General features: G+C 38.1%; 55 protein-coding genes and 2 tRNA genes (2 of these 57 cut by a window edge). 29 read left to right on the top strand and 28 right to left on the bottom strand.

All coding sequences use genetic code 11. The features are described from left to right. Positions 1-39 carry the beginning of an IS5 family transposase gene (locus H6731_08605; protein ID USN50313.1) on the bottom strand. The gene continues 777 nt to the left of window position 1, outside the view, so only the first 39 of its 816 coding nucleotides appear in the window; the start codon lies at positions 37-39; its stop codon lies off the left edge, out of view. A gap of 110 nt (positions 40-149) precedes the next feature. Between H6731_08605 and H6731_08600 the strand changes: the two genes are divergently transcribed. The 3 genes from H6731_08600 to rpmA all read left to right on the top strand — a co-directional run bounded on the left by H6731_08600 (position 150) and on the right by rpmA (position 1,159). Then, positions 150-225: transfer RNA gene (locus H6731_08600), tRNA-Ala, on the top strand. Between the two features lie 301 nt (positions 226-526). Beyond that, the gene (gene rplU / locus H6731_08595) at positions 527-883 is read left to right on the top strand and encodes a 50S ribosomal protein L21 (GenBank protein ID USN50312.1); all 357 of its coding nucleotides are present in this window, start codon (positions 527-529) and stop codon (positions 881-883) included. Positions 884-898: 15 nt separating this feature from the next. Beyond that, complete coding sequence (rpmA, locus tag H6731_08590; GenBank protein ID USN50311.1) at positions 899-1,159, top strand: 50S ribosomal protein L27; 261 nt, start codon at positions 899-901, stop codon at positions 1,157-1,159. A gap of 51 nt (positions 1,160-1,210) precedes the next feature. Here rpmA and H6731_08585 read toward each other — a convergent pair whose 3' ends face one another. After that, a complete protein-coding gene (locus H6731_08585; GenBank protein ID USN50310.1) occupies positions 1,211-1,816 on the bottom strand; it encodes a MarC family protein in 606 nt (201 codons plus the stop codon). After that, positions 1,816-2,406 (bottom strand): antibiotic transporter, encoded by a 591-nt coding sequence (locus H6731_08580; protein USN50309.1) that lies wholly within the window; start codon positions 2,404-2,406, stop codon positions 1,816-1,818. Before H6731_08580 ends, H6731_08585 begins: the two co-directional genes overlap by 1 nt. A gap of 393 nt (positions 2,407-2,799) precedes the next feature. Between H6731_08580 and H6731_08575 the strand changes: the two genes are divergently transcribed. After that, positions 2,800-3,369 (top strand): hypothetical protein, encoded by a 570-nt coding sequence (locus tag H6731_08575; protein USN50308.1) that lies wholly within the window; start codon positions 2,800-2,802, stop codon positions 3,367-3,369. A 127-nt stretch (positions 3,370-3,496) separates the two neighbouring features. On the opposite strand, the gene H6731_08570 is transcribed toward H6731_08575, so the two are convergent. From H6731_08570 to H6731_08545, 6 genes are all read right to left on the bottom strand, one after another. Next, on the bottom strand, positions 3,497-5,539 hold the full coding sequence (locus tag H6731_08570; GenBank protein USN50307.1) for a 3-hydroxyacyl-CoA dehydrogenase/enoyl-CoA hydratase family protein: 2,043 nt from the start codon (positions 5,537-5,539) through the stop codon (positions 3,497-3,499). Between the two features lie 66 nt (positions 5,540-5,605). Beyond that, positions 5,606-7,003, bottom strand: coding sequence for a M23 family metallopeptidase (locus H6731_08565; GenBank protein ID USN50306.1), 1,398 nt, complete (start codon positions 7,001-7,003; stop codon positions 5,606-5,608). 14 nt (positions 7,004-7,017) lie between these two features. Beyond that, positions 7,018-7,491: a 2-amino-4-hydroxy-6-hydroxymethyldihydropteridine diphosphokinase gene (gene folK / locus H6731_08560; protein ID USN50305.1), complete on the bottom strand. Its 474-nt coding sequence runs from the start codon at positions 7,489-7,491 to the stop codon at positions 7,018-7,020. 8 nt (positions 7,492-7,499) lie between these two features. Continuing rightward, complete coding sequence (rnhA, locus tag H6731_08555; GenBank protein USN51971.1) at positions 7,500-7,961, bottom strand: ribonuclease HI; 462 nt, start codon at positions 7,959-7,961, stop codon at positions 7,500-7,502. 9 nt (positions 7,962-7,970) lie between these two features. Then, entirely contained in the window at positions 7,971-9,344 is a 1,374-nt protein-coding gene (mgtE, locus tag H6731_08550; protein ID USN50304.1) for a magnesium transporter, read from the bottom strand. A gap of 214 nt (positions 9,345-9,558) precedes the next feature. Continuing rightward, positions 9,559-10,302, bottom strand: a complete 744-nt coding sequence (locus tag H6731_08545; GenBank protein ID USN50303.1) for a thioredoxin domain-containing protein — start codon at positions 10,300-10,302, stop codon at positions 9,559-9,561. A 228-nt stretch (positions 10,303-10,530) separates the two neighbouring features. Here H6731_08545 and H6731_08540 point away from each other — a divergent pair, with 228 nt between their 5' ends. From H6731_08540 to H6731_08530, 3 genes are all read left to right on the top strand, one after another. Next, the gene (locus H6731_08540) at positions 10,531-11,394 is read left to right on the top strand and encodes a hypothetical protein (GenBank protein USN50302.1); all 864 of its coding nucleotides are present in this window, start codon (positions 10,531-10,533) and stop codon (positions 11,392-11,394) included. A 12-nt stretch (positions 11,395-11,406) separates the two neighbouring features. Next, positions 11,407-12,333 carry a pseudouridine-5'-phosphate glycosidase gene (locus H6731_08535; GenBank protein ID USN50301.1) on the top strand — a complete coding sequence of 309 codons (927 nt, stop codon included), beginning with the start codon at positions 11,407-11,409 and terminating at the stop codon, positions 12,331-12,333. A 121-nt stretch (positions 12,334-12,454) separates the two neighbouring features. Beyond that, positions 12,455-12,901, top strand: coding sequence for a hypothetical protein (locus H6731_08530; GenBank protein ID USN50300.1), 447 nt, complete (start codon positions 12,455-12,457; stop codon positions 12,899-12,901). On the opposite strand, the gene H6731_08525 is transcribed toward H6731_08530, so the two are convergent. Next, on the bottom strand, positions 12,898-13,926 hold the full coding sequence (locus H6731_08525; protein USN50299.1) for a threonylcarbamoyl-AMP synthase: 1,029 nt from the start codon (positions 13,924-13,926) through the stop codon (positions 12,898-12,900). The genes H6731_08530 and H6731_08525 overlap by 4 nt on opposite strands. Positions 13,927-13,998: 72 nt before the next feature. Here H6731_08525 and H6731_08520 point away from each other — a divergent pair, with 72 nt between their 5' ends. The 3 genes from H6731_08520 to H6731_08510 all read left to right on the top strand — a co-directional run bounded on the left by H6731_08520 (position 13,999) and on the right by H6731_08510 (position 16,481). Beyond that, positions 13,999-15,033, top strand: a complete 1,035-nt coding sequence (locus tag H6731_08520) for an NDP-sugar synthase (protein USN50298.1) — start codon at positions 13,999-14,001, stop codon at positions 15,031-15,033. A 15-nt stretch (positions 15,034-15,048) separates the two neighbouring features. Further along, positions 15,049-16,098, top strand: a complete 1,050-nt coding sequence (locus tag H6731_08515; protein USN50297.1) for a peptidylprolyl isomerase — start codon at positions 15,049-15,051, stop codon at positions 16,096-16,098. Between the two features lie 140 nt (positions 16,099-16,238). Beyond that, the gene (locus H6731_08510) at positions 16,239-16,481 is read left to right on the top strand and encodes a hypothetical protein (protein USN50296.1); all 243 of its coding nucleotides are present in this window, start codon (positions 16,239-16,241) and stop codon (positions 16,479-16,481) included. A gap of 124 nt (positions 16,482-16,605) precedes the next feature. Here H6731_08510 and H6731_08505 read toward each other — a convergent pair whose 3' ends face one another. The 5 genes from H6731_08505 to tnpA all read right to left on the bottom strand — a co-directional run bounded on the left by H6731_08505 (position 16,606) and on the right by tnpA (position 21,996). Continuing rightward, complete coding sequence (locus tag H6731_08505; protein USN50295.1) at positions 16,606-19,071, bottom strand: hypothetical protein; 2,466 nt, start codon at positions 19,069-19,071, stop codon at positions 16,606-16,608. Positions 19,072-19,421: 350 nt separating this feature from the next. Next, the gene (locus H6731_08500) at positions 19,422-20,828 is read right to left on the bottom strand and encodes an IS110 family transposase (protein ID USN50294.1); all 1,407 of its coding nucleotides are present in this window, start codon (positions 20,826-20,828) and stop codon (positions 19,422-19,424) included. A gap of 235 nt (positions 20,829-21,063) precedes the next feature. After that, complete coding sequence (locus tag H6731_08495; GenBank protein ID USN51970.1) at positions 21,064-21,249, bottom strand: hypothetical protein; 186 nt, start codon at positions 21,247-21,249, stop codon at positions 21,064-21,066. Beyond that, positions 21,225-21,389, bottom strand: coding sequence for a hypothetical protein (locus H6731_08490; GenBank protein ID USN51969.1), 165 nt, complete (start codon positions 21,387-21,389; stop codon positions 21,225-21,227). Before H6731_08490 ends, H6731_08495 begins: the two co-directional genes overlap by 25 nt. A gap of 340 nt (positions 21,390-21,729) precedes the next feature. Beyond that, entirely contained in the window at positions 21,730-21,996 is a 267-nt protein-coding gene (gene tnpA / locus H6731_08485) for an IS200/IS605 family transposase (protein ID USN50293.1), read from the bottom strand. A gap of 213 nt (positions 21,997-22,209) precedes the next feature. Here tnpA and H6731_08480 point away from each other — a divergent pair, with 213 nt between their 5' ends. The 6 genes from H6731_08480 (at position 22,210) to H6731_08455 (ending at position 26,164) form a co-directional block, all read left to right on the top strand. Beyond that, positions 22,210-23,193 (top strand): PhoH family protein, encoded by a 984-nt coding sequence (locus H6731_08480; protein ID USN50292.1) that lies wholly within the window; start codon positions 22,210-22,212, stop codon positions 23,191-23,193. Between the two features lie 3 nt (positions 23,194-23,196). Then, on the top strand, positions 23,197-23,667 hold the full coding sequence (ybeY, locus tag H6731_08475) for an rRNA maturation RNase YbeY (protein USN50291.1): 471 nt from the start codon (positions 23,197-23,199) through the stop codon (positions 23,665-23,667). A 1-nt stretch (position 23,668) separates the two neighbouring features. Continuing rightward, positions 23,669-24,565 (top strand): DMT family transporter, encoded by an 897-nt coding sequence (locus H6731_08470; protein USN50290.1) that lies wholly within the window; start codon positions 23,669-23,671, stop codon positions 24,563-24,565. 15 nt (positions 24,566-24,580) lie between these two features. After that, entirely contained in the window at positions 24,581-25,021 is a 441-nt protein-coding gene (locus tag H6731_08465; GenBank protein USN50289.1) for a transcriptional repressor, read from the top strand. Between the two features lie 152 nt (positions 25,022-25,173). Next, positions 25,174-25,737, top strand: a complete 564-nt coding sequence (locus H6731_08460) for a biotin transporter BioY (protein USN50288.1) — start codon at positions 25,174-25,176, stop codon at positions 25,735-25,737. 1 nt (position 25,738) lies between these two features. Then, positions 25,739-26,164 (top strand): DUF1284 domain-containing protein, encoded by a 426-nt coding sequence (locus H6731_08455; GenBank protein ID USN50287.1) that lies wholly within the window; start codon positions 25,739-25,741, stop codon positions 26,162-26,164. A gap of 78 nt (positions 26,165-26,242) precedes the next feature. On the opposite strand, the gene H6731_08450 is transcribed toward H6731_08455, so the two are convergent. Continuing rightward, a complete protein-coding gene (locus H6731_08450; protein ID USN50286.1) occupies positions 26,243-26,992 on the bottom strand; it encodes a biotin--protein ligase in 750 nt (249 codons plus the stop codon). 302 nt (positions 26,993-27,294) lie between these two features. Next, entirely contained in the window at positions 27,295-29,784 is a 2,490-nt protein-coding gene (locus tag H6731_08445; protein USN50285.1) for a S49 family peptidase, read from the bottom strand. Positions 29,785-29,967: 183 nt separating this feature from the next. Here H6731_08445 and H6731_08440 point away from each other — a divergent pair, with 183 nt between their 5' ends. Next, entirely contained in the window at positions 29,968-30,912 is a 945-nt protein-coding gene (locus H6731_08440; protein ID USN50284.1) for a hypothetical protein, read from the top strand. A gap of 285 nt (positions 30,913-31,197) precedes the next feature. Continuing rightward, positions 31,198-31,572: a hypothetical protein gene (locus H6731_08435; GenBank protein USN50283.1), complete on the top strand. Its 375-nt coding sequence runs from the start codon at positions 31,198-31,200 to the stop codon at positions 31,570-31,572. 202 nt (positions 31,573-31,774) lie between these two features. Here the strand turns inward: H6731_08435 and H6731_08430 are convergent, their stop codons facing one another. Together H6731_08430 and H6731_08425 are read right to left on the bottom strand one after the other, a co-directional pair. Further along, the gene (locus tag H6731_08430) at positions 31,775-32,125 is read right to left on the bottom strand and encodes a hypothetical protein (GenBank protein USN50282.1); all 351 of its coding nucleotides are present in this window, start codon (positions 32,123-32,125) and stop codon (positions 31,775-31,777) included. Between the two features lie 119 nt (positions 32,126-32,244). Then, positions 32,245-33,198, bottom strand: coding sequence for a hypothetical protein (locus H6731_08425; protein USN50281.1), 954 nt, complete (start codon positions 33,196-33,198; stop codon positions 32,245-32,247). Positions 33,199-33,727: 529 nt separating this feature from the next. On the opposite strand from H6731_08425, the gene H6731_08420 reads away from it, so the two are divergent. The 6 genes from H6731_08420 to H6731_08395 all read left to right on the top strand — a co-directional run bounded on the left by H6731_08420 (position 33,728) and on the right by H6731_08395 (position 42,874). Beyond that, positions 33,728-35,638 (top strand): AMP-binding protein, encoded by a 1,911-nt coding sequence (locus tag H6731_08420; GenBank protein ID USN50280.1) that lies wholly within the window; start codon positions 33,728-33,730, stop codon positions 35,636-35,638. Then, entirely contained in the window at positions 35,635-36,837 is a 1,203-nt protein-coding gene (locus tag H6731_08415; protein ID USN50279.1) for an ACP S-malonyltransferase, read from the top strand. Before H6731_08420 ends, H6731_08415 begins: the two co-directional genes overlap by 4 nt. Beyond that, entirely contained in the window at positions 36,827-40,303 is a 3,477-nt protein-coding gene (locus tag H6731_08410; GenBank protein USN50278.1) for an SDR family NAD(P)-dependent oxidoreductase, read from the top strand. The genes H6731_08415 and H6731_08410 overlap by 11 nt, the downstream gene beginning before the upstream one ends. Continuing rightward, positions 40,303-41,055, top strand: a complete 753-nt coding sequence (locus H6731_08405) for a hypothetical protein (protein USN50277.1) — start codon at positions 40,303-40,305, stop codon at positions 41,053-41,055. The genes H6731_08410 and H6731_08405 overlap by 1 nt, the downstream gene beginning before the upstream one ends. A 204-nt stretch (positions 41,056-41,259) precedes the next feature. Further along, positions 41,260-41,448 carry a hypothetical protein gene (locus H6731_08400; protein USN50276.1) on the top strand — a complete coding sequence of 63 codons (189 nt, stop codon included), beginning with the start codon at positions 41,260-41,262 and terminating at the stop codon, positions 41,446-41,448. Between the two features lie 22 nt (positions 41,449-41,470). Then, positions 41,471-42,874: an IS4 family transposase gene (locus H6731_08395; protein USN50275.1), complete on the top strand. Its 1,404-nt coding sequence runs from the start codon at positions 41,471-41,473 to the stop codon at positions 42,872-42,874. Between the two features lie 87 nt (positions 42,875-42,961). Here H6731_08395 and H6731_08390 read toward each other — a convergent pair whose 3' ends face one another. The 6 genes from H6731_08390 to H6731_08365 all read right to left on the bottom strand — a co-directional run bounded on the left by H6731_08390 (position 42,962) and on the right by H6731_08365 (position 51,262). After that, positions 42,962-45,766, bottom strand: coding sequence for a vitamin B12-dependent ribonucleotide reductase (locus tag H6731_08390; GenBank protein USN51968.1), 2,805 nt, complete (start codon positions 45,764-45,766; stop codon positions 42,962-42,964). A 396-nt stretch (positions 45,767-46,162) separates the two neighbouring features. Next, positions 46,163-48,202, bottom strand: a complete 2,040-nt coding sequence (locus tag H6731_08385) for a 2-oxoisovalerate dehydrogenase (protein USN51967.1) — start codon at positions 48,200-48,202, stop codon at positions 46,163-46,165. 45 nt (positions 48,203-48,247) lie between these two features. Continuing rightward, positions 48,248-49,087: a hypothetical protein gene (locus tag H6731_08380; protein USN50274.1), complete on the bottom strand. Its 840-nt coding sequence runs from the start codon at positions 49,085-49,087 to the stop codon at positions 48,248-48,250. Next, positions 49,084-50,394 (bottom strand): DNA recombination protein RmuC, encoded by a 1,311-nt coding sequence (locus tag H6731_08375; protein ID USN50273.1) that lies wholly within the window; start codon positions 50,392-50,394, stop codon positions 49,084-49,086. Before H6731_08375 ends, H6731_08380 begins: the two co-directional genes overlap by 4 nt. 5 nt (positions 50,395-50,399) lie before the next feature. After that, positions 50,400-50,990, bottom strand: a complete 591-nt coding sequence (locus tag H6731_08370; protein USN50272.1) for a methyltransferase domain-containing protein — start codon at positions 50,988-50,990, stop codon at positions 50,400-50,402. A gap of 185 nt (positions 50,991-51,175) precedes the next feature. After that, positions 51,176-51,262: transfer RNA gene (locus tag H6731_08365), tRNA-Leu, on the bottom strand. 78 nt (positions 51,263-51,340) lie between these two features. Between H6731_08365 and H6731_08360 the strand changes: the two genes are divergently transcribed. From H6731_08360 to H6731_08345, 4 genes are all read left to right on the top strand, one after another. Beyond that, positions 51,341-52,096: an ATP-binding cassette domain-containing protein gene (locus H6731_08360; protein USN50271.1), complete on the top strand. Its 756-nt coding sequence runs from the start codon at positions 51,341-51,343 to the stop codon at positions 52,094-52,096. Beyond that, positions 52,080-52,439: a hypothetical protein gene (locus H6731_08355; GenBank protein USN50270.1), complete on the top strand. Its 360-nt coding sequence runs from the start codon at positions 52,080-52,082 to the stop codon at positions 52,437-52,439. The genes H6731_08360 and H6731_08355 overlap by 17 nt, the downstream gene beginning before the upstream one ends. A gap of 120 nt (positions 52,440-52,559) precedes the next feature. Continuing rightward, positions 52,560-53,504 (top strand): hypothetical protein, encoded by a 945-nt coding sequence (locus H6731_08350; GenBank protein ID USN50269.1) that lies wholly within the window; start codon positions 52,560-52,562, stop codon positions 53,502-53,504. Continuing rightward, positions 53,494-53,679, top strand: a complete 186-nt coding sequence (locus tag H6731_08345) for a hypothetical protein (protein USN50268.1) — start codon at positions 53,494-53,496, stop codon at positions 53,677-53,679. The genes H6731_08350 and H6731_08345 overlap by 11 nt, the downstream gene beginning before the upstream one ends. Positions 53,680-53,837: 158 nt before the next feature. Here H6731_08345 and H6731_08340 read toward each other — a convergent pair whose 3' ends face one another. Genes H6731_08340 through H6731_08330 form a run of 3 tightly spaced genes read right to left on the bottom strand, consistent with a single transcriptional unit; the run spans position 53,838 to position 55,548 of the window. Continuing rightward, entirely contained in the window at positions 53,838-54,377 is a 540-nt protein-coding gene (locus tag H6731_08340) for a hypothetical protein (protein ID USN50267.1), read from the bottom strand. Between the two features lie 8 nt (positions 54,378-54,385). Continuing rightward, a complete protein-coding gene (locus H6731_08335; protein ID USN50266.1) occupies positions 54,386-54,946 on the bottom strand; it encodes a hypothetical protein in 561 nt (186 codons plus the stop codon). 11 nt (positions 54,947-54,957) lie between these two features. Continuing rightward, on the bottom strand, positions 54,958-55,548 hold the full coding sequence (locus H6731_08330; protein USN50265.1) for a hypothetical protein: 591 nt from the start codon (positions 55,546-55,548) through the stop codon (positions 54,958-54,960). Positions 55,549-55,898: 350 nt separating this feature from the next. Here H6731_08330 and H6731_08325 point away from each other — a divergent pair, with 350 nt between their 5' ends. Beyond that, positions 55,899-57,671 carry the 5' portion of a trypsin-like serine protease gene (locus H6731_08325; GenBank protein ID USN50264.1) on the top strand. Its footprint extends 795 nt past the window's final position, so only the first 1,773 of its 2,568 coding nucleotides appear in the window; the start codon lies at positions 55,899-55,901; its stop codon lies off the right edge, out of view.

The raw sequence follows: 57,671 nt of genomic DNA, 5'->3' as shown, positions 1-57,671 counted from the left end.
CAAGCACGACATGATATTTCCTTTCAAAAAGGTTTTCACGTCATACTTTCGTCACAGCGACATTTATTGAACCAGAATTGCCAAATTGATTTTTTTTACAGCCTCTAAGGCTTTACAGAAAAATAAAAAGCGCATAGAAAGCAGGTCGAGGGGTTGTAGCTCAGCTGGGAGAGCGCTTGAATGGCATTCAAGAGGTCGTCGGTTCGATCCCGATCAGCTCCACCAAAAGCCGTCTATGAGGCGGCTTTTTTTTATGGTGTTTAAAGTCAAAAAGAAGCCAAGTTCTCGCTAAGATCTGGAATAGTAAATTCTGTAAATTGTTTAGAATCAGCACCTTAGCACTCACCCTTACAGACATGCCTCGGAGTTTTTTGGGCCCAACTTACTCTTCCCTAACCTGATTGACAAAAAGCTATGGATTAGCTCTAAATATCGCGTCTTTTGGCTTTTTTGGCTAAAAAGTATTGATAAATAAATCCGCCACCTCTTCTGCCCCTTAATTTTTTGGCCGTGGATCGGGTGATGTGTGATAAGCGCGGGAGAAAAAATGGTTGGTTATGCTGTAATCGAAATAGGAAGCAAACAACATCGGGTTTCGGTTGGTGAAAAGCTGTTGGTTGATTTGCATGCAAATAAGATGGTAGGTGATACCATCGAAGTGCAAAAAGTAATGATGTTGGGTGGAGACGAATATCGCGTTGGTAAACCTTTTATTGACGGAGCAAAAGTAACCTGTACGGTAAGTGATATGGGCAAAGAAGGCACCGGGGTAAAAGGCGAAAAACTTCGTGCTTACAAGAAAAAACGCAGAAAGGGTTTCGATAAAACTATTGGCCACCGTCAACGTTACACTGAAATAACTATTAGCGACATCAAAGGCTAAAAGGAGAGATATAAAATGGCTCATAAGAAAGGCCAAGGGTCTACAAGAAACGGTCGTGATTCTAACCCGAAGTTTTTGGGTGTTAAACGCTCTGACGGACAGTTTGTATTAGCCGGTAATATTTTGGTGAGACAACGCGGAACTAAAATCAAAGCAGGGGAAAATGTGGGCATTGGTCGTGACCACACTCTTTTCTCTCTCGTTGATGGCCGAGTGAAATTTTCAAAAGGCCAAAATCAACGTGTATACGCAAGCGTCAACGCTGTTGAAGCCTAGATACTAAGACGTTCACTTTTAAAAAAAAGGCTGCGCATCTGCGCAGCTTTTTTATGAGCCGGCAAGAAAAAGTTTAATGCCTCTTAAAAGCATCTTAACAGCTATCAGAGCACACACCATACCGATCACACGTTCAGCCACATGCATTCCGGTTTTTCCAACTTTTGACAATAAAAATGGTCCAAGCAAAATAATTATGGCAGTGAACAGCCATGCTAATAACACCGCAGACAGAGAATAAAGCCAAAATTGCTCTTGCTCGTGAGCAATTAATATCACAGTAGCAATAGATGAAGGCCCCACTACTAAAGGCATAGCAATGGGCACTAGGAATGGCTCTTCCTCTAAGTTTTGCAGGTTCACCATACTAGAACCAGGAAAAAGCAAACTAATAGAAAAAAACAAAAATATGATACCGCCGGTAACTGTTACTGCTGCGTGAGAGACATTGAGTGCAGCAAGCAAATAAGTTCCTGAGAAATAAAATATCAACAGTATTATTAAGGCAAAACTTACCTCTCTATACAGAATGACTTTCTGTCTGCCTTTGCTAAAATTTGAAATGAGAGTTGCAACTATACCGGTATTACCAATAGGATCGAGTACCAAAAAAAGTTGCAGGGCTTTGGCGATAATTAAAGCAAGCACCGTACTCATTATCTAATTCCTTCTGCAGCAATGCTGGCAAAACCTTTTAAGAGCATTTCAACTGCCATCATTGTTAACAAGAGCCCCATTAATCTTTCCGTTGCAATCAGCGCTCTGCGCCCCACCACATTTCTTATTTGTTGCGCAAAAAACAAAACAGTGATTGATAATATCCAAGCTATCATCAAAGCATACACCAATTGATGTCCTGAAGTTTCCTGATGAGCATAGAGCATGATGGTGGTCAAAATTGAAGGGCCGGCAATCATGGGGGTAGCGATGGGGAAAATAAATGGCTCTTCTTTAAATGTATGAATCGTAGGTTTAGGAACAGGAAAAATCATGCGAATAGCAATTAGAAATAAGATGAGCCCTCCTGCAAGAGAAATAGTCTGGGTGTTGACCTCCAAAGCCTCCAACAAATAGTCGCCGATTATATAAAAAAATAACATTATCAAGAGAGCTAAAAACATTTCGCGCACAATAATCAACTGCCGGCGAGATGAATCGAGGCGTTCAACTAACTCTAAGTAACCCATAATATGTCCCACCGAATTCATGATCAAAAACATGGTTAATGTGGTGGAAAAAAAACTCATTTTTAAGCCTCGTAATCTTTAACATCTTTTTTAGGTAAAAATACTTCGCAAGCATTAACAATACTCACTTATATTTCATTGCATCTCTTTATGAAAAAATAAAATCAAGTCTAGGAAAACTCAACAAGGTTCACAAAAACTTTCAATAAATTGCTGAAAAAACTGTTTGGGGCATACCGTTTAAGGAAAAAATAAAATCCTTCGAAAAATAACACATCGCTGGGTATAAAAAATTTTCTGCTGCTTTGACATCTTTTTTCTCCCCCAATGTAACATAGCTCTTAACACACTGAAAATATTATTTTTACTACTTAAACCATATACATACTTAAGATTCTTAAAGTATTTTTTTATATTTTCAGTGTTCCTGCTTTACTTTTAGGGGGAATTTTAATGAACTTAACTTTTCTTTGGCTTCTTTGGTCTTTATTTTCATTTGCATCCTTGGCCGACTTCATTGTTGAATTACCTTCTGGAGAATTTATTGGGCTAGGGAAATGGGACACAAACCTCGGCCAATCAGGAGAATTTCAAACCTATATAAAATTTGATAACAATACTTCCAATGCGAATTATATTTGGACAGATGGAAGCACCAGCCTCAATCTGACTTTTAATTTTGCTTCCGATGGGTGGTTTGGTGTGTTCTCTGATGGGCAAGAGGTTGGTCAAGGATTTTGCATGTCTCATCAGTGTCGTTACTGGATGACCATCGATTCAGCTTTTTATACAGAAACCCTCACCTTTGCTCTCGATCGTTTTTATAAAATTGGTTTTAAAAAGATAGATGACCAAATTATTCGCTGGCAGGAAATTTTGCGCGCCATTGGAGATTTGCCAATCGGAATTCCAAACTTGCCAATAGTTCCCGAATTGCCAATTCCAACGGATCCTGTTGGCTTGCTGCCTGAGTTGCCTGGCTTGCCCTTAGATGGTTTGCTACCAGGTTTACCTGTTCACTAATAATTGTGCATAATTTTTAAAAAAATCCTCCATCATTATTAAACGATGGAGGATTCTTTCTTGCTCACTCTTTTTAAAAATTTTCTCAGACTAATCCCTACTCCGCAATCACGCAAAAAATTAACTACTATGTTCCACTAAAACGGATGGGAGTTTTTTTTGCTGCGCCCATTAAACCTACTCGAGCATCTTGGCTCTTAAAAATTTTTTCTAAGCCAGCAATTTCAAGTTCAAGCCCCTTTTCTAGCTGCCCAAATTGAGCTTGAGAAATCAATTCGTCGGCTGCTTTTATCGCCAAAGGAGCTTTTTTAGTTACTTTTTCTAAAGCTTTGCGAGCACGTTCACTGATAGCGGTTGTCTCTGAACTGTGTCCCCCAGGTACACTGAAAGCCTGACGCAAATCTTTGAACACATCCTGCGAAGGTATCTCTTTAGCTTTATAATTATTGAGAATTGAATATACCATCGCCTTAGCATCGTTTAAGAGATCTTCGGCGTTGCTGCATTCATCAATCAATCCGATTACTTTTGCTTCAGTTCCTGAAAGCAAAGTTCCAGTCAGCACCAAAAAACGCGCCAGCTCAGGACCTATTCTCAGCGGAGTTCTTTGCGTACCACCTAGCCCGGGATAGATTCCTATCCCGGTTTCGGGAAAACCAAGCCTGGCATCAATGGTTGCAATGATTTTATCGCAACAAAGTGCGAGTTCCAGACCGCCCCCTAGCGCAAGCCCACTGATGGCGGCTACCACTGGCTTTGATGAGCGATCGATCTGTAAAAACAATTCTTGTGTTGATGCAGCAAACGAAACAATTTGTTCTACCTGCCCTTCTGCAATTTTTTCATTGAAAAAATTTAAATCTGCCCCCGCCATAAATGCGCGTTTATTTCCCGTAATAATAATTCCTTTAACATGAGACTCTTGCTCTAAGTCGCTGAATACTTTTGCCAGCTCATCCTTAAGTTTTTCATCAAGAGCATTCATTGAATCTGGACGGTTTAATTTTATCAATGCGATATCTTTTTCGTGAATGACTTCAATATTATTTGATTTAAAAGCTATATTATCCTCCAAATGTTGACTGAGTATACTTGGTACCTTAACACCGTGGACTGCATCTGAATAATGGCATAAAAAATTTTTAATTTTATCTTGGTTTTGATTGATAAGCTCGAATGGACCTTTAGGCCACAGCAAACCCACACGTGCCCCTAAATCTACTTCAAAAGTTCCCCCGATATTTTCTTCAAATACCAATTGACACGCTATTACTGAAACCACGCTTAATAAACGTTTGGCCACATACTCAGCTTGTTTTTGATCCACTTCACCCAAAAGAGGCCATGGTTCAGACTTTTCAATTTGTTTAGCTATAAGTTGACAGGGCACATAGAATTCTCCCAGACTCTGGGCCATGGCATTGGCTGCATGCATAGTGATGGGAATTCCCGTCACATTCATCAACTGAAAAGGCCCCATCGGAATTTGAAAAAACTCTCGAGCTCCATGCTCGATAGTCGCACTATTGGCCTTATTTTCTGCAAGAATTTTTACAGCTTCATTGAGCCATGGCACAAAAAAGCGATTCACAATAAAACCAGGAGAGTCTTTGGATTTGATGATTATCTTTTTAATTGATTCTTGTATAAAACAAGCTCGGTTCGTCACATCTATATCAGTCGTATTTGTGGGAATTACTTCGACCAAACGATTTTTTGCAGGATGAAAAAAATAATGAAGCCCTAAAAAACGCTCTGGGTATTTCAAAGTGCTTTGTAATTCGCTCACTGAAAAACTCGATGTATTGGTTGCAACGATTGCTTGAGGGCTGACTATTTGTTCGATATCTTGAAACAAAGATTTTTTGGCATTCAAGTCTTCAAAAATCGCTTCGATTACCAGTGAACTTTTAGCAATGCGGGCAAGATCATTGCTAAAGTCTAAATTTGCTTTAATTAAATTTACATCATCCTGTCGAAATATCTTTCTTTCTACTGCCTGCTCAAGCGTCGCATTGATACTGCTTTGAGCTCTTTTTAGCCCTATTTCATTTCGTTCAACCACACTAACAAAATAACCATTTGAAGCATATTTCTGAGCAATGCCTGCTCCCATTGTGCCGGCACCTATAACAGCAATATGATTGTCGTCGTTTTTCAAGCTATGCATGCTCATCCCCTAATAAAATAAAGCGCTTTGAAAACATTAACCCGAAACAAAATTATTTTGGAAGACTCAGCGGTTAACCAAAATTTCCGAATTCTTTTTTTGAGTAATGCTTGCAACTTTTATTGTTTCCATCATAGCTAATGAACTCTTCATATGGTTTTTAAATTCGACAAGATAAGCTCCTGAAAGAGGCGGCAGATTAGATAATTTTTTTCTAAAATGAGCGAGCTTGACAAATTTCTTTCTTTTTCCCTGCATCTGATAAATACCAAGATGCAAATGAGGTCCCGTGCATAAAATTCCGCTTTCACCAATTGTTCCGATCTTTTGTCCTCGTTTCACTCTACTTCCAATTGAAAGCGTTGAAAGCAAGGTATCTGCATGAAAATACTCGGAATAGAGACCATATTTGTGGCGAATACGAATCATATTACCCACCATTTTATCAAAACGCTTTTCAACCACTTCCCCATCAGCAATGGAAAAAAAATCTGTTCCCACTGTGCCGCGATAATCTATGCCATTATGCCGAATTCTTTTTTTTCTCACTGGATGCATGCGCCAGTTTTGCTCCGATGTAGCGACCGTTTCATAAACCGGGGCGAGAGAAAATTCTTTCTCTAGTGATGTACCTGTCTCATCATAGAAACCATCGATCATCCCATCTTTCGAGCGAAAATGTGTAGCAAATAGAGTTCGGTGTGACTGTTTATAAAAGACTGACTGAATTTTTCCGTACCCTATAAAATTACCTTCAGCATATTTTTTATTTAGCAGAATCTCGATATGATCCTTGCTCAGCACTTCATTGGGTAGCCGCATACGCCAGGCAAAAACATTCATCAAACCTTGCATGAGTTCATTGCCAAAAGGAAGTGACATAAAACTACTAAAAAGCGTGCCATGCACTTTAATCTGAACGAGCTCTGTTTCCTCTCTTACCTCGGCTTGATCTACACTTACCTGAAACTGAGGGTCTTCGACTTCAAAATTATTTCGTTTTGCTACATAGTTAATGGGAATTCTATTGGAATCTACCTTTTTGAGAATAAATTCTTTGATCAAAGCTTGATCTTGCTGGTTACGAATAATTTCAAATTTGTATAGATCTCCTGGCGCAAGATCTCTTGCACTAATAAAAGGTTTTAAGGCCATATTGAGAGAATGGATTTCTTGACCACCGATCTCTTGCTGCGAAAGAATAGAGTGAAGCGTCTGACCTTCTACAATAGATAAAAATTTTTTATTTTTATCCTCATACAAAAGAGGCTTCGTATTCTCTAAGATCTCCTTGGGAGCATAGGAAATACCACTCCGCAAGTAATCTCTTTCATCGCACATAGGATCTTCTAATGCAAACTGCTCATATTTATTAGAAGTGGAATTTGAAGCAGCCCTGAGTAAATAAAATCCACTTAAAAAAAATAAAAGAGCAAGAAGCATGCTTCCGTATAATTTTGACATATAATTCCTATGAATTAGTTTTTACACGCTATCCATGCTTTAGCCGGAAGCTTAGAACGTGCTTGATACAGTAAAAATGGAACGGGCCATCCTACTAAATGTAAAACTTCAATAGCACAAAAAACAAAAAAATTGCGCTGATATAATTCTCGATGCGGAACAAAAAAATTATGTGCGCAATATGAAAAAGGAAATGAAATTATTACATCAAGATCTATTGTACGCGGAGCATTGCTATAGCTTCGAATTCTGCCAAGTTTCTGTTCTATCTGTCGAAGCTCCCAAAAAAGAGCATAGGGTTCAAGATCACTACTCAATGCAATTGCTGAGTTAAAACATAATCGGTTGATGGACATTTGTTGCGATTGATTGCAGTACTTATTGCTCATATTGTGAACGGTAATTTTTGAAGTACAACTAATCTCGCTGAGGGCCTTTTCTAAGTAATCTGCACTGATGGATGAGCCTGCTGAAATAATAAAACGCATTGTCGCTATCAAACTCCATGGAGACTATGCAAAGCAAGTCCTGCTTGCTCTCGAGCTATTTCATCAACCCGCTCATTCAATTCATTGCCCGCATGACCTCGTACCCATTTCCATGTCACACGATGTTTTTGAGCAGCTTCAAATAATTCCTTCCATAAATCAGCATTGACGACTTCTTTTTTTTGAGAATTTTTAAACCCAGAACGTCGCCAATTATGAATCCACTCAGTCATCCCTTTCACAACGTACTGACTATCACTGTAAATTTCCACATGGCATTTCTTTTTAAGCGCCAAAAGCCCGCTTAGAGCTGCTTTTAATTCCATTCGATTATTTGTCGTCGAAATTTCATAACCACAGACAACGCGCTCTTGTTGAGTATTATCGAGCATGAGAAGAGCAGCAAAACCACCTGGTCCTGGGTTTCCTAAGCATGCTCCATCACAATATATAGTGACTTTTGGTGTTATCACTTTGATTTATCCCACCTGCAAATGACTTAAAAATAGAGTCGCAATCACCATATAAATTAATATCCCGCTAATATCATTGAGAGTAGTAACAAAAGGTCCAGATGCAATGGCAGGATCAATATCAAGCCTTTTTAACACACTCGGCGCTATAACTCCCAAGGCTGCCGCCGTCATCATGCCTCCCGTCATAGAAATCAACACGACCAAACCCAAATAATAATTATATTCAGTAAGAAAAATAAAACCTACGAGACCAGCAAAGAAACCATAGATCAGTCCCATCAAAAGTCCCACACGAACTTCTTTAAAAATAAAACTAGGTACATTGGATAAATCATATTTACCAGTAGCAAAACCACGAATCAATAAAGCTGCAGATTGTGTGCCGACATTTCCCCCCATCGCTGTAATAACAGGAACAAATGAAAAAATAACAACAGCTCTTTCCAAGGTTGTCTCGAAAAAATGCAATAACAAGCCACTCAGTAAAGAGCAACACAGAGCAACACCAAGCCATGGTAGACGCAAACGTACAGTCGCAAAAACAGCACTAGGATATACTAATTCTTCAGAACTAGTACCTGCCATATGCAAGGCATCTTCCTCCGCTTCTTCAGATAAAACATCGACAACATCGTCGATAACAATTCTTCCCAACACTCTACCGCTATCATCAACTACCGGAACAGTGATCAAATCATATTTTCTAAAGATTGCAGCAACCTCTTCCTGGTCTAATAAAGGTTTAACAAACACAACATCAGTATCCATAACATCTGCTACTTTGGTAGTTTCTTTACTAAGAAGCAAATCAACTAAGGCAAGAGTTCCTAGGAGTCGGTCATGATGATCAACAACCAAGACGGATAGAACTTCAACATCCTCCTCAACCAGTTGGCGAACTTTTTTTATAGCATCTGAAATCTGAGCATCCTCACGCACAAGAGCAAGCTCAAGCTGCATGATACCGCCAGCTGAATCCTCGGGATAACGCAATAATTCCTGAACTTGAATTCGTTCTTTTAAAGAAAGCAGCCGTAACGCTTCTATACGCTCTGCTATTGGCAGTTCTGCAACTAAATCTGCAGCATCATCTGTTTCTAATCCTCTTAACAGATCAGCTATTTCTGCATTGCTTAGAAGGGGGAGCAAAGTTGTACGCTCATCGCGATCAAAACCAAAAACAACTGCAGCTTTTAATTCCTGCTCATCGATCAGTTTTAATAATCGAGGCCATTCATTAATATCAACTTCACGAAAAAATTCGATAATGTCTGCACTGTGAACCAAGGACGTAATATAATTTTTTACTTCTTCGTCATTCTGAGAAAGAAGCACTTGTAATTCTTCTTTGGTAAATGCCGGGTGTTGAAAATTCATACTCACCTCACATACAGCTCTTAACATAAAGATTGAAAGATTTTTGTTTGTTTTTCCCACGTTATTTAATTTGGACTCATTCAAATAATCTTGCTATTCTCAATCGATTCAAATTAAATAGCGCAAAACCCATTCCAATCTTTACGCTAGTGCCGTAACAAATACGGAACTGCGTTTACAGTTCCGTTCTTTATCAGCAATTAGATTGTTTACTTTAAAGTAAATGTTTATCCTTGATTAATTGCTTGACAGCATCAACGTTTCTGCTCGCAAGTTTCCAGCCGTTAACATAGAAGGAAGGTGTGCCTCGCACTTCCGCTTTGGTTCTACCGATTTGCACGTCAGCTTCAATCATTTTATCGTAGTCAGCGCCTTTGCTACTATAGTCTTTCCAAAATTGAGCAACATTCAACTTTCCAGTACTTCCATCATTCTTTTTGCAAACTGTTTCTTCAGCCCATTTTTTGAAATTTTCTTCGCTTAAAGCTTTTTGTCCACCATAAAGTTTCTTAGTCAAAGCCCAGAAGCAATCGCCTCCTTGCTCTCCGGCAGCCAAGGCAGCCTTAGAAGCTGGGCGAGCCATTTGGTGGAATGGCAATGGAAAATGCTTAAACACAACCTTTACTTTACCCTTTAGATCTTTATCAGCTATGATGCCCTCTACGAGATCTTCGTGGGCTTGACTGCAGAAAGGACATTGATAGTCGCTGAATACTGATACTGTAACCGGAGCTTTAGGGTCTCCGTAAACGTAGCTTTTACCAACTGGAATATCATAAGCTGCCGTCTGCTCTTTAACTTCAGGACGTCGAGGTGGAGCTTGTGCAACAATTTTTTTCTCTAATATTTCAATCCGTTTTTCTAGCTGAGCAATTTTATCAAGGAGCTGTTGCCTATCTTTTTGGCACCCCGTAAGAAAAAGCATCGTCAAAGCACTTATATAGACTATTTTTTTCATTTTTTGACACTCCACCGTTTTGGTTTGAAGAAGACTACCTCTTAAACTGCCGGCCATAAAATAACTCAAGCAGAAAATCGGGCGCGTTTTTTCATTAGTAAATGAACAATGCAACCAAGGAAATTATTAGCAAACACCCGTGACATATGCAACTTACCAAGAAAGAAAAGACATTGTAAAAGTGCAGTAGGATCAAACTTCATAAAAAAACAATGAATGAAGGACGTTATGGGAAAATTTATTGTTATTGGTGGAATCAACCATGACACTTTGGGTTTTATTCAAAATAACTCACCTGTTCTTTATTCTTCTAATCCTTGTATCACTCAAACCAGTTATGGTGGCGTCGCCTACAACATAGCTCGTCAACTTTCTCAAAGAAATCATCACGTAAGATTTGTTTCTCTAATCGGTGACGATGAAAAAGGTAGAAATGCACTTAACGATGCTCAACTTTACAATATAAACCCATCCTCAATTATAAAAATTAAATCAGCACCCACTTCATCATATTTTTCATTCTTAAAAAAAAACCGCGAAATGCTTATATCATTCTCGGATATGTCTATCATGTCTTTTCTTACCCCATCACTTCTAGAACCAATTCTCCATAATACCACCCACAACGATGCACTAATAATAGACGCTAATACCCCCAAGGAAACCTGTGAATATCTATATAAATGGTCAAAAAACAGAGCATGTTTTTTTGCTGGAGTGGCAGTAAGTGCCTGCAAAATGAAAAATTTTTTAGCGATAATAAACAAGTTTGATTGTTTGATAATGAATCGCCACGAGGCATTCACCCTCGCAGGCAACTCAAAAAACTTAGAAGAAGTGCTCAAAAATTTGGCCCTCCCCCACGTGGCTATTACCGATGGCGCAAAAGGAGTAAGCATTATCAGCAAAGGAAAAAAAATATTTTATCCGGCTCCTTTGTGCCCAAATATTATTGATACCAATGGGGCTGGTGATGCATTTTCCGCAGGTTTTATCTGTGCTCTCATAAACAATCTCCCCGTTGACCAAGCTGTTTCTCTAGCATTTAACTGGGCCACGGCAACACTTCAACATTGGGGTGCTCACCCCTGAGTGGAGATAAATATGATCAATACTCCCTACACCATTATTCATGATGAAATTATCGATGCCTTAAATCACAAAAAACCTCTTGTTGCCTTAGAATCGAGTGTTTTTTGTCAGGGCCTACCAGAGCACCAATGTGACGATGCACAAACAAGCATAGAGCAGACCATCAGAGATGCGGGCGCTATACCAGCTACCATTTGTTTATTCGAAGGAAAAATACATGTTGGCTGCTCCCACAACATACGAAAAAAACTTTTGGAACTACGCCATCATAACAAAATATTTAAAATTGCTGAGCGCGATATAGCACACGCTTTGGCGAGTGGCCGCAGCGGTGGCACAACCGTATCAGCCACAAGTTTTATAGCATACAAGGTAGGTATAAAAATTTTTGCAACGGGCGGTATTGGCGGTGTTCACAGAGGAGACGGGCTCGATATTTCTTCTGATTTAAAAAGTCTGTCTCAATATCCCATTATGGTCTTTTGTGCTGGGATAAAAAGCATACTCGATGTTCCTAAAACTTTAGAACTTTTAGAAACAGCAAGCGTTCCTGTATTTTCCTATCGCAGTGATTATTTCCCTAACTTTTATTGTGATAAAAGTTTTAACCTTAGCCCTCGAAGAATAGATTCGCTTGAAGAATTAATAAATGTATTTGTGTGCCGTTCAAAGCTTTCTCAAAAAGAAGCGATTCTACTTGGCAATCCTTTTGTCTCAAAAAATGCCATAGATACCCAGCACTTTGAAATAATTCTACAAACAGCTTTGGAGCAAGCTCAAAAAGAAAATATTTCTTTTCAAAATACTACCCCATATTTATTAGAGTACATGGCTAAACATCACAATGAAGACACTGTTAAGGCAAATATAGAGCTCATAAAAAATAATGCCCAATTGGCAGCACAATCAGCGATTTTACTATCTAATATATTAGCTTAAAAATAATCCCTTAGATCCAGCATTAATATTTCTTGCACTAATAAACACTTTTCACTACATCTCCCCACAAACTTTCTTGCATTTAATTTGTTGTCCCAACGGGGTAAATGGAATGGTTAATATGAATGATAGTAAAAGGGGCAATGGGAACATCGAAAAGATATTTGATGAAATAATAGAGTTTTTACGACAACTTGGCTGGCCCAGCGAAGCCGTTTCCAAGAAATTAATTCGCACTTTTTTTAAAGGCGACTTCGGAATTAATCAAGTTATTATTCACATCAACACCTCAGACATTTGCATGGTAATCGATCCTGTTGTGGATCGCTATGATGCTTCATGGGGTGAAGCAGTCACGAGTCTCATTGCGGCTATGAGCGAAGAAATTCAGCATATTGGCGTTGGTTTAGATGATGATGGTGATCTCTTTGTCAAGGTTAATTTACCTCATGAATACGTAAACCTTGAGCGTTTTCATTGTTTATTGCTGAGCTTATGTCAGGTGGCAGAAAACATGCTGCTTCCTGTTTTACAGGCCAACGCTTTTGACCGTCTCAAGGCTGCTTAACATTTTCCTGATGAACGTTTGAGCCGATCTTTGATCGCTCTCCAATTGTCATCATCAAGAGAAGGTACAAAAATAAACACTTTTTCTAGTGGAGCGTCTTCGCATCGATAGAGTGCTCCATAGAGTTGTTGCGCAAAAATATTATGATCATCGCTAAGGGGCAGGGAAATTCCTTTTCCAAAGCGCTGACCATACTTCTGTATGAAATCTTCAAAATCAGACTGGCGAGCCAACAATGAGGCATTTGTATTCCAAGCTTCTATAAAATCTGTTTGATTCACTAACACAACTTCTTTGACCGATGGCGCATAATGCAAAAACGATTGCCCAGGACATTGAGGTGTTTGATATTTTTTATTTTCAAATTCCACAGGCTCTTTTAAAAGCGCACTTAAAAACGAAGCATCAAAATATCCCGGCCTTAAAATCTCCACCACTTCTTGATCAATACGCACCACACTCGATTCAATACCCACCTCACAAGCCCCACCATCTAAAACTGCATCAATACGCCCATCTAATGTTTTGAGAACATGCAAAGCTTGAGTTGGACTTGGTCTACTTGATAGATTAGCGCTTGGCATTACTAATGGAAATGAAAGTTCACGCAAAATAGCAAGCGTACACAACGATTGAGGTATACGTACGGCAACTTGCTCGAGTCCAGCTGTTGCCTCATCAGGAATATGCTTTGCTTTGGCCGCAATGATCGTCAGGGGACCAGGCCATAAGGAGCTTAGAGTTTTAAGACGATGAGCAACCTTATCGTTGCGGATATCAAAAAGTTTTTGAGCACTAGCATAATCATGCACATGAAGGATCAACGGATTTTGAGCCGGACGATTTTTTGCTAGAAAAACTTTTTTAATCGCCAAAGGATTCAGGGCATGAGCAGCCAGCCCATAAACCGTTTCCGTTGGCAGCGCTACCAAGGCATTGCCTCTTAAAAGCTCGGCTGCGCGTTTGACATCATCGGGTATTTGAGCATTTAGTTGAATTGTATTGATAGGGGCCCAGTCATTCATTTCTCCCTTCTATAGTAGAGATTAGCTGAGTCAATCCGCTCATAAATTGCTTAGAAAAATAAGGCAGATACAATGAATAACAATGTAGTAGGAATGATACTTGCTGCGGGTTTTGGAAGCAGACTGCAAAAACTTAGCCAGCTGCGCCCTAAACCGCTCATGGAACTTTTTGGTAAAGCGATTTTATTTCATCAGATAAAAATGCTTGAACAGGCTGGCATAAAAGATATTTTTATCAACTTACACTATCACCATAAACAGCTTATTGCTGCCGTGCACTCATGGTCACTTAAATCTCATATTCATTTTTCCTTTGAAAAGGATATTTTAGGGACAGCTGGTGGTATTCGACAAGTCATAAAATTATTTCAGCTCAATAATCAAGCGATGATCGTATTACACGGCGATATGATATGCGACTTCGATCTTAAAGAAATAATTTCTCCACATGCATTTTGTAATTTACTGATAGCACAAAACAAACAGACAGATGGATATCGAGGTGCGGTGAGTATTGATGATAATTGTCGCATCAGTGAGCTAGGGGCCTATTATACTTCGAGTTTAGCGAAGAAAAAAAGTGGCTTTTTTACTGGTATTCACTATATATCCGCTCAAGCACTGCAGTTATTGAAAAATGAACGATTCAGCTGCCTGGTAAGCGAAGTCTATCCATCGTGGCTCAAATCAGGAAAAATAATTTTAGGTGATGTAAGAAAAATTAATTATGAAGATCTTGGAACACCTCTAAGACTTTTAAAGGCCAACCTCGACCTATGCTCAAGCTCTTCACTCTTTGCGAAGCATAGTTTGCAGCATCATTTAAAAAAAATACCAGGCAAAAATATTTTTTGTGGTTCTGATGTGCAAATAGATCCAACAGCACAATTAATTGAACCACTTATTATTGCCGATAGGGCAAAAGTAAAAGCTCATGCTATTATTGGCCCCAATGCAATTGTGGGTGAGAATTCTTACGTGGGAACTCATAGCACAATTAAAAATAGCCTCATTATGTCAGATACAATTATAGAAAAAGATGAAGAGCTTGATTGTACCATTGCCCTCTTAAAGGCTAGGGTTTTAGTAGATGATAAACTTGAGTAGATGGGGGACATCTTGATGAAACTATTTTTTATCTTATTAATTTTTTCTTTGCTGCCAGGTTGCAGCTCTTCCTGTCAAAAAAGCGCTAAAAAAGAACTCGTACCCGATGATGCAGCAGCAACGGTAAATGGAAAAAGTGTAAACCTTTCTGAACTTGATACTTTGCATAAACGAGCAATCGAAAAATTTGCTCAGACAGGACGAGCAGTAAGCGAAGATCTCAGCAGAAAAATGCGTGGCAGTATTCTACGAAAAATGATCGATGATGAAATTATCAACCAAAAAGCCCAAGAACTTGGCATTACACTCGACCGTTTTGAACGTGTCTCAGCCTTAGAAAGATATAAAGGCCGCATGGGCGGTCCAAGAGCTTATGAACTCTTTTTAGAACAACAGAATCTAACAGAAGACCAAGTGCACGACATTGTTAACAACGAACTTTTGCGAGAAAAAATAGCCAAAAAAAATGGTGATATTAAGGTAAGTGATGAAGAAATTGAAAAACATTACAAGAGCAATCAAAAACTCTACATGCAACCGGAAATGGTTCATGCTCGTCACATACTCATTAAAGTGAATCCAAAAGATCCGCAATCCAAACAAGATCTTGCCTTACAAAAAGCCCAAAATATCTATGAAGAAGCCTCAAGCGAAAAATACCCATTCGAAAATCTGGTGCAAAAATATAGCGATGGACCTACGGCTAAAAACAATGGAGATTTAGGATTTTTTCCTCGAGGAAGAATGGTGAAGGCATTTGAAAATGCTGCTTTTGGCGCCAAAGAAAAAAGTATTATTGGCCCTGTTAAAACCGAATACGGATATCATATCATCTATGTGGAAGAAAAAAGACCTGCGCAAACTGCTTCGCTGGAGGAAGTTCGCCCTCGCATAGTAGAGTATTTAACCAGAGCAAAACAAGCTCGTCAAACTGAAGCCTTATTAACTGATTTAAGAAAAGAAGCGCATATCACCATTAGTGATGCATCCTTAGGCACTGAGGAATACTTAGATCCTTCCCACAAAGCAGTAGCAAGCAAGCAACAAGAAGCTAAAGATAAATAATTATTATTTTTTGATAGCTAAGCTCGACTTTGGCCGAAATTGAAACGAATCGGTAGCTTCAAAAGAACAGAAGATTGGAATAAGCTGATCTACCCTCAAGAGCTGCCGAGAAATGAAAAGAGCACATCATAAAAGATTTCATGAACAATTTTGCCGAATGCCTTAGTTCTCCTAGTCTGAGTCGGCTGAGTGAACTTCTTGCTGCAAGAATTATCACCATCGAAAAAACTACAGTCACGAACTTATCAAGGGTATTCGGCTTCGATCCCTACAACAGTCCCTGGCATCACCTATTTCAAAACAGCCCAGGCACCGTGCGGCTGTTGAATAATAGCAATGAGAATGACAACCTTATTCTTCAAGCACTTTGCCAGGCCGCATAACGTGGATGATAAAAAATCAAATCATCAAATTTCGGCCAAAGTCGAGCTTACTTCTTATAAAATTGGACTGTCCTTTTATGAAACTAGAAGGACAGTCCATTTTAATTGCTAGTGTTATAAAGGTTTAACGTTGAATATTAGACTTAAGTTCGAATTCTTTACCTTTGAAAAGCTTTGAATCACCGGTTATATTTTCAAGACCTTCCAGCTTTAGCATTGTCAATAAGCTTTTATCAATCGTTATTATTAAATCAGCATATTTTTTGTAATTTTCAGCTGTTCTATCTGCATCCAAGTATAGACGAACTTTGAGAGTTCCGGGACTATTAGTTTTTCTCTTATAAGCTTCTTTTAAAGGTTCTGGATTATTGATCCAATTGATGTTCTTAGATGAAATGTACTTGGCTGTTGCTACTTTATATAATGATAGCTTATTATCTTTGTTAATAATTAACACATACCCAGAGTCAACTTTGCCTAGAGTGATTTTCATAGGGGTACTATTAAACCAACTATTACTTGCATAAGTGTACTCTTTTGAGTTTGTAAATATATTTACAAGATCATATTCCGCCTCTATTGACATTGCTTCAATGGTATCTTTTTTACTGATTTCTAATATTTTTTTTCCAATATTTTCTGGGTTGTTACTTGGAACTTTGTTGTTCAATTGTTCTAAGCAGTTTTTGATGTTTTCTTTAAATATTAGAGGATTCGTCATTATTGTATCATCAAACAGCTCGCTGGAATAATTTTTTAATATTTCAGCGTATGCTGGAATATCTTTTAGCTCAGCATTATTACTGCGATGTTCTTTGGTGGACGCGTTGTACCATTTTAAGAGGTAACCATACCAGTATTTATACTGCAAATCTAACTGCTGAATTAATTGTTTAACTGTATATTGGGCGTCAACAATTGTCTCTTTTTGAGGTTGATGATTATCATAAGTCTTTTTCCTCTCTTCATATTTATTAGTAATAGTTTCTAATTGATTATTTATAGTTTTGATTAAATCTGCTAATCCTGTAACATTTGTATTTTCAGAAAATGATTTAGTTTTTTCTAAGGAATCAAGTAAGCTTTCAAAGATAGTCAATAGGTCATCGTTGAGAGATACTTGATTAGATATTCTTTCGTTAGAGCTTGCTTTAAGCTTTTCTTGTAGTTCATTAAACCGTGCTTCAGTGTCTTTGGTAAGTTTTTCTTCTACACTATTAAGTGTATTTTTAGCTTTGTTTAGTTTGTCTTGTACTTTAGTATAATTTTCTTTAGCTTGATTGAAATTATTTTCTGATGTTAATTTTAATTTTTCAATTTGCTCTTTGAGTTCAGTAAGCTCCTTCTGATTTTCATTAGCTAAGTTTATTTTTTTAAAAAAGTCTCTGATATCTTTAATATTTATTGCTGAAGCTATTAAGCTCAATGCTGCTTGCTTTATAAGTTTGTCTGATGATTCAAGTAATAATTCCACTTTTGAAAAAGATCTTTGGTTTATTATGGTTTTGTTAAGAGTGAGAATATTTTTTTTCTGATCACTCTGAGCGAATAAACCTGGTAAAGTATCAAAATTTGAATACAGATTTTTTATTAAATCCCGAACTTTTTTTTCTCTGTCCTGTTGCAGCTCTGGTTTTTCATTGAAGATTTTTTCAAATGTAGTCATTGTATCAACTAAGGCTTTGGTTAATAATGCAGCATGATTTTCTTCAGATTTATTATTTTCTCTTTTTTTGAATAGCCAGTTTTTTATGTCTTTGAATTGCTTCCTTAATGTTTCAGTATCGGGTGAATCAGTCTTTAATTGTTCAATCATTTCATTTGTGCGTTGATTGATTACTGTGATGATATTTCGAATGACGTCATAAAGAGCTGCCCGTAGCTGTATGTTTTGTGCAAACTCATCAGCATATAGCAAATTATCGTGAACCCATTGCAGATTTAATGCACTGAGCTTTGATAAAGGATCTTTCGCAAATTCTTCTTGATTTAAGTTCAAAGACCTACTGGATGCCAGATAATTGAGAAAAGCATTGCTTGCATTAAATTTAAACAGTAATTTCCAGTGATTGATTTTTTCTATGGATTCATTCTGTTTTATTTGCTCTATTGCTTCTTTTAGCATGTTTGATTCTGAGGTATTGACAATAAAAGCATTACTTTGGCCTTCTACAATATTAAGAGTTATAATTATTGAATATTGACTATGCACTTCTAAAGGAAATGCTTTTACATTATTATAATCGATATTTTTGTTTGGCATGAAAGATACTTGCTCAAACAAGCGTTCTACTTCATCTTCTCTGTCGAGCTTCCAAAACGATTCTTTATACACCCATCCTTTATCTTTTGAAGTGTAAAGTGCAGCGTCAGGTGATTTTGATTTTAATAATATTTTATCATTAAATAAATTTTGTATAGATACGACATTATTTGTATTTTTATTTAGTGTTGGTTTTTTACTAATTGTGAAATTGTTATTTCCAGCAAGCCAATTGAAAAATCCTAATGCATTAACGTTTGAATGCATAATTAATACAAAAAAAACAATATGGCAAATTCCATAGTTTTTAATTTTAATATACTTCATAATTCCTTCTTAAATTTCAGTCATTTATTTATATTATTAATATCTACAAACCAACAATCTATATTAGTATCCTACAAAATAACACTGACTTGTGCTTCTAAATAAGTTCACATTGATGATTTCCGATTTATGTCATTCTTATTCAAACTTCTATAAAACTTACACACTACTTTAAAATTGAACACTCTTCTAAAACGGGATGATTATTCGTCTTCTGACAAACAATCTCACCAATGATATTATCGGTAGTTATGCTGACCAAGCTTATAATCGGGCATTTAGCACCAATGCTACGCCGGCCTTTAAAGTTGAGAGAAATTTGTTTTGTTATTGTAAAATTACTTCAATTATTAGCAGGCCATCAGTTTATATCCAAGTTCTTGGGCTCGCCTCTCCAAGGATAGCAATTGTTTCGCTTTATACGCCTGTTCGTAGGCGAGTTGGCCAGCTTCGTTAAAACTCTTGCGCTCCCTCAGCATCGTATACAGGATCTTGGCAAGCTTGTGGGCAGTTGCTGTAATTGCTTTTGGAGCACCAAGTCTTGCCCGCATTCGACGGAAATAGGCGCCAAGGGCCGTTTTAGAGCGGTAGAGAGAATTGGCTGCCAGGCGCAGGGCTTGTGATGCTCGATTGGCAGTTGGCTTGCTCCTACTGCTCAAAACCTTTCCACCGGAGATTTTATTGCCAGGGCAAAGGCCAAGCCAGGAAGCAAAGTGTTTCGAGCTTGGCCATTTTGACATATCGGTACCGGTTTCAGCCAGGATTTTTATAATGCTATTGGCTTCCAAACCAGGAATATCTGTGAGATTGACGTGAAGAATCTTTTCCAAAGTGATATCCGCTTCAAAGTGATAGGGGCTGGGATTGGATTTTGTTTTCCTCCGCGCTGTTCGCCGGTTTGTTGGAGATTCCTCCATCGAACTTGGAATCTCAGCTAGGGCTTCTTTTGCTCGTTCAGAAACTTGCCATTTCTTCAGCATTTGCTCTACAGCATCTTCACATTCTAAAGCCTGCTGGTGGAAAAAATCATAAGCCTCAAGTGCGTGTTTCAAGGCTAGTAGATGCTCTTGCCGATAGTTGCCATCGAGAGCTTTGGCTATTTCCTTTTCTTCTTTTTTGCATCGGCAATCTCGATATTTGGCCAAGGCTACTGGATTTCGCTCGCCAGAGACTATCGCCCGAATGATGCTCATCCCTGTAACACCGGTAATGTCTGTTACCACGTGGTTGAGTTGAAGATTCATTTGCACCAGAGCTTTATGCATCAATTGTACTTGCTGCGATGCCAACTCAAATAAACGGCTTCTCTGTCTTACATACCCACGGAATATCACCCCTTCGTCATCAGGGCGAAACGAACCTCGCAGTAACCCATAGGCGTGTAACTGTTGAATCCATTGGCAATCCTTCACGTCTGTTTTTCTACCTGGCACCGTTTTGAGGTAGTATGCATTTACTAGCATGACGTCTATGCCAGCTTGGGCCAAAATATCATAAACCGGGATCCAGTACACACCTGTGGACTCCATCGCTACGCTCTGGATACCATTTTGTTGGATCCACCTCAGCATATTTTTGAGATCTTCTGTGAAAGTCAGATATTCGCGTATCTCTTGGTGACCGTCGGCAAAACCAATACAAATAAATACAGACCTAGAGCCAATGTCTATGCCAGCAACACATGGATTCATGGGTGTTAGCCTAAAAGCAGATGAGGGTTGAGATTTTGGATATTTCTTGTTACTTCTCTTTGTCATGAAAAAAACCTCTTGCATGATCGGTTGTTGTTAAGTCGTTCATACAAGGGGTTATTACTTTTATGCAGGCCCCTCCGGGCTATGCTAGGTCAACACTTATTTTTAGACATTGCCAAGGATGCAGGCCTGGTGGGGAGCTTATAAGCAGGATAAAGGCCATTTCCCTTTAGCCGATGTACAAGCTCCCTAGAAAATTGCTACTGGGGTGTCTGGTCGTGTTCAGAAAATGTTGAAATCATAGAGCGAGGCCAAATTCATGCGTATTGATGAATAAGCCAAGAACAATATCATGCATTCGTTCAGATTTTGAAAAGCAAATAGTTTTCCGCGTCAGGCGTTTGATTCTTGTGCGCAGAATAAGGTGTTTTCTTTCTATTCTTTGAGTGTTCTCCTTGCCTATAGATAGCTGCTCTTCACTGATGTAGCGCTCATATCCGCCCCAGCCGTCGGTGAAAAATGTCCTACGCCGAAAAGTTCGAGCAAGGCTTTAAGTTTCAGAAAGACGCTATCTTGATGTTGACCAATGACATATGCCAAGACCTCACCGCTTTCATGAGCAATGGCGTGCCAAGACCAGCGCTGATTTTGTTTGTTAGCGACGAAACTCCGATTTCACAACTTCTTCTACTTTGACCAAATCCACAGTGCGTGATGGATCACTTTCGCGCTCAAGCATAGCTATATATTTATGGACTGAAGGCTAGCTTTTTTTACATTCTGCCGATTGCCAACGATAACCTTGCTTTTCGTTGTGGGTGTAACCAAACGTAACTATCGTTTCAGTATCTCCACACGCAGGGCAGCGCACCGGTATTAGGACAGCCATTATTTCCTCAACAGATTGTGGGTTCAATTTGTTGTCGAGGTCACGTAAAAATTTTGGCTCAACATTTTCTTGGTACTACCTAGCACTTTTCCCTTTGATAAAACCTATCACTGAAGAAACTACGTGCTTTGGCGGTATTTTTAGGCACATATGCACGTGATCCCTTGGCATGTGCCCTTCTATTACACGACACTCTTTCTGATGGGCTAGTTCATGAAACACAGGTCCTAAAAAACTACAGATCTCTCCATAAAGAATTTTTCGTCTGAATTTGGGAACGAAAACTATATGATACTTACAATCCCATCTCGAATGAGATAGGCTTTGATACAACTCGGACATGAGTAACTCCTATTGGTTTCGCCACCGTGGAGTTACTCTACTCTTTTGTCGTCCAAGGCTCTGCTGGTCTCACTGGTCAAACCAGTGGATTACCCTAGATTTTCATTTAAAAAATACGAATACGTCGATTCATACTCTAATTCCAAGCCCCCTTTTAGAAGACAAAACTTTATATTCAATTCGATTTGATTGTTTTCTTTCCACAGGTTAAATATGTCTGCAAAACATAAAGATGGCGCCGAAGTCAGTGAACAGCTTATTTTTGACACCCAAATTTTGCATAAACTGAGCGGTCCTGAACATGAAACTCTCAGAACTATAGCCAAAGTTTTTCATATTCGCATTGGTGCCAGGGGCGATGTTGTCACCCTCATTGGCCCTAAAAAAAATATCAAAAAAGCAAGTCAGCTTCTTAAACATCTCGCCAAACTTATCGAAGAAGGACGAGCTCTTTCTATCGGCGATGTTCGCAATGCAGGAATGCGTATGATGGGTGAGATAAAAGCAAAGCCCGATGATTTTATTGCAGAAAATTTATATCGAGATACCAATGCCCGCGAAGTTAATCCCAGAGGTCCAGGGCAGCGATCTTATGTAGAAACTATGAAAACTAAGGATCTTGTTTTTGCTGTTGGACCTGCTGGTACAGGAAAAACTTATCTTGCTATGACCCTGGCCGTGATGGAGCTCAAGGCTGAAAGAATCAAGCGCATCATTCTTACTCGTCCTGCTGTAGAGGCGGGTGAAAAACTCGGTTTTTTGCCAGGAAACTTAGAAGAAAAGGTCTCTCCCTACCTAAGACCGCTCTATGATGCTCTCTTTGATCTTGTGGGTACCGAAAAGGCTGAAGAATTGGTTGCGCACGGTGTTATTGAGGTTGCTCCCCTTGCCTTCATGCGCGGCCGAACACTCAATGATGCATTTGTTATCCTTGATGAAGCTCAAAATACAACTCCAGAGCAAATGAAGATGGCGCTCACTCGCCTTGGTTTTGGCTCTAAAATGGTTATTACAGGAGATATCACTCAGATCGATCTTGCTGTAGGCCAGCGATCCGGGCTTATTGAAGCAATTAGTATATTAGAAAATGTTTCTCAAATTGGCATTTGTAAACTTACTGAAAAAGATGTAGTGAGACACCCCTTGGTGCAATTAATCGTAAAAGCCTATGACAAAAAAGATAAAATAAGGACTTAAATTGTGAAAATCGATATTATTGGCATTGAAGAGATCAACAAAAAAAATCGTAAAACAGTTCAAGAGATTGTAGCAAAGGTACTGAATGCTGCAGGTCTGGAAAATCATGAGCTCAATGTCTGTTTTGTTGATGAATCATCAATGATGGAACTGCATCATCAATTTAAGAAAAAGAAAAAAGTCACAGATGTTCTTTCTTTTCCTCTCCCTGCTGAAGAAGCTTCATTTGCTCATACTCAAAATATCTTGGGTGATGTTGTCATTTGTGTTCAACAGGCACAACTTCAAGCTGAACAATTTGGACATACCCTTGAAGAGGAAGTCGCTGTCTTATGTGCGCATGGACTCTTTCATTTGCTTGGCCTTGATCATGAAGTTTCAGAGGAAGAAGCAGACATACAAATGCAAGGAGAGATGTATTTGCTTGAGGTGGCAGGCCTCAGACCAGAACTTAGTTTGATCGGACGTACTTAAAATGATTTATTTAGCAATTCTTGAATATGCCATTTTGGCTTCTACTTTTACTATTGCTAAGGTCGCCGTTGGCTATGCCGATCCACTCTTTCTGATCGGCGTGCGCATGCTTTGTTCTTCTCCTTTAATGTTTCTTGTTCACAAGTTTAGTAAAGCAAACGATTTTACGATTAAAAAAGAGCACTGGAAATTATTTATCGGCGTAAGTTTGTTTCATATTTTTCTTCCTTTCATAGGAGAATTTTGGGCACTGCAATATATATCATCGGCCAAAACGGCTATAACTTATTCTCTAACACCATTTATTGCCGCTATTCTAAGTTTTTTTATTCTGAAGAAAAAAACCAGTTTCATGCAAACCATCGGACTGCTAATAGGTTTGTTTGGTCTATTGCCAATTTTTCTTTCAGGCGATGAAGTACATCTTGCAGCGGGGGAATTCTTAACTATTTCGCTGCCAGAATTAGTTTTGCTGTTATCTGTTATTTCGGCGAGTTATGCCTGGTTTTTAGTTTCAAATCTCATGAATCAAGGCTATGGCATTTCCTTTATCAACGGAGTTGCCATGCTGATAGGGGGAGTTTTGAGCTTGATTACATGGTACATGATATCCCAAGGCACCTCACCCATTCGCGGCGATTTTAACCAATTCCTTTTGTGGACCTCTTTGCTCATTGTTGTCGCTAATGTCATCAGTTATAATTTTTATGGCTGGCTCCTAAAACATATTTCTATTACTTTGATGAGTGCGGTAGGATTTTTATGTCCTGTCTTTGCTTCGCTCTATGGGCTTTTTTTACTTAATGAAAAGTTAGAGCTCAGTCATTTAATAGCGCTGGTGATGGTTGCAGTTGGTATTTGGTTGTTTTATCGGGGTGAACGCAAAGCCAAAAGCTAATCAAGAATGAGATTTATGTTAAAGCATGAAGAAGAGAATATAGCCAATCTCCGGCAAAAACTTAGGCGTTCTGGCCTAAAACTCACAACCCAAAGAGAATCCATTTGCAAAACTTTTTTTGCCAAAGAAGGTCACAGAACGGCGGAAGAAATCCTGCTTGAATCCAGACAGTTTGATGCAAAAATTAGTTTGGCCACTATCTATCGTACGCTCAAGCTCTTACAAGAATTTGGCTTTGCCAAGGCCCATAATTTTCAAGATGGACAAGCTTTATTTGAGCCCGTTTTTGATAATCACGAGCATCACGATCATCTCATCTGCACTCACTGTGGAGCCATTATTGAATTTTTTGATGAGCAGATAGAGATATTACAAAGCAAAGTTGCAAGAGCTCACGACTTTAAAATCACCAATCATAAAATGGAACTCTATGGCCTTTGTAAAAAATGCCAGTGATGATTGTGCCAAAAATGTCTAATGCGAAGAAGTTCTCTGCCCACTTGATGCAAATATCTCTCCTTGCTAGGTCAGCCAAAGCTATGAGACTATTTTTTAGGCGGCCTCTTTCGTCGCTTCCATGCAAAAGAAATTAATAGGAGTTAATACCTATGAAAATGGCTAATACCGCGGCAGTTTCCAAGGGACTCGACCTTAAGGTTGAAAGTCTCAAGATAGCCTTAGGTGTCTTGGTGCTTTTTGCTTGCAGCCAGATCGCTATTCCTATGGAGCCTGTTCCCATCACGATGCAAACGGTAGCAGTTATGCTCATTGGCTTACTTTATTCAAGACAGTCTGCTCTTTTATCGGTCGTTTTATACACGGCGCTCGGTAGCATGGGATTGCCTATGTTTCAGGGTTTTGAAGGTGGACTTATTCATCTTTATGGCCCCTCGGCTGGCTATATTGTAGGATTCACAGCCTCGGTATATGTAATGACGCTCATGCGCGAAAGATTCGTACTCGATTCATTTTGGGGCATCTTGTTTAATTGCATACTAGGAACTATCGTTGTGTTTATTTTTGGTGTGGGGTGGCTTTCTTCAATCATAGGTCTTAAAGATGCGATTGCCTTCGGTCTTTTGCCCTTCATCCTTCCCGGCGCAGTAAAAGCAATTTTGTTGAGCGGAGCACTGCGTTTCATTCGCGGTGGAAAATTCTCGATCGGTGCATAAGTTGATTCAATTTCGTCCCCATCATTTCCTTTGTAGCATTGCCTATAAAGGACTTGGTTACTCACCCACCTTTATCAAAAACTTTGATGGAATCGCTCAAACGATCAGAAGCGATGAAGATACTCAAATCCAGGTCGTCATCGGCATCGATAGTATATGCACCGCATGTCCGCATCAACGTCCACAAACAAGAACCTGCAACAGCGAAAAAAAGATCGCAAAACTCGACCGTGCACATGCTGAAATACTCGATCTTTCCAACAAAGACGTTTTAACTTTTCGTGAGGCAAAAGCTCGCATCAGCAAGTACATGTCCTTGCAACAATTCCGTAAAGCATGCTCTCCATGCGAGTGGCAAAAAATGGGCGTTTGCGAGGATGCCCTTTCAAAACTTAAAAGTGATGATGACACCAACTCCAGAATTTAACTAAGCCTAATTTCTTTTAGTCCTCGCTTTGCTGCGGGCGTTCAGATATTAAGGATTCAGTTAATTTCTAGGATTAATTCAGCTCGCCATAAGTTTTAGGCCAAGCCGTGACAATACGTTTCTCAAGAGCTCCCTTCGTTGGCAATTGTATTCTTCGATAAAATTATTAAGCTCCCAGTCGATCCGATTTAATACGGAACAATTATATTCAAAATGAACCCCGCTCAAGATGGCAACACCTTGGGCAACTAAGACCTCAATGATCGCAGCTGGATTATTATGCACACCCTCATATGTGGCGATCACGCTCGTCTTAGGATATTCATTCGCCTGAGCAAAATAGCCTCCGCCATTATAATAAAGAGTCGCTTTTCTTTCATACAATGATTCTCCAACACCTATCCATTTGATGCGAGCAGCTCGTGCACCACTTTCAGAGTAATAATCGTAATCCGCAAGTACCGGACCAATTACCGTCCCAGGAAAAAATGCCAGTTCATGTTTTCTCACCACTTCCATTGTGGTGTCTTTAGCAAATTCTACGAACGCCCCTCCGTAATAACCACCAGCGCACAAACCTAAAACAGAACCACCACCTTCAACAAATTGTCGTATCAAGTCATTGCCTTTTCCATTAAGCAATTCTGCATAAGGAGTTGCTCGTCCACCGGGAATTACCAATAATGCAGCCTCTCCTTGCCATCTACTCATCAGAAGTTCATCAGCCATGATTCTTTTAATGCTATAGTTGCTCAACTCATTGCTAAGACTTTTTTCTGTCTCTACCACACACTCCATGCATGTGCCCTTATCGGCATATATGAACACTGTACTTCCTAATGCCTGGCTAATTGGAGCCCATAAGAAAAATAGTAAAACTATTAGGTGATTTACGCAGCAACAAAGACAATTCATTTCAGACTAACCTCAACAATAAACTTATAAAAAAACAATCTTCAATTAGTTTTTCATTATTCTCAGCTCAACTATTAATTCCCAATAGCCTTGATAATAATTAGCGGCACATAGTGGCTAAAATCTTTCTAAGGCAAACGAGAAATAGACCAAAATTATTTTTGTTCCTTATCTCGCAATGCCACTTCTGATAATAACTTGGAAGCAAAATTGCGCTAGTAATCGATATCAAAAGGAATTCTTGCTTGCACGCTTCCGTTATTTTTATACAAGTCCAATATTTTCACATATGGACTCAATATTTTTTCTAGATGTTCATCTGAATAATTTTGTCTTCCAAATAAAGAAGAGAAAGGTGGCAACAAAGAGAAATTCTGTTGCGCCCCCGGAATACTAATTTCCAAATCTACTTTTTGATCATCTTTAAGTTGTGCTAAGAGCCAAAGAGCATCCACTGCATCCATAAAGCCCCCTAACTTATGGATCAATTTTCTTTCTAAAGCTTCATGGCCAAGCCATACACGGCCCTGAGCATGAGCCTCTACCGTCTTTGCATCAAGATTAAGACCGCTTGAAACTCGATCAATAAAATTTTGATAATACCAATCAACAATTTTTTGTGCCTGAGCGCGTTCATTTCGAGTCATAGAGCGAAATCGATTCGGTCCTGGATTTTTTATGGGCGAAATTTCTGCATCATGTACACCGATTTTTTTTGCTAATTGATTGCCAGAAAAATAGAGAGAAAAAACTCCGATTGAGCCAGTCACTGTATTGGGCTCGGCAATAATATACTGAGTTCCAGCTGCTATCATATAGGCGGCTGATGCAGCTACGTCGCTCATTGATGCAACCACTGGAACTATTTTTTGTGCCTTGCTCAATGCACGATGTATTTTATCTCCGGCATTAGCATCACCTCCCACTGAATTGATACGCACAATAATTCCCACAACATTGGGATCCGATACCGCGTTCTCAATTTTTTCAATAACATCTTGTGAACCAGTTTTTTCACTCAATACCGAAAGTAAAGATGGCCCCACTCTTCCATCTACAATTTCTCCTTCGATGGGAATCACCACGATTTTTTTCTTCACTTCCCACGAATAATTTTTTAGTGTCCGTTGAGAGTAGTCACTCCATACAGGCAAGGTGACATTCTCTTGATTAAGAAGCACTTGCTGAAGTTGATCCTTATAAATTGCTCCATCGATAAGGCCAAAATCCTTAGCTTCTTGCGATGTTATTTCTCCACTATCTAGAATTTTCTTCAGTTGATCTTTTTCGATATTACGACTTTCAGATACATGATCGATAAATGCATCATAAAAACTATTGAGTATATTTGATGCTATATCGATTTCTTCTTTTTGCGGGTTTTCATGGGTCCATCTACGAGGAGCTGATTTATATTTTCCTGCGGTTATTGCTTCAGCTTTCACTCCGACTTTTTTCAGAGAAGCGGCAAGATATGTTAGGTGGGCCTGAAAACGATTTAAAGAAATAGTTGCAGAAGGGTTCATAAAAATTTTATCAGCAACGCTCGCTACAAAAAAATCTCGCTCGGATGGGTTTTCCAAATAAACAATAACCTGTTTTTGAGTTTTCCTTAGAGATATGATGGCATCACGCCATTCTTGAGCACGAGCATCTCCGATTCTTAGGCCACTGAGATAAAAAATAACTCCCGCAATAGAGTGGTCATCCTTAATTCTTTTTAACAAAGCCAACACAGAAAGCGGACTTTGAGTCTGACCAAAGAGCGAATCCAAGACGCTTGATTTATGATCAATGCCTCCACTGCGATCGATGTTAAGCTCAACCCATAGTCCATAGGGTTTATCTATTGATCTCCACTCTTCGCTCGACGTTCTGATGTTGCCGCCTACGCTATAGCTTTTATTGGATGGAGACATATGGCTATTCAGAGTCAAACCTAAGTGAGCCCAATTAAGTTCAATCCCAAAAAACATTTGGGGATTGCTCCACCCATTTTTTATGCCTGGAATTACAATGGAAAATCCGCCGCCAACCCCGCCAATGTAGCTTTTGATGCTCAAGATCGGATCAATGCGGAAGCCATCATCCCAGTTAATTCCCTTGGGGCTCAATCTGCCATCAATTCCCACAGTAAAATTTTCTCCCCATGGGCGAAACGCCATTCCTGCAGTGATTTCAGGCGCTTTAAAAAAACCTTCATTCACTTCTTGATACAAAGCGCCCAAAGCCCAATAAGAAGTTGGGCGCGCTTGAAAACCAAAACTCACTTTGGTGTCATGAAATAATTCTTTTTGGAAATAATATGATTTAAGAAAAGAAAGACCGAATGATAGTTTATCGCTCAACTTGAGGGAAGCTGCAAAAATTCCGCTCAAATCACTGCCAAAAATTTCTTTGGTATTTTTTGAAGCAATTCGCGAATTAAAACCCGTGGCCAAACTGAGCACATCTAAAAAATTAGCAGCAATACTCAAACCTGCATGATGCCTGTTTCCCAGTTCATTCCATTCGTAAGCATAGGCTGAAGTAGCTTCGCTTCCCCCAAAAAAAGAAAGACCTGCTGGATTATTCCAAAGAGAGGAGACACCCTCAATATTAGAAATACTGCTAACATCGCCGACAAAACGCTCATTGAGCGTTCCTAAAAGCACGTTTGATATTAAAAGTAACAAAAACAAGCGCAACCATAAGCAACTCTTCATCTTTAAACCGATCTTTAGCTGTGTACAGACTATGCAACACACAGTTTCCAACAATGATTTCAAGAGAGTTTAAATCTTATGAATTTCTTCTAATACTCTTTACAACCATGTTTTTTTATAAAATTACAGAACAATATCGCACTATTATCATCAAACCAAAAAACAACAAAATCGAGGTACTTCATGTTAAATAGAATATTAATATTAACCACATTTATTACTATCTATTCCTGCTCCAATACTGGTCCTACTACAAAAGATGAGCCCGTAAAAAATTCGGAAAAATCAAAACCTGAAACACTAAAAACAGATAAGCCAAATAAAAATCAACCCAAGGTAAATCCTGAAAAATTCTTAGAATCTAAGATATTAAGAAATAAAATTGGAACTTCACGCATATTTTCTTATAAAAATGATGAAGAAAAATTCTCAAACTATGCTGATGGAAAGTTTCCTAAGGCAACAGTAGTGGCCGATTATGACAATATGCCACCTATTTTTAATTTTTCAGCTCAGTTACCACATGATTTTGAATCAAAACTCCCCCAAGATATTCGGAAAAAACTAGAGGAAAAAAATCTCTTAGGAAAAAACAAAGTAGAGATTCATTGGATAGTGCAAAATAGCAATGCCATAGGCAACAATGAAAAAGAAAATCAAAGTAATATTAGCTACTTAAAAGCTCATACTTGGGCTGATCCTGATATTCCCAATCACTTCCAAGGCGACAGACTTAATGATAATTTTGAATACGGTATTTTTGATGCTGATTTTGATGTGTCAGAAGAAGTAAAAATTAATGAAATGAAAGAATTTAAAGTTCACACTCATGATGGCATGCTATCTCCCCAAACTGCTGCCATAAAGTTGCCTCCTAAGGATTCTGATAAAAGCATTTCATTTTATTCTTTAGTGATCGGTAAACCCTATCAAGTCAGTGAGGAAAGAGCAATTGCGACCTTGCATTGGATAACTGACATGAATGATAACAAAATATTCAATAATATTAGGAATAATTTATTTAAAGACCAATCCTCACCCACCGTCAAACAATTGTTAGACAAACTAAAAGAAAGCACTTTTAATGGTTCAACTTTAATGAAAAATCTCGATCAGCTCATTAACTAATACAATCCCAAAACCTACTAAGCCTTTAATTGGTGATGTAAAGAAAAAGTTGAAAGGCTTCTTAATAAATTTTTGAACGATTCCGCAGCTCACGCGAGGACTTAGTGAAAAAATTTATTAAGAAGCCTTTCAACTTTTTCTGGACACGATCCATTTAATTTAGGAACGCCCGCAGCAAAGCAAAGACGAGGAATAAAGTAAAGGCTTGATTAATTTCAAGAGCGAATAAAATTACAGTCTGCATGATTCAATGGACAGTGGCATTTTAGCAATCATGGAGTAATCATGAAAAACTTAGGTATTATTATTGTTGGAGTTTTTTCTTTGGCAACTTTTTCTAGTGATATTTGCCATGACCCAGCTAATGGTATCTATTGCAAAGGACCTGAAGCAGTTTTAAGAGGAGAATATTCCTCTACTCGTCACAACAATGGTCACTATCATAAATCTACAATTATGGCTGACTACCATACAAAATGTCCCATTTGCTCTGTCGTAATTTTAGGCGATACATCAAATAACATGATTGATCACTTACAATCAACGCACCGTGCCGTCATTCATAAAGTAGAATCTTTTGAGCAAAAAAACTTAGGCCCTAGCCCAGAAAGCTGGAATATTATTTTTAGTTTTCCTTTAAATCATCTTCCACCAAATTAGAATAGAAAATATTAAATAACCCAAGTTGCTACCATTCTGAGGCATAGAACAAATTTGCATTACCGTTGAAAATCTCTTTTACAACAAGAAGAGAAATCTATGGAAATGCAAATCATTGCCATCTACGTTAACCTATTCAAACAAAGCACCAGGAAAATTAGTTCGACAAGTTTACAGCGTTTAGCAAAAAGAGTGGAATAAGTTAGTTCTCGCCATAGTTATTCATGCATGGCATATTCAAAAGATTTACGCGATAGCGCTGTGAAGTATTTTTTAAGTCACGAGGTGTTTTGGTACCGTGAAAGAAAGATGAATAAAGCGTGACAAAATTACGTGCATACAGTAAGGGGAAGTTCTTTTTTTGCGATAAAATATCTTGTGCTAACAATAATGGCGCATGGTCATCACGTCTTAGTTGAGCATCGTAAATAAACGCAAGTGTACGCACTTTGTCAAAAAATGCCGATGCACTAATGATTTCTTTATAACGGAATTTTTTAGAGAGCTCGCGTACATGCGCTCGATCTCGTGCGATAATGAGCGATGGCTGCACTCACTACTCCTGCAATGCATGTATGCCTCTCTTTGACTTCCAGTTTTTTAGCGCTCCAAAGAGAATTGGTGACCGTCTTTATAACACAACCAACAACTGTTTTTTGCCTATAAAGATTACTAAGAACGAACGCGTTCATACCTTAGAAGCACAATTGACGCATTCTGTGGCTCAACAGGTTTCAGAAGCTTTTTAATTTCTTCATCATCGCCAATCTGTTTAATATGAGTATCCTCGGCCTCATACCAAATTCCATTAATTTTCATATAACACAAATAATGTCCTATATCTACTGTACCAATGTGGACCGCAAAATAAGATAATTTATACTGAATACCATGTTCTGCTTCTTTAATATTATTAAACATTTGGTTGGGCATCGTAAAAGAAAAACATTTAATACAAGGAGCAAGGTTAGCACTAAAAAAGATGCTTTCAGGTATTTTGCTAAATCTAACAACTTCACGAGAGATGAACTGCTTCACTATTTCCTGTCCCATATCCGAATCACTATTATCTAGACTTGCTCCATCACTTCCAGCATAATTTAACAAGTACTCATCTAGACTTTCTTGTTTAGATTCTCCCGATTCTTTTGTAGTAGTAGTAGTAATCGTTTTAATTACAGGCGGCCATGCATTATCAGTAGCATTAAGAATATCGGGAACTATCTTTAAGAAAACAAACCCAGGAGCACTCGATGCTCCTGGTTTGCATACATCATCGCCATACAGCTTATGCAAATATTGTTTAAATTTCCGAAAAGCACTACCTTCTCCGGTAAGCAAAAACGTTTTTTCTTGTTGTGCTTTCTGATATGCTTCTACCAAGTCGCTATAAATAGGATTTTTGTGAGCAACTTTTTTGAATGCTGCAAGAAAATCTGGAGAATTCAATATGAGCTGAGCCAAGCTGATTAAGTAACAATCTGAATCCTTATTTTCAATGCCCACTGGTGGCAACGCACTATCAGTAATCATTCTTGGCTGCGGAGTTTGACTTGATGTATCACAGCCTGCCATCAACAAAATACTTAAACATAGTATAAAACAATTATTTTCGAGAAAACTCATATTATCCCCAGCACATATAACATTTAAAGTACATATAATTTCTCATTTATTGCAATACTTGACTGGTTTATTGCCTATGAGACTGAAAAAGCTATATTGTGCTTCCTGTCCAAAATACATCAGCCTCAAGCACACAGTTTTGAGTCGATAAACTATAAAACTCATAAATTCATGGTGCCATGTGGTGATTAATTCTCTCCATTGCACCTTTGAGTTTAGAAGATAGGAATATTCTTTTCTATTTTTTGTTTTGCAGCATTTGGAGATCGAACATATATTTGCCGCAAAAATTACTTCTTTCAGAGATATAATTTAAAAATAAAATAATTTTTTACTTACCTCAAAAATGTTCTCTATAGAAACCTTATTAGTAACTTAAACAACCCATTGACTTCAAAAATAAAATTACTATAAGCCGATTTGTCGATATGCAGTAAATGAGTTCGATTTAAGAATTTATTTGTTCAACTTTTGCTTATTTTTCTTAAGTCGAGCCCTTGTCATTAACATTTTAAAAAATGAAAATATTATGACGTTGGATTTTAATAATTTCAAAGAGCGATTCATCACATTTTACAATAGTGCTGTGAACAAAAAACGGCTTAGCTACCATGATTTTTTTTTACAAGCGGCTGAACTCGCTTGTGTTATAGAATCTAAAGGCTTGCCTGCTAGAACCACTATAATTACCCAAGCTCGAGAAAAGTACGAGCAACTATTGCTTTTTTGGGGGGCCATTCTTTCAAATATGGTTCCTGCGCCTTTAACCTTTGCTGATTCTCCGCAACGAAAGCATAAACTAAAAGAAGTGAAAGCTCAGCTTCCTAATTCAATGGTTCTCGATGAGGAAACACTCGAAGCAGGTTTCGCTTTTCTTTGCAATAACAAATCTGACGATCTTTGTTATAAAAAGCGTTTTTTAAAAAACAGCGCCATTATGGATGACTCTGAAACATTTTTTTGGCAGTTCTCCTCAGGATCCACAAGTAGTCCAAAAGGAATTGCTATGAGCTGGTCAATGATCCAGCTGAATATTAAGAATACATTAGCTGCAATACATTGTGACTCAGATGATGAACGATTTTTAAGTTGGATGCCCATGACTCATGATTTTGGAATTATTTTGGGTCACCTTGCACCCTTGCTTAATAGAAGTCATCAGTGCCTACTTAGTTTGAATTATTTTTTACGAAAACCTCAGGTGTGGTTTGAAATTGCCGCCGAAGAAGGTAGTACCTTATTAACTACTACTAATTTTGCCAATCATTTTTTCAACAGCCGATGTAACGCATTGCTAAAAAAACCTGACCTAAGCAAGGTTAAAGCCATTGTTAATGGAGCCGAACCCATCGTATATTCCGTCACACAAACGAGTAAAGATTTACTAGCATCCTGGGAGCTTAAGCCTGATGCCTTAACCTCGGCCTACGGTTTGGCAGAAGCCACTTTAACAGTAACGATAAAAGATCAAATTGATGAATGCAACTTTCTACAAATTGATTCTAGAAGTATCGGTATGGGTGAAAAAGTAACTATTATTAGCCAAGTTGATGCTGCCAACAAACCATCACTCACACCTCATAGTATTATCGTTGCCAATGTAGGGAAACCAATTCCTTCGCTCTGTTTAGAAATTGTCGATGATTTTCAAATCCCCTTAAACGAACTCGAGATAGGAAACATATTCATTCAAGGTCCCACTGTCACACGTAAAATTATAAATCATCAGGGGCTTAATAATTTAGATGAAGGGTATGTGACCGGAGATATAGGATTTATTTTTAACGGATGTCTCTATTGGCTGGGACGTACGAAGGACCACTTCAAAGTAAATGGACTAAGTTATTTCGCGAATGAAATCGAAAGTCATCTATTTGAAGCTCTTGGAATTTCTCCTGGGCAGTGTGTTGTTTCCAAAAATGATTTCTCCAATGATGACGAAATTATTGTTTTTTTACGTGCACCCTGTGTAAAAACCTATGAATCGCTGGCTCAATCAATTTTTGAGACCTGTCGCAAACAATTTGGTTTTGAAATCACTCGCTTTATTAAAATTGCAAAAGTACCTCGCACCACCAGTGGAAAAATTCAAAGATTTCAATTGATGAGAGATTTTTTGAACCAAGATGAATCGAGCAAAGAGAATTTTTCCAATCCTTTAGTGCTTAACAAAAAATCAACCTTAGCAATAACTTCAAGCACAATAGTCAATCAACTTTTGCAAACTTACTTAGGAAATGACGTGTTAAGCGATAAAGATATGAATATTCAAGATCTTGAGCTTTCTTCTTTGGATTTATTAATTTTAGTTAACGAACTATCAAAAAAATTATCTATTTCAGTTTCTGTTGCCGATATTTATAGTCACCCAAATATTACTGATTTTAGAAATTTTTTAATTTCATCATATCAACAATCTCTAAATGGAGCTAAGGTATGAGTTTTGCCTACTTATTTCCCGGCCAGGGAAGTCAATCTCCTAATATGACAGATTGGATAGTAAAAAATTATTCTCCTGCACGACAGCTCTTTTCTCAGGCCCAAAAAAAACTACAACTTAATTTAGAAAAACCTGAAAACTTACAGAGAAGTGAGTATTGCCAGCCCACAGTACTGTTAACAAGTTACTGTTATTTTCTTTTTTGTCTTGATAACTTTGGTTTTATACCGAGCTTTCTCTGTGGACACAGCCTTGGAGAATTTACAGCTTTAGTAGCGTCTAAATCTCTCGATTTAATGGATGCCCTCTTTCTTGTTAAAGCAAGAGGACAACTAATGGACGCAGTCTCACAAGAAGAAAGCGGTGGCATGCTTGCCATCATCAATCTTTCGCTTTCCGATGTAGAAGATTACCTTTTTAACTTCAATAAAAAATTGCAGCCCAATAATTTACCCTTGATAATTTCAAGTTTTAATAGTCCTAAAGAATTTGTCGTTTCCGGAAACCTGCCCTTGCTTTGTGCTTTTCAAGAAACCCTTAAGAAAAATCACATAGTTACCATGCCGCTAAAAGTAGCCGGAGCATTTCATCATCCGATGATGGCAATAATTAAAGACCGTTTTTCAAGTAAACTTGATCAAATCACTATTAACGACCCACAAATAAAAGTTCTTTCATCCACTACTGCAACACTGCTCGACGATGCGGAAAGCGTTAGAGCAGCATTAGAAAGCCAGATTGATAAGCCTGTGTTGTGGATTACCTGTATAGAAAAACTTCTGGAAAATGATAATGTAAACTGTCTAATAGATGTAGGACCACAATCTATTTTACAAAAATCGGTCAAAGATGTGTTAGCCAAACAAGTCTTCAAGCTAAAAGCAATTGATTTGATTTCAATGTATTCAGAAATCGGACGTAAAAAAAGTAAAGCACTTAAAGCAGAGCAATACATAAAAATACTTGATAACTGGCTTTCAAGACTAGCTTGTAGCAAGAAAAAAAATAGAGAGTCATCGGATGAAGTCGATAGGATTTCTGGTATTTATTCGGAACTATTAAATTTCATAGTATCTTTAAAAGAAAATAATCAATCTGATTTTAAGGATGCAGATTTAGAAATATGCCGAAATCGCTTCATCCAAGCAATGGTACTTAAAGGTTATACATTAAAAGAGATAGAAAATAATGTTGGATGAAACTCATCAAGTTGCCATTGTCGGCATGGCCTGTAATTTACCCAAGGCGAACAATCCACTAGAATTCATGGATTTTCTAATTCAGAGCAATTCTGCGATTCGAAGTTTTCCACAAGAGCGGCGAGATGACTTATTGCCATTTATCGATGATATTTATCACCATCGTTTTGCAAAACACCTTGACATTGAATATCAAAGAGGCGGCTTTTTAAATCGCATTGATGGTTTTGATCACCACTATTTCAAAGTTTCTCCCAGTGAAGCTGAAGTCATGGATCCTGCTCAACGGCTCTTCTTACAGCAAGCTATTAAGGCTATTGAAGATGCAGGATACGCACCTGAAATGCTTAGGAAAAGTGATACTGGAGTTTATATTGGCTATATGCCAGATTACCGACCATTTAACTACAAAGATTTATTAATTAAAAAACCTGATCAACAATTTGATCTTCAGATACCTAATAATTTACCAGCTGTCATTGCTTCAAGGATTTCCTATTTTCTAGATCTAAAGGGCCCTGCTCTTTGCATTGACACTGCCTGTTCTTCAGTAATGACTGCGCTCGATTTAGCAGTACAGGCTATTCAAAATAAAAGTATAACAGGAGCTATCGTAGGTGGTGTCAAAATTATGCTGGCGCCACTTTTAGTAAATGGGCAAAGTATCGCTATAGAATCGCCTGATTTTGAAAGCAAACCATTCGATGCTTCAGCAAACGGAGTTGGTATTGGAGAAGGAGTCGGTGCTTTATATCTAAAGCCCTTGCACCTAGCGAGAAAAGATCAGGATTTTATCTACTGCATCATAGAAGCTAGCAGTACAAACCAGGATGGTCGCAGTCTTGGATTAGCCGCCCCCAATCCTCATTCACAAGAAAATGTTGTAGTAAAAACCTGGGGTAAATCTTCGGTAAATGCCAAACAAATTAGCTTTCTTGAGGCACATGGTACGGGAACAAAAGTGGGAGACCCCATAGAAGTTGCAGCCTTAAGCAAAGCATTCACTAGCCACACCAATGACAAGCAGTTTTGTTATCTTAGTTCAGTTAAAGGAAATATCGGTCATCTTTACGAAGCATCAGGAATTCCTAGTTTGATTAAAACTGCCCTTTCCGTCTACTTCAAAAAGAAATTTCCTATTTGTAATTTTAAAATTCCTAACTACCAAATAAATTTTGCTAACACACCATTTTATGTTGGAAAAGATGTCGAAGATTGGCCAGAGGAAGTTAGATATGCAGGCATCAATTCCTTTGGCATGAGTGGCACCAATGCTCATGTTTTAATAAGAAATGATGATAACTCTTATGAATCCAATGTCCCCTGCAATGAGCATACTGATTTGTTGGTTATTTCAGCAAAATCTCATGACTCTCTAGTGGGTTTACTGAAAGACTATCTCAGTTATCTACCGCGCAATTTATTCTCATTTCAGGATATTTGCCATACCTCCAGGATAGGACGAAGCCATTATAACTATCGTTTTGCAGTACTGGCAAAAAACTGGATAGAAGCTAAAAATCTAATTTATGCACAATTGTCGAAAAAAGAAAAAATAGAAGGTTGTGTGTTGGGTAAATCAGCAGGAGAAATTTCCGAAATTGCTTTATCCTATGTTCAAGGAGAAAATATTGAATGGCAAGCTCATTTCAACGAGCAACTCTGTAGGCGAGTTCCTATCCCAACTTATCATTTTCATGAACAAAGAGCTTGGGTGAGCTTTGATCCACTCTATGAAGAAAAGATTCGCGAAAAAAATAAGTTTCATCATCACTACGTATATAAAAAATATCTTGAGTTGAAAGATTTCGAGAACATTAATAGCCCAGAAAAAACCACTACTGTTGCTTTGCTGGCAAGTGAACGTCACTTAGAACAAACAAAAAAAATATTCATTTCGGCTGGATATAAAATAATAGCCGCAAAACCTTGGCAACAGTTTGAAGAACTAATTAAAGAAATAAACGGTAATACCGATAAGCTCCAGATAGTCTGGTGTGGTGAAATGAGCAAACCCGGAGAATATGATCTTTTACAAGCTAAAAACTTACGTTTATTTGCTAAATCTCTGAATAAACTTTCAGGTTTTATTTCCCTTGCGATAGCAACTCAGGCAGGCAGTAAGCCTATAGATGAAGATTTTATCGATCCAGTGCAAAGAATGATTCATGGATTAGCTATAAGTTTAGCGAAGGAAACCAAATTAAATGTACAGTTGGTTGACCGTCACTATGCTGAACACCTAGATTCCGTAGCGAAATTTTTAAAAAGCAATAATCAAACATTATTTAGCTATCTCTACAAAGATGCCGCTTATAAAAGAGTTTTTACTGGATTAGCACTTTCACCAGAAGCAAAAGCAAAGGATTGCCTAACACACTCTGGTGTCTACATAATCTCTGGTGGCTTGGGTGGTATCGGCTTAAGCTTAGCTAACTATTTGATGGAAAAATGGTCTGCGCAAGTTATTTTATTGAGTCGCCACGGCAGAATTCGCTCTCACTATCGTGAAACTTTTTCTTCTGTTTTAAGCAATCATAGAACTGTTATCAAAACCAACTTTTATGGTCTCCAGCAGGATTGGGAAACTTTGTTTTCCGAAATTAATGATAAATATGGTGCCATTAATGGCATCTATCATCTCGCAGGAGTTCCCAGTGCCCATCTTTTGGCACATGAAAATGATAATGATTTTGATAAAGTATTAGACCCTAAGATTTATCAAACAAAAAATCTAATAAAAGCTTTGTCTAATGCAAATATAAAAAACTCATTTGTTGCGCTCTTTTCATCTGTCGCTTCATATTTTCCCAGCGTGGGTCAATCGAGCTACAGCATGGCCAATAATTTTATGGATGGCTTAGCATTAAGCTATAAGGATAATCTCGCTTTTAACCACATTTGTTCTTTGGCTTGGGTTGCCTTTAAAGACATTGGTATGGCTAAAGATGCAAAAACCAATGTTGATACAAGTTTTAAAGCTATTTTATGTGACGATGCAATTGAACAGATGCACAGAATGATTGCTTCTAAATCAAGGCACGGACTGATTGGAGAGATTAATTATAAAATGGGCCAGTTGGTGAAAGAGCTTGCATCCTACGGCTATGAATTAGGAGAAGATATTATCTCCATGCTGGATCCAAAACAACAGGCTCCTACTCCGAAAATATCCTTAGAAGAAATTGAGGTCGAACTTGTAGGTAATAAACACTCACAAGCATCAGAAAATTTAATCTTGGTGGCAAAAATATGGAGTAAGCATCTTGGATATCGTCAAATGGAGGTAGAAGCCAGACTATACGACGATTTGGGCGGAGACTCTATCATGGCGACTCAAATAGCGAGAGACATAGAAATTCATTTTGGCCATAAACTAAATATCAGTGATCTTATAGATTCTTCACTTTTAGAAGTGGCTTTAACAATTGATAAAATGACTTCATTAAAAAATTCACGCGATTGATGAATAACCTAACTTTTCATAAGATTCACCAACCTTCCTGCTCTAAGGGCTGGGTTTTGTGCTTTCATCATGTAGGTGGTTCTCGTCTTGATTATTTTTTTTGGCGAAGACTTCACGATGTGGAGGTGTGGGTAGCAGAATTTCCTAACCGACAGCCACAGACTTTAGCAAACTCTAATTTAATCTGCGCCGATCAATGGTTAAATGAAATAATAACTTTTATTGAAAAAACATACAGCGAGCACTCTCTACCGGGCAGTCTTTTCGGTATGTCCTTAGGAGCACAAATTGCTTTTCAAACAGGTTGTAAGCTCGAAAATTTAGGACTTGCTGAAACTGTAAAGAAAATTTTTATTGCCAGCGCCTTAGCGCCTATACAGTTTATTGTGCATGATATTTCTCATTTTCTGTCTGCTGATGATAACTGGATGGCTCATGAATTTAACCTAACCAAAAATAATATCTTTGATCAGCACATCGATATAGTAATAAAAGACATAATCGATCGCATTAGATTTGACTATCACGTTTATAAATCATGGCAAAGCTTTCCGGTATCACCATGCAACATACCAATGACGGGTTTTTTTGGTAATTCCGATCCATTTCTTGATTCCAATACCATAGATTTATGGTCAGAGATGACATATGGAGAATTTACCTATCATCTACTTGATGGTGGCCATTTTTTTACCGCCAACTCATTACAAAGGTTGTTAAATATTTTTCACGATGAAGTAATTTTAATTTAAAACGATGTAACACAAAACTCGGAAATGGTCCTAAAAAATCTAAGGAACAGCTGTGTAACAAAACACTTGATTTTTTTCTATCGTAAAAAAAACTTTTTGAAAAAAGCTCTCTTTAAGAAGCTGTAAAAAAATCAATTTGGCAATTCTGGTTCAATATCGCTGTGACAAAAGTATGACGTAAAAATCTTTTTGAAAGGAAATATCATGTCGTGCTTGTATGAAACCTGTTTGTCTGATGTTGCCTGGAAAGTAATAGAACTGATTTTCCCTGCCTATGCAAAACGAGGCAGACCTCGTGTGTATAGCCTTCGAAGCATAGTTAACCTGAGTTTCGTTCTCATGATTGATCACATCTTTTTGTTGACAAAGTCGTTTAAGCATTTTCAAGTTTAATTTGATGTGATCAAGTTTTTCAATGAATCATATAAGAACAGAATTTATAGAATCAAATCTTGGTGATAAGCGCTTAACTAAGCGCCTTTTATCAATTGTTAGCTCGGTTATTGAAAGTCCAGAGAAATCTTTTCCTGAGGCATTTGGGAGTTCGGCAGAATTAGAGGGGTTCTATCGGTTTGTGGAAAATCCTTACATAGAAATAAAAGACATTTTAGAACCGCACAAACAAGCTACTTTAAAGCGTATGTGCAATAAGAATAATGATATTATTATTGCGCATGATTCGAGTGAGTTTGTATTTTCAGGAAAGAGACGAGACCTTGGAACAACCTCACTAGGTAAAAGTGCAAGCTTCTTTGGTCATTTCAGTTTAGCTATTTCTGCGTCAGATAGAGAACCATTAGGTACATTGGGGTTGCATTGTTTTAAGCGCGGTGAAAAAATCAGTCCTTATGCACTCAGAAAAAAAGGGATTCTTACACAGACTCAGTCTCGTCGCCTGCCATCGGAAAAACAAAGATGGAATGACGCAATCGATAGCATTTCTAAACTCAGCGAAAGCGCTAAAAATGCAATCCACGTATGCGATAGTGAAACAGATAGTTATGCTTTGCTTGCTGATTTATCGAACAAAGAACATCGATTTATTGTTAGGGGCTGCTATGACCGCGCCCTTGTAAACGGCAAGCATTTACGCGAGGAATTTGCAGAAGAAAGCAGATTGTTTTCTAAAGAAATACATCTTTCTAGAAGAAATAAAAAATCCGGCGGGGCTAATAATAAAAGGCTTGTTAAAAGAGATGCCCGCAATACGATAGTAGATATTAAAGCAAAACAAATTACATTAAAAAGATCAAACTGTGTAGATAAAAAATATGCATTATCTTTAGATATAAATGCTGTTCTTATTCTAGAGCGAAATCCGCCTAAAGATGAAAAGCCTATTGAATGGATTTTACTCACTCAAGAACCAATCGCTTCGCGCCAAGATATCGAAAAGATTATCGAATGCTATTGCTCACGTTGGGTCATAGAAGAATACTTTAAAGTCCTTAAAACTGGATGCTCATATGAAAAAAGACAGTTAGAAAGCTTTCACAGCCTGAAAAATTGTTTGGGAGTCTTTATACCAATAGCCTGGTTTCTCCTGCGGCTACGCAATAAAGCAAATGAAGCAAATAGCTCACCAGAACTTTATATACCGCCTCCATTATTAGCTATGCTGCAAAATTATACCGCGGAATCATTGCTTACTGTCGATGAAGTTTTAAGGCAAATAGCAAGGTTGGGAGGACACATTAAATATAACGGTCCTCCTGGATGGCTAGTCTTATGGCGAGGGCTTAGAGAACTTTATGCTATGTATAAAGGTTACCAAATCGCCGAATCTATCTTGTCAACAAAAAGATGTGATCAATCATGAGAACGAAACTCAGGTTAGACAGATAATTGCTAAAACCCCCGCGATGCTTGCGGGGATTTTTTGGCAATCAAGATTATTATTGATAGATCAACTGCAACCTGAAGTCGATCCACAGTTGGCACATCGGTAGCACGAGCCATTTCGCGCCATAATACTTCCGCAATATTGGCATGGCGGCGCGTCTGGCTGCATCATGTAGGGTGATGGATTTTTTTCCTGAGATTTTTCCGATTCATCAGAAAACAATTCTGCTTGCGCTGCCTGTAGCCATTCGGGACGTTCACTGCTTTTAAGAAATTTCAAACCCATCCATCTAAAGATATAGTCGCACACACTGCTCGCCATGGGGATCTCTGAATTCTTGGTAAAACCGCTGGGCTCAAAACGTGTGTGCGAAAATTTCTCAACCAACACTTTGACTGGCACACCATATTGCAGGGCTAAACTTATTGCTGTGGCAAAAACATCCATTAAGCCACTGATGGTGCTCCCCTCTTTCGCCATAGTGCAAAATAATTCTCCAGGACTGCCATCTTCAAATAATCCTACCGTTAGGTAGCCTTCATGTCCTCCGATGGAAAATTTATGGGTAAGTGCTGAGCGTTCAACTGGTAAACGTCTGCGTTTTACCATACCGAGCTTTTGTCCTAGCTCATCGTTGGCATTCATTCCTTTGGCGGCTGCAATCAGGTCTTCGAGCGTCAAAGGTTTAAAATTTGCCACGGGTAAAGCTGGACCACTCACATTATCTTTATTTTTTTCGATACTTACCGAAAGAGGCTGACTTCTCTTACAGCCGTCACGATAGATTGCCAGTGCTTTTAATCCTCGTTTCCAAGCTTCAAAATGGATGTGCTCAACGTCCTCCACCGTCGATTCTTGCGGCATATTTACCGTCTTGGAGATGGCGCCACTCAAAAAAGGCTGTACTGCCGCCATCATCTTGACGTGCGCCATTGGCTGAATACTTCTGATGCCATTTTGCGGTTTAAAAGCGCAGTCAAAAACAGCTAAGTGTTCAGCTTTTAAATCGGGTGCATTTTCGATAGTGTCATTTTTTTCGATATAGGCAAGTATATGGGCTTTTTGGGCTTGAGTATATCCGAGTTGATCCAGGGCTCGTGAGGCTGTGTTATTAACAATTTTGATAAGTCCACCACCAACAAGCTTTTTGTATTTTACCAAGGCAATATCTGGCTCAATGCCGGTAGTATCACAATCCATCATAAAACCGATGGTCCCTGTCGGAGCGAGAACTGTCACCTGAGCATTTTTAAAGCCGTAGGTCTTTCCTAAAGAAATTACATCACTCCATGATTTTTTAGCAGCTTGAAAAACGGGTTTTAAATTTTTGGGCAAATAATCAAATTCTGATCGTTTGAGCCCTTTTTGATGGAGGGACATCACGTCCAAAAATGAATCTTTGTTTTCGTTATATCCTGCAAATGCTTTCATTGCATGAGCGATCACCGCCGAAGTTTTATAAGCATATCCTCCCATAAGCGCCGTTATGGCTGCCGCGACAGCTCTTCCTTGATCGGAATCATAAGCCAGCCCTAAGCTCATAAGTAAAGCTCCCAAGTTGGCATAACCCAATCCTAGCGGACGAAACTTATGGCTGTTTTCTTCAATTTTTTTGGTCGGATATGATGCATGATCCACAAAAATTTCTTGAGCTAAAATTGTGAGCGCTACAGCATGTTCAAAACCTCCAACATCAAATGTGCCATCTTGGTTAAGAAATTTTAAAAGATTGATGGAAGCTAAATTACAGGCCGAATCATCTAAAAACATGTATTCGCTGCAAGGATTCGATGCATTGATGCGGGCTGTATTTTTGCAGGTATGATATTGATTGATAACATCATCAAATTGCAGCCCAGGATCGCCGCACTGCCAAGCTGATCGTGCGATTTCTTCCCAGATTTTATCTGCTGAAAGTTTTTCTAATGGCTTTTTATCCACAACTGAATTGGTTGTGTAATCTGTGTGCTGTTCAAGTGCATTCATAAATTTATCATTTACTCGAACAGAGTGGTTGGCATTTTGGAACATCACCGAATCATAAGCACCACCAGGAACATTAAAGCCTGCATCATAGCCTGCATCGATAAGAGCATGGGCCTTGGCTTCTTCTTTAACTTTACAAGAAATAAATTCTTCGATATCAGGGTGATCGACATTAAGGATAACCATTTTTGCAGCGCGCCTGGTTTTGCCACCTGACTTAATAACACCAGCAAAGGAATCAAAACCTCGCATAAAAGAAACAGGACCTGAAGCTTCTCCGCCTCCAGCTAAACTTTCTTTCTTGCCTCTGATGGTGGAAAAATTAGTGCCGGTTCCACTGCCATATTTGAACAACATTCCTTCGGTTTTAGCCAAAGATAAAATTGAATCCATAGTATCTTCAACAGAATTTATAAAACAAGCCGAACACTGCGGATGGGCTTCAACGCCCACGTTAAACCATACAGGCGAGTTAAAGGCCATTTTTTGATTAACGAGAAGATGGGTTAGCTCATCATGGAAACTTTGCTCGCAAGCTTTGGTTGAAAAATATTTAGACTTAGCACCCCAAGCCGTAATGGTATCAGCCACGCGTGATATGAGTTGACGCACTGAAGATTCGCGTGATTTGGTACCTGGTTTACCTCTGAAATATTTATTCACCACAATATTGGTGGCTGTCATCGACCAGGTTTTGGGAACTTCTACATCTTTTTGCTCAAAAATTACTTCCCCATTGATCCCGCTTATCACAGCGTCTCGCTTTTCAAATATTACCCCAGCCTCCTCACTCATGGGATCAATGCCTTCCTTAGTAAAATGCCTTTTTACTTTTAGCGCCTTCCCCTGAACTTCTATCGTTATTTTTGTTTCCTCACCCATTTTATCTGCACCGAAATTTGATTCTTCTGCCACAAAAGCTTCCATAATATTTTCCCCGAATGATTTTTATCTTCGCCACCAAAAGAATACTAGTTGTGCCTTTGCTGACTAAAACACATGCCTAAAAACTCATCTTTTGAATTTTTTTGATTATCTAGAACTACCCACGACCCATACTTTTAGTCAATCGCTCTTAAAAATTTTTTACATTAATTTTTGCTTTTTTAAATTAAATTCAACAATAAAAGCAGCACAAAACAAGGAATGTTATTTACTATAAACATCCAAACTTTAAAAATTGTTTTATTTAATCATTTAACGCTTATTTTTCTGTGGAACTTTTACCATTTTTTTCTAGGTTAAAAGTTCCAGTAATCAAACTTAGGATAAATATAATTAGTAGGTCAAGAGTTCTATTGCAGCTTTCTTAATATTCTCTTTTTGCGGCAAAATTGCGTTCTCTAGAATTTTGGAAAATCCTATGGGAATATCAAGCGCCGCTAAGCGCCGAACAGGAGCATCAAGATCCATAAAACAATTTTCCATAATGACCGCTGAAACTTCGCTACCAATCCCATTAAACATATGATCTTCGTGAACAATAAGAACTTTCCCAGTGGCACGCACTGTTTTACTAATACCCTCAATATCGAGTGGTTTGATGGAACGTAAATCAAAAACCTCAATAGAATGCCCTGATTCAGAAAGTTCTTGGGCTACCTGAAGCGCCATATGCACCGTATTGCCATAGGTAATAATACTCATATCAGTCCCATGCCGCCGAACTTTTCCCACACCAAAGGGTAGAGCAAAATCTGATCCATATTTTGGTCCCCTGGCTTCTGCTCGGTTATATAAATATTTTGGCTCAAGGAAAAAAGTTGGCCCAAAAGAGCGAATGGCAGTACGCAAAAGCCCTGCAGCATCTTCAGCAAAAGCAGGGGTTACTACCCTAAGCCCCGGCAAATGGCTCATGATAGCTTCAATATTTTGCGAGTGATATAAACCTCCAGTAATATAGCCTCCTGATGCTAAGCGCAAAACAACGTTGGGAGAGAATTGTCCATTGGATCGCCAATAATCATGACCCATCTCCACTATCTGTTCCATTGCGGGCCATACATAATCAGCAAACTGAGCAGCCTCAATAACAATTCTAATATCCGAGCGATAGCGACTCATGCCATTGGCGGTACCCACTATAAAATCCTCGGCAATGGGAGCATTAAAAATTCGTTTTGGGCCAAAGAGATCGAGCATTCCTTTGGTCAGATTAAATACACCTCCCTTTTTCTTAGAGGCACAATCCTGCCCCCATAAAAAAGTTTGGTCGTTATGTTGGAATTCCTCTATTAAAGTACGATTAATTGCTTCACGCAATTTTTCGGTGGGTTCTGCATCGACTGGGACATGTTCATCTTGTGATTTTTGTGGCTGATAACTTTGTGCAAAAACAAATTTATGCACTGAATCAGGGGTGGGCACAGGCGCTTCTTCAGCCTTTTGACATGCCTGCTCAATTTCATTATCTAACTCTTTTTCAAGAGCTTTCAGATATTTCTCGGCACCTTTATTTTTAAGAATTTCAGCTCTCAATAATTCGATTGGATCTGATTGGGCAGCCTTTTGTATTTCTTCCTTATCGCGATAGAGATCTTGTGCGTCGGAATTTGAATGAGCCCCAATACGAACACATTGTGCATGAAGCAGAGCTGGACAACCTGTGGAACGTACAAAATCGACAGCATCACTCATTTTTTGATGACTATCCAAAAAGCTCGTACCATCTGCATTAAAAATACCTAGATTTTTAAAACCTCGAAAATTATCACTGATCAATGTGTTAGCTGATTGCTCACTCGTGGGCACAGAAATCCCATAGCCATTATTCTGTATGACAAAAATTACCGGCAATTTTTCGCGTGTAGCTCCATTAATCGCTTCATAGCAATAACCTTCAGACATAGAGGATTCGCCCTGGCTACAAAACGCTATAGCATCATCCTGATAATATTTTATGGCACGAGCTACACCCACAGCATGTTGAGTGTGATTACCTGTACACGAAGAAACATTTTGAATATTTATACTAGGCTTGGCAAAGTGATTGGACATATGGCGCCCGCCAGAAGCGACATCTGTACTTTTTGATAATCCGTTAAGTATGAGCTCAACAGGATTGAGGCCTGCGGCTAAAACGGTTGCCGTATCCCGATAATAAGGAAATAAAAAATCTTTGTTTTGACGGAAAGCTAAGCCCAATGCTACCTGAATACCTTCATGTCCAGAGCAGCGAGCATGATAACTCCACCCCATACCCCGGCGAATATAAAGAGCTGCCTTATCGTCAATTTTGCGAGCTAATAGTGCGTATTTATACCAATTGAGTAACTGATCTTGATCAATGTTGCGATTTTTCTTACTCGAAGTTTTGATCATATTTATATCCTGTAACAAACCGCTCTCCTAATCTGAAAAAAACTAAATCACATGGAAAATTTTGGCACCAAGGTGGGAATTTTCATAACCCTCGATAGATATAAAACCTGACTCCAATAAAGGGAGCAACCCGTCAAGTTCCATCTTATTGAGTATTCCTTCAAACATGACAAAGGTCTCTGCTGGCAAGACAAGGCGCTGTAATGATGCTTCGCTCAAAAAAGCAAGCATAACTTCTTGCCACCCTATAAGCTCACTTTGGCAATGCCTGAGAGTTGAATAAAGCTCAAAAAAATCTATCTTGGCCTGCAAAATCGAACCCAAACAACAATTATTTTTTTGCTTTAGAAGCCATTGCCCTAAAATACTGCGTGCTTTTTCAATGGACCAAGCAAATTTCAAGCTAAAAACTTTTTGCAGTGCCAACAGAAATAATAGTGGAATGGTTTTGGTCTTTCCAATTTCAAATGCAACCTCTAAATCGCTAAGGGCTGCTACTTGGGATGCTAGATGTTCTAATGGTTTCAAAAAAACCTGATAGCGTTGAGGCAGCTTATTTAAAACAGCACATGTATCAACTCGAATGACACTTTCCTCTAGCACATAGTCAAACAGACTCGAAAAGCCTCTGAGATCTTTTTCCAAGCAGTCATCAATTTCTAAAAACTGTTCTTTAAGACACTCCTCCAGCCTAGGGCGAGTTTTAACTATCAACGATAGTTCAATTCCAATATTTTTAATGGAATCATAATCTTGGGTAAGAGCGCCAAAAATTTCCAAATTATGGATTATAAATGCATCCAAATGATCGAGTTCTTCTTCTGGCCAACTATTAAGCCTCTCACATAATTCTTCAAGTTGCTCGCTGCTGTAATTTTTCACGACTCGCTACCATTCAGTGGTTTCATATCAATTTCTCTAGGCACTACGTCAATAAATTCTTGATGGATGCTCTCCACTGATTTATCTGATCCTAAGGATTTTATTTCGCTGAGTTTTCTTGCCGTAACAAAAACTCTGGAATCAAGAGATGATAATGTTTGATTATAGCTTTCAGAAGCTGTCTTTAAACTCTTTCCAAGCTTTCCGAAATGTGCTGACACTACACCGACTCTATCAATAAGTTGCTGTGCTAATTTTCTTACTTCTTCGATATTATTGGCTATTGATTCTTGTTTAAAACTAAATGCTACTCCTTTGAGTAAAGCAATCAGCGTCACTGGGGTTGCAATGATAATATCATTTTGCGCTGCATAATCTAAAAGAGAGGGATCAGTAACAAGTGCGCGATGTAATAATGATTCTGTTGGTAAAAACATAACAGTAAATTCAGGACTGTCCCCGAGAATTTTTGCATAGGATTTTTTCTTTAAGGTCATTAGGTGTCGCTTGAGTGTCGTTACCAAATCAGCGCAAGCATCATTTTTGTCTTCTGTGCCAAATACCTCTAAAGGAACCTTGGCATCAATAACGATTTTTTTATTCTGAGGAAGTGTCACCACCATATCAGGCCTTAAAATTTCACCTTCGACTTTTATGCTGCACTGTTCAATAAAATCACAAAACTGAGAAAGCCCTGAAAGCTCAACCACTCGTCGTAGCTGCATCTCACCCCAACGCCCTCGAATAGATGGGGCCTGTAGTGCTTTAGACAACGCTCCTGTTTCTTGCTGCAAGATAGCCTGACTTTTAAGCAAACCTTCTATCTGCTCTTTAAGGCCACTATAAGCGCCTTGGCGAATGGCTTCGAGATCACTTACTTTTTTATCCATAAATGACAGACTTTCTTTTAAAGGAGCCACAACATTTTTAAGTTGCTCTTTACTATGCTGCCGCTCCTGATCACTTGCTTGCAACAACTGGTCAACACTCTGCTTAAGAGTAGTATTCATTGCGTCCATATTTTGAATCAAGCTTTCTTTGGCAAGTGCTGAAAAAGTTTCTTTCATGCGGTCGTGCACTAAATTCAAGTCATTAATTCTTTTTTCGAAATATTCCTTACTTTGCCTATATTCAGCCTCAGTTTGAGCAAGTTTAATAGTTAACTGATTTTTTTGATTTTGTTCATTTTCTATTATTTGAGCTGTACGATTTTGTCTTCGAACATAATAATTCCACGCAATCAGCAAAAAGCTTAGAGCTCCTAAAAAAAATCCAGTAGCAAAAATTAAAATTTGTTGAGCGTTCATAATTCTTAGGCTCCATTTTTATCAATGCTTAAATAATGCACCAATGCAGGAGGAATATTAATTTTTACTATCGCTTCATCATTTTGATACTCATGGATAAATTGGTCAATGTGATGACGAGTCTCACGATAACGGACCAGTGCATCCTCATTGAGAAAGGCAGAAACCAAACGAGAAAGACCCTTGTATTCAAAAAAAGAAAAGCTTGCCCCATCTTTTGCAAGCTTGATCAAGTGCTCTATTAAAGCCTTGGTCAGGGATGATGGTAAAGAATTAAAAGGAAGACTCGAAATAATTACGTCATAACTATCGTAGTTATGGAGTTTAAGCACATCTTCACAAAAAATATCAATATTGGCTTTATTGTAACGAAGCTTAAGCAAGCGAGCAAAGGCAGGTACTATTTCCACAACATCTAAATGACTCGAATGCGCCATACGTTTTGCTAAATATTTAGTAATAGCTCCAGTGCCTGCCCCAACTTCAAGAATTCTTTGAGAACTTTGAGAGCAGATTGGTCTTATCATCGCTTGCGCTAAAAACTTGGAACTTGGGGCAAAGGTGCCTATCATTCTAAAAGGATTTTGCTGAAACATCTTCCACCTATTCGCTCCCATAGGGCCAGAATCGTTAAAAAATCATCGGATAGCTCGTGAACTATCAACTTAAGCGCCGAAATCGAAAATTTTTACTCTCTAGACTACAAAGGCTCTGCAGCCCCACCTACGGTGAAGCTTCAGAAACAATAAAGATTTTTGATTATTTTTTATCAGACGATAGATGGTGCCGGAGGAGAGACTCGAACTCTCACGGACCTAAGCCCACCGGATTTTGAGTCCGGCGCGTCTACCAATTCCACCACTCCGGCATGAACTCCAGTGGATATACCCGCTTGTTAAAATTCGTCAAGTCATGCACCTTCGATCAAAACGTTTTTTGATACCCCATGAATCTTTCAATTCAAAAGTTAAGCGCTCATATCGGCCCCCACTGTATACTTGATAATATTAATTTAAATTTAGATGCGGGCAGCCACTTAAGCATCATGGGTCATTCTGGAAGCGGAAAAAGTTCACTCATACGAATTATTCTTGGGTTAAAAACAAAACTCAGCATCAGCGGAAGGATCTGTTTTAGTAACTTAACAATTCAATTGAATAATCAAAGAATAGTGCCCATTGCCAAACAAGGATATGCTTATGTGCCGCAAAGCTTAAGTTTATGGCCCCATATAAATGTTGCAAAAACTCTGAGGTTGACCCAAAATTTTGCTCATTCAGATTTTGAAGTTGATGAGCTCCTCTCTATTTTTGGGCTTATATCGCACAAGAAATCTTTTCCTCATGAACTATCAGCAGGAGAACAGCAACGACTTGCTCTTGCTCGCGCATTGATCGCAAAGCCAAAACTGTTGATCCTCGATGAAGCTTTTTCAAACCTTGATACGGTCAGCAAATATAGCTTGCTAAAGATATTGAAAAAAAAACAAAAAGATCTTGGCTTCACTTCAATTTTTGTAACTCATGATTTTTCTGAAGCTTCTTTTTGGGGACAAAATCTTATGATTCTTTATCAAGGAAAAAGTCTTTGGACTGGCTCTCTTGAAAAATTTAGGATAGATCCTCCCCAGTGGCCCCTGCTACAAAGCCACCATAAACTCAATCGATATGCGAGGAGCCAAAAACATGTTTGCATTTTTTAAGCGCCAATGGTTTTTTTATGCCTACACCGCGCTTATTACTCCAAGCTACTTACTGCCTTGGCTTGGCTCCAACTCTATGTTTGCTAACATTTTTTCTTCGGTGGCTCGCTGGGGTTTCGGTGTCCATGTAACAAGTCTGTGCCTAGCTGCTTTGCTGAGTTTCATAAGAGGAGTGCAGCTCAGAACGCCGCAATTGGCATTGCTTTCTCTAAGCGCTTTGGTATGCGACTTAGTTCCACTTCTCAATTGGATTCCCCTGCTTCCAACTTTTTTTCACGGACTTGCCATTTTGCTCGGAACCGATACTAAAATTAATATCAGCTCATCAAGGCTTAGGTGGTAATTTTTCTTTTCAGCTTAGGCACTTAAAAATCTCAAAAAGCTACAGCAATCACAAACAGAAACATTAACCTTACAACATTCGAAAACAAAGAAAAGTGTCTCCAGCTCCTAAAGGTGGTTTATGTTCACTAAGTACTCTGTTTTTATCCTATCAATTATTTTTTCTTTGGTTCTGAGTGCAAACGAAAGAATTCTTTATCAATTACCAGCTAAAAAAGACAATTTTATTATTAATTTCGCTGTTAAAGATAATACTATCGTCTTAATTCACTCTCACTCTATTGCTGTATCTTACGATGGTGGAACTACATTTTCTAATCATCAACTTGGTCAATCTTACCGCCATCAACCAGATCAACCTTACCTCCTCCAGCATTGGGATAATTATTTAATTCACATTTCCGATGATGAAAAAATTTTTATTTCTCGTAACGGATCACTTTTTTTAAAAGAAACTCAAGAGCAAGAATTTATCAAATGTCAATTTAATAAATCAGATGAAAAAATTAGTTCTATAGTTACTCATGGGCACTACGTATTCGTAACATTTGGCCCATTTCACCACATATGCGAATGGAACAATATTGCTCTTTCGCAAGATGGAGGAAAAAACTTTTCTCGTTCAGCTTCTTTTGGCTCGATGTATGATTCATATTCCCAACTAGAGATTAACGATGAAGTTCTCTACGTTAAAGGTTCTAATAGAATTTTCAAATCTTCTGACTGGGGCACTACTTTTGTAGAAACAACAGAGCACGACCTTGGTTGGAAAAATATTATTGAGAAAAAACAAATTGAAAAAGAAACTTTCATAATGCGATTTTCACAAGAAGAAAATCCCGAAGGATTTTTCTACCCCAAAAACTATCCTACATGCTTCTCTATCAGTTACATCAATTACGATTTTCACGCTTGCACACCATTAAACGGAATCAAATATGTCTTCCCATACAAAGGAAAGCAGATCGAAAAATATGCCAACGATACTCCCCGCTACGCAAGCTTTCATAATAATAAACTCTACTTAGCCTCTACTACCACTTTAAGCGTCGTGAGTGCCGAGTAGCTTTCAATTGCACAGGGAACATGAAGTCGATCTTAAAAGAGCGACAGAACTTTATATGGATGATGCATTCAACATTCAGAATACCAAGGCTACTGGTAAGCGTGGAGTGAAGGTAGTCGTGACCAATGGAACTCTTGGAGTTGGCGTGAATATTGCAATTAGCTACGACAGTTAATCATTTGCATTGTTTCTCTAAAAGTACCATTATTTATTTTTCAAGCCCGGATAATCTTGGCCCTGCAAACTTTTTGCTGGGCTTCCTCCATAGCAATGAACAGAAAAACACAACAAAGCAGGGGAAATTTTAAAAAAAATACCAAGAGCCCGGCCTTTCTAATAAAAGAAGATAATAGTGTCTTTATTGTGGTCTTGTTCACGCTCTTCAACTTGTATGAGTTGATCAAAATGAAAATATTTTTGTCGTATGCGCTCTTTAAACGCCGAAACGTTAATAAAAACACTCAGATTATTTTCTTTCGCATAGCGAATTAAGGTTGCGGCATAAGTTTTTATTTTTCCGCAGTATAATCTTAAGTAATAATTTTTCTCATCAATAATATATTCAATATATTTTTTGCTATTTTTTTTACAAAAATAAATTTGATCACATTTAAACTCATGCCAATTATTGTGAACTCTTTCATCGATTTCATAGAGCGCATCATCAATTTCTTCTATCGTTGTCGCCTCTTTAAAGGCAACCTCATCAAGCATTACATAATGGTTATTTATTTTAGCCTGTTTAAGTCGCTGATACTTGTAGTAGGCAGTAAAATTTTCTTGTTTTTGATGCAATCGAATACAGTGCGGATCGTATTTATAATGCACACTCAAGGCGTTCAGTGAAAAAATAATAATTGCGATATAATACATGATTCATATCACCATGGGATTATTTTTATAACTTGTAGAGCGTTGGCATAGTCCTGACTTCGCTTTTTTAGCATGAAGTAATTTAGTGAAATATTTTTTTTATATTTTTTAACAAAATCAATCTGGGCAATAAGATTATTAAAGAGATGATCGTTGTAAACAGTAATAACCTTCCACTCGTCTCCAACCCGAAAAAAGACACTATTTTGGTTGAAAACTTTTTTCTTTGAGTATTTTATATCGTTGTAGCTCATAATAATTCGCTGATTAAAAGGCTCACTATCTGAAATACATAATCTATTTTTAAGTTCTTCTTCATATTCGATAATTTGATTTATGCTTAAAAATTTAATCTCTATCTGCTTAAATTTTTTCTTAGCCAATAATAATTGTTCTTCTAAAATATTTCCCAATTCAGGGATGACTTCAATAATTTTTCTATTCCCATGCATGAGCGCGGGCGGTTCGTTATTTATTCCTTCCTGGTATCGCAGTGTATATGGATCATAAGACAAAGTTCCTGACCATAGACTGTGTGCACATAGCATCAAAATAATTTTTTTTGCCATAGTCACAAACCTTAATTGCTATATGCAAAAAAATTAAGTGGCAGATACTGTTGTCTTTTTTTATGTTTTAACCATTCAATATTTAAATAAATTTTTCGTGATTCATTTTTAGATTTTTCAATCATTTTTGCTAAACAATCTTCTACACTTTCAAAGTATAAGTTTACCCTTTTGGTGCGGCCATTGATTTGGTATTCGATGTAGGAGCTTGCGCTGCTAACTGCCAAAATTTTTTTTACGGTTTGAAATTTAAGCGATACCTGGTCGCTCTCAAATTCCATATATTGAGGATCCCTCATAGATAAACCAACAGACATTTGTAGCGATGGTGGCTGTTCTGAATAGTAACTATCTTGAGTGACAAAATCTAAATATTTATTTTCTTCTCGGGCTTGATTTACAACCTTACTCACCAGCAAATCATCTTTGAAAGGAAACTCGAGAAGTATTCTGCCTTTTGGGCTCATATATCGTAGGCTACCAAACTCACTGTTATCACGAGGATGAGTAATAAATACCTCAAAGGAATCAATTTGTAATGAATTTGAATATAGAGAACATGATGCTAAAGCTATAGCCATCAACAAAAGTTTTCTCATCACAAAAACCTCTTGTTCATATTTTATGATGGGAAAACAAAAAATAATGGCGAATATTCCAGGCATTTTTATTTTTTGTTTTTTGAGTACTAAAAAGAAAATAAATTATTTTTTATCCTTAAATAGTATTTATAAAAAAGCTGTAATCATTATTTCAATATACGTCTTAACATAAGCTTAGCTAAACTGTCGGTCAATAAATCGAAAGAGCATACTGAGCGCGCAAGAGCTCCTAAAAGAATTTCTCCTGATAAACATCTCTAAAATGAAATAAAGCCTTTGACCTGTTACTTGTAGACTACGCAAGTTGAAGTCGCATCTATGCGCTGTAAACCAAAAAAAGTGGGAGATGTATGCAACTTATCAGGTTGATTGGACTTTTGTTTTTTTGTGGTTTATCTGCTTCCTTTAGTTCGTATGCCGTTGTGTTTCACTCCTTAGGTGAGCATCAGGAACATTTAGAACTGGCAAAAAAATTCCCCTCAGTAGGAAAGCTTAGGCTTAATTTTAGAAACAAAGATGCAACGAGACTTATAGAAACACATTGCACAGGCACACTTATTGATCCCTTGACGGTCATAACTCTTGCTCAGTGCGTGGATCCGGTGCTCATAAAGGAAGAAGGTTTTGAGTTTGACCGAAACACCAATTACTTTAGAGCAAATACTTTCGCCTTAGGAGATGATGTCCTTAATGAGCCAATTGCTGTTAGAAGCGTAAAGGGAGCAGTTCTTTTCGCTGGGCACAAGCAAGATAACGAACTTACTCAAGCACAAAATTTGGCATTAATTTATTTGGAAAGTCCCATTTACAATGTCGAGCCTGCACAATTGTATGAAGAAGACATTTCAAGATCATTTCGTAAGAAAAAAGTGGTCATGGTGGGCTTTGGATTTTATGGAGAACCATGGAACCCTTACAAAGAAGACAACACGGCAGCAGCCAGTAATAAAGAAATTGATTTTCACAAAAGAGCGTGTTGGCAGGAATTAAAAGATTTTAGACGATCAGTTTTAGAAACTCATTTTTCAATAGAAAGCGAAGATTATTTCGGTATGTTTACTCATGGAGATCAGGGAGGACCATTATTTATTGAGCGCGATGGTCACTGGTATTTGTTGGGGATAAATTCGCATCGAATTAATCCTTCTTTTGACGATAAAGACAAGAAGATCGATGAAAGAGATATTCTCTATGGCACTAAAGGAATATCGCTAGCGATTCCATCATATTTAGGATGGATTAGAGATAATCAGGCTCTTCGGACATTAACTCGAAGTATAACGCTCGATAATAGCGAATGGACTTTCGGAGCATATTGGAACAAGGGTATTTTCCCACACAATAATCTTCAAGAGTCTTTGCTTTATGAGGCGATTGTTAATAAGCCAGGAATAATTATTTTCGATAATTTTATTAGTTTGGAAAAATTAAGCTTGGAGAATGCAAATGCTAAGCTCTTTATTCCTTACAAATTACCCTTAGCACTCAAAAGACAAGAAATTGATGAGCACATTCAAAAACTTTTTGAAAATGGCAAAAAATTTGAAGCCGTCGAATATGAACGAGGAATTATAGAAATACCAGGAAGCGAAGATATTTCTCGTGCTCTTAAAATAGAGTCTAGGGAAATTATTATAAATGCTGGCGTTGTTGATATTGATGGCGAATTATGGTTTGAAAATTTCAAACTTCATGGCGGAAAATTAATGGGCACAGGTGCACTGGTCTACTCCACCTCTCCTATAGTGAATACTAACGGCGTAGTTATGCCTGGCAAGGAAAGCAGTATCGGCACTCTTAGAATGGTGGGCGATTATGTACAACATTCGCCAAACGAAGAAAGCAAGGGCGGAATTTTACACATACGTGCGCAAAAGAAAAGAAAGAAAATAGAAAATTCCGTGCTTCATGTCCAGGGGCATGCCCAGCTGGGAGGCACACTCGTAATAGAGGAAATGGGCAACGCTTTTAGGCATGGAGACAAAATTAAATTTCTATATGGTAAAAATTCTGGGAAGTTTTCCGATTGTAAATTGCCTGCGGGTTTTTTAGGAAATATTGAATATAATCAAGATTCAGTAAGCATTACTTTAAAAGACCCCCTATGGCAGAAAGATATTAAA

Source organism: Myxococcales bacterium (assembly GCA_023898405.1).
Classification (GTDB): Bacteria; Myxococcota; UBA727; order UBA727; family JABDBI01.
This window is presented reverse-complemented; position numbering and strand designations above follow the sequence as displayed.

Bases quoted from the DNA above. Each gene is read 5' to 3' on its own strand.
- rpmA (USN50311.1), top strand. From the start codon at position 899: ATGGCTCATAAGAAAGGCCAAGGGTCTACAAGAAACGGTCGTGATTCT.
- H6731_08585 (USN50310.1), bottom strand. From the start codon at position 1,816: ATGAGTACGGTGCTTGCTTTAATTATCGCCAAAGCCCTGCAACTTTTT.
- H6731_08580 (USN50309.1), bottom strand. From the start codon at position 2,406: ATGAGTTTTTTTTCCACCACATTAACCATGTTTTTGATCATGAATTCG.
- H6731_08575 (USN50308.1), top strand. From the start codon at position 2,800: ATGAACTTAACTTTTCTTTGGCTTCTTTGGTCTTTATTTTCATTTGCA.
- H6731_08570 (USN50307.1), bottom strand. From the start codon at position 5,539: ATGCATAGCTTGAAAAACGACGACAATCATATTGCTGTTATAGGTGCC.
- H6731_08565 (USN50306.1), bottom strand. From the start codon at position 7,003: ATGTCAAAATTATACGGAAGCATGCTTCTTGCTCTTTTATTTTTTTTA.
- folK (USN50305.1), bottom strand. From the start codon at position 7,491: ATGCGTTTTATTATTTCAGCAGGCTCATCCATCAGTGCAGATTACTTA.
- mgtE (USN50304.1), bottom strand. From the start codon at position 9,344: ATGAATTTTCAACACCCGGCATTTACCAAAGAAGAATTACAAGTGCTT.
- H6731_08545 (USN50303.1), bottom strand. From the start codon at position 10,302: ATGAAAAAAATAGTCTATATAAGTGCTTTGACGATGCTTTTTCTTACG.
- H6731_08540 (USN50302.1), top strand. From the start codon at position 10,531: ATGGGAAAATTTATTGTTATTGGTGGAATCAACCATGACACTTTGGGT.
- H6731_08535 (USN50301.1), top strand. From the start codon at position 11,407: ATGATCAATACTCCCTACACCATTATTCATGATGAAATTATCGATGCC.
- H6731_08530 (USN50300.1), top strand. From the start codon at position 12,455: ATGAATGATAGTAAAAGGGGCAATGGGAACATCGAAAAGATATTTGAT.
- H6731_08525 (USN50299.1), bottom strand. From the start codon at position 13,926: ATGAATGACTGGGCCCCTATCAATACAATTCAACTAAATGCTCAAATA.
- H6731_08520 (USN50298.1), top strand. From the start codon at position 13,999: ATGAATAACAATGTAGTAGGAATGATACTTGCTGCGGGTTTTGGAAGC.
- H6731_08515 (USN50297.1), top strand. From the start codon at position 15,049: ATGAAACTATTTTTTATCTTATTAATTTTTTCTTTGCTGCCAGGTTGC.
- H6731_08510 (USN50296.1), top strand. From the start codon at position 16,239: ATGAACAATTTTGCCGAATGCCTTAGTTCTCCTAGTCTGAGTCGGCTG.
- H6731_08505 (USN50295.1), bottom strand. From the start codon at position 19,071: ATGAAGTATATTAAAATTAAAAACTATGGAATTTGCCATATTGTTTTT.
- H6731_08500 (USN50294.1), bottom strand. From the start codon at position 20,828: ATGACAAAGAGAAGTAACAAGAAATATCCAAAATCTCAACCCTCATCT.
- tnpA (USN50293.1), bottom strand. From the start codon at position 21,996: ATGTCCGAGTTGTATCAAAGCCTATCTCATTCGAGATGGGATTGTAAG.
- H6731_08480 (USN50292.1), top strand. From the start codon at position 22,210: ATGTCTGCAAAACATAAAGATGGCGCCGAAGTCAGTGAACAGCTTATT.
- H6731_08470 (USN50290.1), top strand. From the start codon at position 23,669: ATGATTTATTTAGCAATTCTTGAATATGCCATTTTGGCTTCTACTTTT.
- H6731_08465 (USN50289.1), top strand. From the start codon at position 24,581: ATGTTAAAGCATGAAGAAGAGAATATAGCCAATCTCCGGCAAAAACTT.
- H6731_08460 (USN50288.1), top strand. From the start codon at position 25,174: ATGAAAATGGCTAATACCGCGGCAGTTTCCAAGGGACTCGACCTTAAG.
- H6731_08445 (USN50285.1), bottom strand. From the start codon at position 29,784: ATGAAGAGTTGCTTATGGTTGCGCTTGTTTTTGTTACTTTTAATATCA.
- H6731_08440 (USN50284.1), top strand. From the start codon at position 29,968: ATGTTAAATAGAATATTAATATTAACCACATTTATTACTATCTATTCC.
- H6731_08435 (USN50283.1), top strand. From the start codon at position 31,198: ATGAAAAACTTAGGTATTATTATTGTTGGAGTTTTTTCTTTGGCAACT.
- H6731_08425 (USN50281.1), bottom strand. From the start codon at position 33,198: ATGAGTTTTCTCGAAAATAATTGTTTTATACTATGTTTAAGTATTTTG.
- H6731_08420 (USN50280.1), top strand. From the start codon at position 33,728: ATGACGTTGGATTTTAATAATTTCAAAGAGCGATTCATCACATTTTAC.
- H6731_08415 (USN50279.1), top strand. From the start codon at position 35,635: ATGAGTTTTGCCTACTTATTTCCCGGCCAGGGAAGTCAATCTCCTAAT.
- H6731_08410 (USN50278.1), top strand. From the start codon at position 36,827: ATGTTGGATGAAACTCATCAAGTTGCCATTGTCGGCATGGCCTGTAAT.
- H6731_08405 (USN50277.1), top strand. From the start codon at position 40,303: ATGAATAACCTAACTTTTCATAAGATTCACCAACCTTCCTGCTCTAAG.
- H6731_08400 (USN50276.1), top strand. From the start codon at position 41,260: ATGTCGTGCTTGTATGAAACCTGTTTGTCTGATGTTGCCTGGAAAGTA.
- H6731_08395 (USN50275.1), top strand. From the start codon at position 41,471: ATGAATCATATAAGAACAGAATTTATAGAATCAAATCTTGGTGATAAG.
- H6731_08390 (USN51968.1), bottom strand. From the start codon at position 45,766: ATGGGTGAGGAAACAAAAATAACGATAGAAGTTCAGGGGAAGGCGCTA.
- H6731_08375 (USN50273.1), bottom strand. From the start codon at position 50,394: ATGAACGCTCAACAAATTTTAATTTTTGCTACTGGATTTTTTTTAGGA.
- H6731_08370 (USN50272.1), bottom strand. From the start codon at position 50,990: ATGTTTCAGCAAAATCCTTTTAGAATGATAGGCACCTTTGCCCCAAGT.
- H6731_08360 (USN50271.1), top strand. From the start codon at position 51,341: ATGAATCTTTCAATTCAAAAGTTAAGCGCTCATATCGGCCCCCACTGT.
- H6731_08355 (USN50270.1), top strand. From the start codon at position 52,080: ATGTTTGCATTTTTTAAGCGCCAATGGTTTTTTTATGCCTACACCGCG.
- H6731_08350 (USN50269.1), top strand. From the start codon at position 52,560: ATGTTCACTAAGTACTCTGTTTTTATCCTATCAATTATTTTTTCTTTG.
- H6731_08340 (USN50267.1), bottom strand. From the start codon at position 54,377: ATGTATTATATCGCAATTATTATTTTTTCACTGAACGCCTTGAGTGTG.
- H6731_08335 (USN50266.1), bottom strand. From the start codon at position 54,946: ATGGCAAAAAAAATTATTTTGATGCTATGTGCACACAGTCTATGGTCA.